The organism is Dyadobacter sp. HNCC25DJ186 (genome assembly GCF_056895235.1).
In genome coordinates, this window is record NZ_JBXHAS010000011.1 from 1 (window position 1) to 57,671 (window position 57,671).

The following is a 57,671-nucleotide window of genomic DNA, read 5'->3' on the forward strand; positions in this document are numbered from 1 at the left end:
AATTTTTCCTTGGCGGCTGAATTTACCAAAATTAAATCCTGACACAGTTCAGCGTACACTCCCGCATAGGAAAATCCACGCCCGTCAACATTGCCTCTCCAGCACTTAAAATTGGTAAAAATGATAGCGCACTCTTATTCGCTTCGGAACAAGCATATTCAATTGCTTCTCTATCTTGTTGATTGATTAAACGATGCACTATAAAGGTTCCCATTTGACTTAGAACGCCTCTGGGGATATCTCTTGGCATTTGTGTTGATAACACAAGAAATAGACCAAACTTTCGACATTCCTTTGCGATTCTTTCAAATGTATTTAATTCTACTTCGATTGAATATTCATCTTTTACTTTTTTGTTTAAAAACAAATGTGCTTCATCAAGAAACAATAATAGACTCCTATTGCCATCTTTAAAATGTCGATTTATTGCCTTTTCTAATAAAAATCTACCAATTGCATTAACTAAAATTTCTTTTAAATGATTTTCCGTTGAAACTTTTTCGACCGAAATAATTAGAACATTTTGTTTGTTGTCATCCTTTAAAAAAAGTTCTAGCTCGTCTGTTAGCTCTGTTGCGTCATCGTTTTTTGAAAATCCAAGAACTGATGAAAAATTACTATTTTTAAGTAAAGAATTAATTCTACTTATTAAAGAATGGCAGTTTCCTAAATCTCGTTCGTTTGAATTACCATAGTCAGTTGAAAGGACTTTTCGCCCACTAATCAAAGAATCCTTATTAAGTTCGTAAGCAGCTGGGAATTCATAAACACACTCTAAATGAATTTGTCTAGCCAAATGATTTATATCGAAATTGCAATTTTCTAGTTGTACGTTTGGATAAAGTAATGAAGCCTTAGAGAATACCTTTCGACTCTGATTTTGCTTAACAAAACATTTATTACTGCCGTCTTTATCCACAAATGTCAAAATGTCTTTAATTATTGGATCATCTTTTATGTTAGTAACATCTTCTTCAATCAATTTTCGTAGTCTTAGTGTCTTAATAGAATCTTGAAATTTAGGAAGTTGTATTTGTCCACCTGGACGAAACATAGCAATCAAATCAGACTCTTTCATTCGTTTGTAATCGAAATAGACTTTGGCATCTAGGTCGTTGAATGACAAATACTTGATGCGATTGTTTCCTTTTGCTAGTAATTCATATTCACCAGTTGCATCGATGAGCACTGCCTTTCCATTTTTTAAAACTATTTCTTCAATTAATTTAGCGACAGTCCAGCTTTTCCCTCCACCAGTTGTCCCCACGACAGCGCAATGTCGGCCAAATAACGCTTGCGCGGACACTTCTACAATACGACTAGCTTCTCCTGGAAGCGTCGCCAGAGAAATGGTTTTTTGAGAAGTGTTATCTTTAATTCCAAAATTTGCAAGGAGTGATTCCAAAAAGTCGTTTGAACAAAGAAAAACCTTTGCACTAATAGGAGGTAATTGATCAAGACCTTTTTTTGCCTTGAGTTCATAATTGTCAAAACAAAGCAAAATCTCCACTCTTCCAGTAGGATGAAAAGCTTCCCTATCAAACTTGCTTTCAGTTAACTCTAATCGCTCTTTTTCAGGTAGAGCTATTTCAGTTATTTTCCCAAGAAAACCGCTTCCAGAACCTTCTATAATAACATATTTTCCAGTTAAGGCGTGAAACCCTTCATCGGAATGATAAAATCCCTTAAGAAGAACAGAAGAAGGGAAATGAACTCTTGTGATAAGTGGTGAGACCATAGTCACAAATCCGATGAAACGGTTATCAGCATATGGATTTGCTGGTGGGTTATTTGTCCTCATCAGAAGAAATATTTTTGAGGTTCCTATTTAGTTCTTCTAATAAATCAAATCTTCTATGCGCAAGATTTTCTGGATACTCTCTTGCAAAATCTTCGAAATTTTCGCCAATTAAGGTTACCCGACTTTGGATGTCACATATTCGGTGAAGCTCTTTTTGGTATTCTTTTGCATCTTCATCTCCATTGACAATTGCTGGATATGTAAGAGCAATAAGGTTCAGAGATGGGTTTTGTTTAATAGATTCGAGTATAACGGATGATATGTGTTTGTCAAAAAAGCTGAAACCAATAGTAATTAACAATGTGTTTTCTGTTCGTAAAGTTTGCTGAAAGCGAGCCATCATTTCAAAATACGGTTGCTCATATGAATGTTCATACTTACTATCTTGTGGAAAAATCATAACTCGTTCTTCTACTTTTATATCACTTCCATCAAACTGCTCGATCTCTGATTCAGTGCTTAATCTCCTCCAATTTAAGGAGCCATGCATCTTGAATAAATAGAATAACTTAGCAATAGTACTGTCTTTTTTGTCCTGGCGATTATGGCGTGTTTCAATGATGTCGTAGTCGAAATATTTTCCGTTAAAGACACGGGGACTAGAAAAGGTAAAACCGTCAATTACTGTAAATTTTTCAACCGCCGCTGCTTGTTCGAACAGAGTATCATAATTTAGTGTAAACACTTTAACTCTTGGAAACTTTTGCGGCCTGAGTAGTACTTTGTTTAAAAAATGTAAATGAGGAGCATTTTCTGGTAACGTTAGCGTACACTTTTCAGCAATAAATTGCCGTGCTTCTTTTATTGCTTCCGCTAATGGTTCGGAGGGTGAAACAATATTCTTCATCCCAGCATTTGAAAGTAAGGTTTCTAAATCCTTCCCAAAACCATTTTCAATAATATTTCCCTCCCGATCTAATTTTGCTGTCTCAGTTATTAAAAGATTTAAGCAATCCTTCTTTTCAGATTCCATTAGATCCCAAAGTCCTTTCATTGTCTGTCCTTTATTTACAGTTCCAATGTCAACGGAAGATCCCGCTCCGCTAAGGACAACGACGTTCTCAATATCGTTGTATTTCTGTTGAAGTAACTGTTTGTAAAAGGAGCGCTTTTCCTTGAGTACAAAATCCTCTAATAGGATTTTGGGTTCATGTGGACTTTTGTCTTCTGCTTTCAACGCAAACCCCTGTTCATCTGGAATATAGGTTTCGAGACTGCCGCTGCTACGTGTAACTTGAACTTTTTCATACTTTGATAACTTAACAGTTTGAGTTGCATGCTGTTCGATCGAATCTGATTCTACGGGAGATTTATGTTCGTTAACTGTCTCTCTTGCAGTCGTTTCTGTCTCTACCGCGCGCGTCGAAATATTTTGTTCAGTATTTTCTAAGTTTTGAGTTTGTTCCACACGAGTTGTAGCGACAACTGTGATTGTAAGTTTCTTATTTTTCAGAAGGGTTTGAATCATTATTTTAATTTATTAGTCAGATAGATGTTGAGGACATAATAATTTTAGATATCTAAATATAACTTTTACTGTTACTAATACTATTAAAAAAAGTTTTTTTGTGAAAAATATAATGGTGGTGACGATGTATCAGGGTTCAATTTTGTGAGGTTGATGAAGGGAAATTTATCCTTGGCTGCCATTCTAAAACTATTTCTCAAAATGATTCCCGCTTCTCAAGCCCTCCCAGTTACACAAAATCACAAACTGCGCCCTTTTAAGTTTCAATGTAAAAAAAATGGCGGTCCACTTTCTGATGCCGATGGCGTGGGTGCGCCCTGACTGTACCTAAATAGACCTGAATAACCCTTCCTTTCGGGTGTAGGATTGGAGCCGCAGGAATCTATCTTTCCCATGACCGGTTAGTGCGCTGTTTTAGGGACAATGATTTCTCTCCTGCTGTGAATTTAATACCTCTTCAACAAATCCTTTTTTTAAATTTCACCCCGCCTCTAAATATAAAATTTCACACCGACATAACAGATCATATACACAAATCCGACACTGATACCTATCGAAAACATGGTAAAATTCACTGTTTCAAGGCTGAAAAACCGGTTTACGCCTGAAATAACAAAAATCAGAACAGAGTTTCTAATCGTAATACTGATGAGCACCGGCACCAGTTTGTTTTTGTAAGGTAAGGTCTTCATAATAGAATGAGAGAATCAACTGTTAACCATTGTCAAAGAGATATTTGCAGATAGTAACCCAATGAAAATCATGAATCCGGTCAGCGGTTCGTCGCAGGACTGGATCATTGTATCGATAAAGCGGCAGCATACAGGTTGAAATCACCAAACCTTGCAAAATATGCACCAAAAGCTCTTTGAAATTAAAAAATGTTAAAGTAAAAGTTCGTGGTTTTTGCATAAACAGATATACGTGTAACATTCACAAGGTAGTTTCAAAAATAAAATTCTAGAAGCTCAGCTTGAAAGGGTAATCGCAGGATAGCAAAAGGTAAACAACTACATTAAAAAAATCAAACCGCGCCGAGTCACAACCCATTTCCGTCAACCCATTCTCCTCACCAACCAAAAACCTACCCAATTCCTTGCATCTAAATATTCACAAAACAGACAACCCGATCCCATATTCGCACCATATTGACAAACGTTTGAATTTTAGAAAGTTGAAAGAATAAGGTACCTGAAATGTTGCCCCTAAAACAAACCCAGCTGCACAGGTTCGGCCAGTACCGCTTTCAGTTCAATACTGTTGCGGTCGGCAAAGTCCATTACGGGTACTTTGGGGTTAAGCCAGTGTTCGTGTTCAGAAGGATCGAGCACCACCAGCATCCGCTGACCCTCGTTTTTAATCTCCTTCATCAGTTCGTTGCCTTCTGTGGTACAAATGGTGTAACAGTATGTAACAAAACCCGTTAGAGGATCCACCCACTCATTAAACAAACCAGCGCAGCAGAAAATGGAATCGTCGGGTTTGGTGACCAGGTATTTCGTTTTTTTACATTTGGGGTTATTCACATCAGCCCATTGCCACTCATACATGCCCGTCATCGGCACAATACAGCGATTTCCAACCTTGGTTTTAAATGATACCTTGTCCTGAAGCTCCTCGATTTTGGCGTTCAAACAATTATTTCTTGCTTTTTTTGCCTCCTTGTTGTTTTTCCCCAGCCCACGAAAATTGAGATAGTCAGCCAGCAGGCCCCACTCGAAATACTGAATGAGCTTAGGCTCGTCCCACCTGACGATCGGATAATCCGGATTCTCAAAGCCGTTAAATTCCTTCTTTGGCATAAAACTGTCTTTTTGAAGGAATTCCGCGTTTACAGCCCTTTCAATGTCGTTCTCTTCTACGGTTAAAGCGGTATGGTAACACATGGGATATACAATTATTTCTGCGCTAAAAATATGGGATTTAAGTTGATTAATTTACGTTGCTTATGTATTTATTGAAAGAGCTGGAACCAAGACCTTAATTCATAAGGGCAACACCTGTCCGGCTGGGATCTTGAAACTTCCCTGTAAATTGGTATCGTTAATCAGTAGCTTTCATTTTCTGTCTATGGATGGTTAAACAGAAAAGTTGTAGGGTCTGTCTACATTTGTAATGTACTGATATTTTACGGTCCATTTTTTAACGAGATAAGGGAACTTTTGAACGGACGCTATTCTTAAAATTAAACGCTCGAAAACGAATATCATACCGCATGCGAACAAAACTGATCACATGAAACACTTCATACTTATCACACTGCTGCTTCTCCTTACGGAAGCATGCTTCGCGCAGGTTTACAGCCACGGCGGATTGATCCGGGGAAATACGACGCAGAAGCAGATTGCGTTGGTATTTACCGGCCATGAATATGCGGATGGAGGTTATGAGATACTGAAAAGTTTAAAAAATGCGAAAGTAAAAGCATCCTTTTTCCTGACGGGTGACTTTTACAGAAACAGCGCATTTTCGGATTTAATCGGGCAACTGAAGCGTTCAGGGCACTACCTCGGGCCCCATTCCGATAAACATTTACTGTACTGCGCGTGGGAAAAGCGCGACAGTCTGCTGGTAAGCAAGGCGCAGTTTGTGACGGATCTGGAAAACAATTACAGGGCCATGGAAAAGCATGGCATCCGGCAGAAGGACGCCAGGGTTTTTATGCCACCATACGAATGGTACAATGATTCGATCAGTGTATGGGCCGGGGAAAGGGGCATCACCGTCATCAATTATTCACCGGGCACCTTGTCTGCTGCCGATTACACCACACCAGACCTTAAAAACTACCGCACTTCGGACCAGATACTCCAGAGCATTCTTGCTCTGGAGCAGAAGGAAACACTCAAAGGCTTCATATTGTTGGTGCATATAGGCACGGCTCCCGAGCGAACCGACAAATTTTACAGAAAATTACCCGCGTTATTGGCATTGTTACAAAACAAAGGTTATACTTTTGAAAAAATAAACGCCCTTACCCCATGAATCTGCTGGCTCTGTTACTCCCTCTTTTCCTGATCAACCCCTCGGATAGTGCTGTCCATTTCAGAATAAATCAGCTGGGTTATTTCCCGGACGAAACGAAGAAGGCGATTGTGTTTTCTAAGACTCCCGTAGAAACCCCGATTGAACTTTGGATGGGAAATAAACGGGTTCTGAAGGCAAAGGCTAAACCGGTGACCAACGGCAACTGGGGAACGTTTGATCATTATTATGAATTTGATTTTTCGAAAATAAGGGAAACAGGCGATTATTACCTGAAATCAGGAAAATCAGAAGACCGTTCCCAGCCCATCCGTATCAGCCGTGAGGCATTTGAAAACCATCAGGAAAGCCTTCTGGAATTCATGCGGCAGCAGCGTTGCGGCTACAACCCCACGCTGGATGTGTATTGCCATCAGAAAGACGGTCTGAGTTTTTACGGAAGCATGCCCGACAGTTCGAAGGTGGACATTTCGGGCGGCTGGCACGATGCCGGGGATCAATTGAAATACCTGATCACGACCAGTTACGCCACCGCACACATGCTGAAAACCTTTGAGCTCTATCCCGACAAGTTCACGGACCAGTATGATGCCCTGGGACGCAAAGGGAAAAATGGAATTCCTGATATCCTGGACGAAGCCAAATGGGGCCTCGACTGGCTGGTGAAAGCGCATCCCAACCCTAACGACATCATTCACCAGGTGGCAGACGACCGCGATCACCGGGGCTTCAAAATGCCCGACAACGACAATTCCGATTATGGGTGGGGACAAAACAGCTACCGGCCCGCTTACTTCGCCGATGGAAAACCGCAGGGACTCCATAAATACAAAAGCCAGGCAACGGGCGTATCCAACGTCGCCGGCCGATGTGCCGCAGCGTTTGCCATAGCGGCCAGGCTGTGGGTATATGATAAGGCTTTTGCAGAAAAATGCAGGCAAATGGCGGTTTCGGTGTATGCGCTGGGAAGAAAAAAGGAAGGATATCAGCAGGGGAATTCCTATGGTGCTCCTTACCGATACAACGAAGACACCTGGAATGATGACATGGAATGGGGCGCTGCCGAGCTTTACAAGCTAACCAGGGAAGCCGGCTACCTGGCACAGGCAGAAACGTACGCCCTGAAAAGCAGCAATGCCGATTCGTGGATGGTGCGCGACACGGCCGATCACTATCGCCTGTACCCGTTTATCAACATGGGGCATTTTGTATTGCACGAATTTGCCGATAAGACATTACGGAAAAAGCTGGAAGGATTTTACCAGGAGGGTATTGCCTATACCTTAAAAAGAGGCAATAAAAACCCTTTTCAGATCGGGGTTCCGTTCATCTGGTGCTCCAACAACCTGGTAACCAGCCTGGCGGCGCAGGTCATACTTTACCAAAAAATGACCAAAAGTAATGCATACAACGATTTTCTCCTCGCGCAGCGCGACTGGTTGTTTGGCCGGAATCCATGGGGTACGTCCATGTTTTCAGGTATCCCGGCCCACGGCGAATATCCTGCGGCCGTGCACACCAGCCTGTACATTTTGAAAAACATTCAGATCCCGGGCGGACTGGTGGATGGGCCGGTGTACATGTCTATTTACAAAAGCCTGATTGGTATAAAACTAACCGGCCCCGACGCGTTCGCGGCCTTTCAGAATAATCATGTAACCTACCACGACGATACCGGAGATTACAGTACCAATGAACCCACCATGGACGGAACCGCCGGGGCACTGCTGATGATGGCGCACTGGGGGAAGGCCGGTAAGGAGAAGTAGGGGACCGAATTTCAAACATTGAGTGTCGATCTTTTTTTGCACACCCATTGTAAACGCCGATAAAATCGACTACGGTAAATCATAACCAACAATTTTCCTTAACGACCTTTGATTCCAGGAGCCTATCAGCTGAAATCTGGGACACAGCTGGAACATATAAGGCGGAGTGCACCTATTGGCAGAAATGCCTTCAACGATAACATCGAACTTCCATCAACGAAACAGGGACATTTGGATTGGAACCTGAAAGACGTATGTTCAGAAGCTTTGTACTAACCGGTTTTTCCAGTGTTATGGTTCTTCTGCTCAGGTGATTATTACTTATCGTGCCAATGACCTGATCATCGCTGTTAGTAACTTCTACATCCGTTACACAAAATGGCATCACTGTTTCAGGATGAACGAAAATCACGTTTTCCATTGGATGATCGTAGTCAGTGTCAAACACCAATTCGATACGAGAAACGTAAGTAGGCTCCGCCCAGCTGATTGTTAATAGCGGGTCTCGGTCGTTCAGGTCGGCTGCCCATGCATTCGGCTGGGAAATTGGCCGATGATAACCGTTTGTCAGGTTTTTGGTTTCAAAAACCTCCAAAGGTGGACTAATTTTCATCGCTACGTTACGACCTTCCGGACGCCGCTGCGGACACCAGAATTCAAACGTATCCACGCCAATATCTCCGTCCGGCTCTTGTTTTCCAAAATTCGAAACGGCAGGATTAGTAGCATTGAAAAGTGAAACAATACCTGATATCCGGTTCCCGGAAAACTGTAACTTTACATCTTCGTTTTTCATAAAACAGACAAATGCGTAGCAGGGCTCATCAAAATTTGAATGCCAGTCGCTGCTGATTTCCTGTTTTCCTTTTGTTACATAAAATTGCTTTGTTTCCAATATCACATCAGGTGTATGATTAAATGATTTGCTGCTTTTTCGCAGTTCCACCTGGAAATCAGTTTCCTTTTCAGCTTCTACCCAAAACGAAATTGCAGGCATTTTTCCGGGAGAAACGGGAAGCATTTGCGCCACCGAATCCTTAACTGATGACCAGAAATCGGAAGGCGAAAGTGCTCTTAGTTTCAATGTGGACGATGCCGTAATCTGAATAGCCTGATCGACCAGGTTTTCAGAATCTGAAACTTCGGTTTGAGGAAGATACTGTCCAGCCCGCCAAAGTTCGAGCTGAAGGTCCTTTAAATACGACTGCCCGAGTTGACGCGGAGAACAGTTTAATTTTTTGCATAGCGCCGCGGCTATGCCAACAGCTTGTCCGCCCGCGGCAGCCGTCGCCATCACGCGTGTAGAGGCAAACGCGACGTGCGTAGCACTGATAATTCGTCCGGCTATAAACAGGTTACTGATGTTTTTGCTGTAATAACAACGATAGGGAATCGGATAGACCCCTTTGCTATGCCATTGATTGCAGCCCGACTGATCGCTGTAAACGCCATCTGCGGGATGAAGATCCAAGCTCCATCCGCCAAATGCTACTGTATCTTCGAATGCTTTTTGCTCTACTATATCCTGTTGTTTAAGCATGTAGTCGCCTTCAAAACGACGACTTTCCCTCTTGCCTGGAATCGTACCGACCCACTCCAGGGTCATGTTTTCAGCCTCTGGAAATGATCCTGAATTTTTAATATAATTCCAGGCACCGTAAATAACCTTCCACAATTCCCATTTAATTTTTTCGGTATCATGCACCGTATCAAGCCTTCCTCCATATTCCAGCCACCAAAGCCGGCATCCAAAATCTTTGGGATTGAAAGTCTTGTATCGGGGGATTTCGGTAATGTCCTGTAAGGCAAAAGATGGTGGGATAAACTTCACAGGCCGTCCGACATCCTTGGAATAAAAGTACATGGAATGTCCCAGCAGTTCTCCGTAAGATTTATCCGGAGCAAATTTTTCACCAAACTCTTCACTGGATTCTGCGCCCATGCGAAAGGCTGCACCGGAAAGAAATCCGACAATTCCGTCGCCGGAAGCATCACAAAAAAGTGGTGCGGATAACGTGTATTGGGTGCTGTTCTGGCTGCAGAAAGCGTATAAAGTGGTAATGATATCTTGGCCTGGGCTGCCAGCCGGATTTTTATCCAGATCGTATACGCTGGTGTTGAGCAGAAGCGTGATGTTCTTTTCCTCCACGATTTTCTCCAGCAAAATCGTGTCAAAAATCAGGGGATTACCGTCCGGGTTCCGGTATATATTTTCCAGCATAATCTCATCGATCACGCCACTTTCGCGTGCCCAGCGGTTATTGTTACCCATGTGCGAGGTTGCTCCCAAAATCCATAACCGGACTTCGCTGGAACAGTTTCCGCCTAAAACGGGCCTGTCCTGTACCAGTATAACCTGTATTCCGGCTCTGGCAGCAGTAATCGCTGAGCAGGTTCCTGTCAGTCCGCCGCCAACAATGACCAGGTCAGCACTGAGGTTGATCGTCTTAGGTGTTCTTTTATAGGTGTACTTTTCTTTTATCATGATTACTTCAAATCTAAAATCTCGTCAACGATCTTAAAACCAGTTGGTTTGTATATGCTCATGTGAAGGTTCTTATCAAAACCTGTTATTGGAATGATTATCTCTTTGCTTTCTCCCGGACGCATATCAGCAATTGAGATTTTCTTGCCTGCGACCATCAGATAGTATTCTTTAATGGCATAAGAAGGAAAATCCTTGCGAGCTGTCACGCGCACTGTAATTTCATGTTCCCCCTGCTCACCTGATTTAAAAGACACTTTCTCTAATGTTACCGGCGCCATTTCACGCTGATGGGTTTTATATGCGGGGCGTGGTTCCCGATCCGGGCCCACAATTCCCCAGGGCCTGTAACCGTTTGGATTTGTGCCGTGAAACCTGCTTTGGTAGTCATTAAACGTCCACCAGGAAGCACCGATCACATAATTTCTTTTCCGGATCTCTGCTGCAATTTCGGATATGTGTTTCGCCTGATTGACCTCGCTGTCACCGAAATGATGTTCTTTCAGATCATTTCTACCCAGCCAGTTTTCGGGTTTATTGTCGGCCCGGATGCCCCATTCACTGATCAGGATCGGTTTTTCAGGATAAAGTTTATGAATGTGATCCAGCACTTTAGCGTGATTTCCGTAGGTATTTGTACTTACAAAATCAACGTACTGGCTTGCTTCATCTTCTGGTTTTTCCGGTAAAATATTCAGGCGCATGCTGGCAAAAGTATAGAGCCGCGTACCATCCAGTTCTCGCGCATAGTCAATCATGTCCTTCGTCCAGCGCTGACCAGCGGGCTGTTCGGACAAATATTCGTTACCGACACTGTACGCGATAATGCTCGGATGATTCCAGTCTCGCTCGGCCATCTCCCTGAACTGAGAGCGGAATTTCGTTCGCATCGAATCGTTATCCATTTGATTGGGCGTAAGTTGCCAGTTACCGGCTTCGCTGATAATCAGCATACCGTATTTGTCGGCCAGCTCGTAAAAATATTCGGAAGGCGTGTAATGCGTCAGTCTTTGAAATTCCATTCCGGCTTCCTTCATCAGTCTGAAATCCTTTTCTACAAGCCAGTCTGGTTCGAGCGATCCCAGGCCGGGATAGTCCACAACGCGGTTTCCGCCGGCCAGCTTCAATGATTTTCCATTCAGCAGTAATTGCGTGTTTTTAATTTCTATTTTCCTTATGCCAAAATGGGAAGTGATGGTGTCGGTTCCAACAAAAGCTCTTAACTGATAAAGATTCGGATCGTCCAGATTCCAGAGCTTTACCTGGGTTGCGGTAAGCGTGGTTTCGGATTCCAGTATACCGGTTTGCCCCGCCGGAATGCTTGCTAATTTGTTTTTCCAGTTTAAAGAAACAGGATTACCCCTGAACGAAACGGTATGGCTTGACCCGGCGGAAACTACCTGCTTCGACGCATTTTTAATTCGAAGTTTTGTTTTTATTATTGCTGTCCCTTTTTCAAGATCAGGCGTCGCCTCAATTTTGATGTTTTCGGCATACACTTCCGGTTCAATGGTTAGGTAAACCGGGCGGATAAGCCCGCCGTAATTAAGCCACCCCATAAAAGCATCATTGACCTCGTTGTTATCTTTTGAGCCGGGAATGGTACCGGGTTTCCAGGTATTGTTATTCACGGAAATGGCCAGCAGGTTATCCCCGTCTTTCAGGAAGTCGGTAACATCAAAACTGAATGGTGTGTATCCGCCTTCATGGTCGCCCACTTTGTGATTGTTGAGCCAGATGTGGGTTTTGTAATAAGCGGCATCAAAATGCAGGATGACCCGTTTGCCGCTGGTTGTTTTCCATGAAAAGGGCTTTCTGTACCAGACCGTTCCGGTATAATTTCCGTAACGCGGATCAACAGAAAAGCAATGCGGGACCGTCACTTTGTCGAACCGGTTGCTTTGTGCTACCTTATCCATAAACCATTTACCAGTCACGCCCATATCACCAGGGTCTAGCGCAAACGACCATTCTCCATGCAACGGGATGGCATTTTTCTGTCGCATGGCGTATTGCGAAATGGCAGATTGTGATAAGCAAAAAATCAGGATTAGAATCAGTATTAAAGGATTTCGTTTCATATTGGTTGAGCTCAAATTGATTTTTTTTTAGGCATTAACAACTTCTGGTTCCACCTTTATCTTTTTTGAAGCGTGGTAAGGAATGAAGGTTGCAATAAGGACAACTGTCGCGATAACGGCTGTTACCATGGCTCCGGACGTTGCGAATGTGCTGAGAATAAAAAGCATCACTGCCGTGAAAAGCAGCGCAGCAGCAATGACGCGCAGCCCAAACCGGTTTTGTCGTCTAATTTCCGTGGCCTCTTCCACGCTGGCGTCTATCAGATTATCAATCCTTTTTTGTTCACGGGAAACCAGATACAATTGGTATTCTTCTGCAATAATCCCTTTTGAGCGGGCCCAAAGTTCATAAGTCAATAACAGCAGAAGCGGAAGCCCCACGCCTACAATGGTTTCCATGCCTCTTGACAATTTGAAATCAAGCAAAAGAGGAGCCAGTACCTTAAAAAACAGGTTCACAGCAAGCCCTACGCAGGTTACCCAGAGCGTTACTGTACTATTCAGCCTTTTGGAAAATAAAGCCCAGAGTGGGGGAGCAAGCAAGGGCCCGCCGGAGATAGCGGATATACTCAGTACAACTTCCACAATCCCGCCAGCTGCTGGCACCATCAGCGCAATACCGATCATTCCCAGACCAAAAAACCATGATGAGGTACGTGCAACTGTGATCAGCTGCTTATCTGATGCGGCAGGATTGATCATGCCTTTGTAAATGTCATTGGTAAAAACAGCCGAAACAACATTAAGAGCGGTGTTGGCGCTGGCAGAAGTAGAGAAATACATGCCTGTCAGCATCAAACCCAGTAATCCAGGAGGCAGAACGAGCTTGCAAATCATCAGGTAAGCATTTTCGGTATCCAGGCCGGTCAATGCCGGATTTATGGCCTTGTAGATCATGGGAGGAAACATCCAGATCACGGGACTGATCAGGTATAATCCCGCGAACAGGTAAGCTACTTTCTTGGCTGATTTTTCACTGTCAACACTTGTATAGCGCTGCACCATCGTCCAGTTTCCGCCTATGTAACAAATGTGATAAATAATAAAAGCCAGCACAAAACCAAAGGTGTACTCACCGTTCAGCAAATTGAAGAAATCATCCGGAACGTTGTTCGTGAAGCCTTCCCAGCCTCCGACGCGGTCGAATGACAGGGGTAACAAGATGAAAACGGCTGCGCATAAAACCACAAATTGCAGTATATCCGTCACCATCACAGCCCAGAGTCCGCCAACCGCAGTATAGGCAATCATAAACAATCCGAGCCCGATTGTGCATGGAACAAGCGGAAGGTCCAGCGAAGCGCTTACCAATCGGGCTACGGGATAAAGGACTGAACCTTTGATAAATACAGAAACAAGGGTGAAAATAAATATGTAGGTTTTTTGGACGGGTAGTCCAAGCCTTTCACGAATGAATTCAGCGGCTGTAAGTGCACCTGTCCTTTTCCAGCGCGGAGCAAGATATAATCCCGTTATCAGCGCGCCGATACACATCGTCCATTGAATCGTAATGGCCACCCAGCCGTGTTTATAGGCTATGGAACCCCAGGCCACAAAAGTACCTGCCGAAAAGAAACTCATAAATAAAGACAACCCCCCAATAAACCAGGGGACGGCTTCTCCTCCTGCAAAAAACGATTTCAGATTTCGTCCTGTTCTGGCAAAGAGCAGTCCGATCGCCAGTACAAAAGCGGAAAAAACAACAATGACAATCGTATCAATAGTGGTATTCATGGGTGGGGTATAGGAGTTGACTATTATTTTATTCAAAAGTGATACGGTAGGTTTCTATCCCAAATTCATTTAACTGAAAGGAAATTGCCTGGTTAACACTTGCAATCGTCCCGCCCGATTCTGCCCTGAACATTGATTTTATTTTTTTTCCTGATGCCCACTTTTCAGGATCAAAAGAGATTTTTCCGTCAGTCGGTTGAGCGCGGTTGTTTAGAACTATAACAAAAGCCTCCTTGCCGTCAAGGCTTTCGGCCAGGATCACATCCGTTACCGGCGGATTGCCCATAACAAAACCTTCCTTCAATACGAGTTTTGCTTTTTTGCCATAAATAGTTCCGGGGGCAAACCCGTATGTCTGATGTGGCCCGACCTTAGGTGTCACAAATCCTCGCGGAAATGTCACTTTTCCGCCTGATCTTAGTTCGGCTTCAGATAATAAATAGTCTGTGATCCAGCCGACTTGCCACCAGGCATGGTGCGGATACGGACCGGCCCCTTTGTTCATCGCATTCCAGTAATAAGAAGCGACGCTCGTTTTGCTGTCGACAAAGGCATCTCTTCCGATGGCGGCAGATCGGGCCATATCAGCAAACATGTGCTCGCCCGTCAACTGAAACATACGAATGAACATACCTGCATGACTTGCCAGTTGGATAGGCCCTTGACGCGTTGCAGATCCAAAAATGCCTCCATGTTCAAAGCTAAGTCCTGTTTGGCTGATCTCCCAGTCCTGCCTATCGGTGCCATTTACATTCTTGATTTTGGTGCTGGCTATCGGGTGCGTATATATGGACGCGGTGTATATTTTTGCGCAGGTAATGGCTGCGTCCTGGTATTTTTTATTTTTGGTAAAATCATAAAGATCCAGAAAGGCCTGGGCGGATTGTCCTGTTGCAAAGTCTGGCGCGTAACGGGCATCCCCGCATACGCCAAGGAAAGCGCCGGATTCAACGGCATTCTTAATCATCCAATCTGCTCCTTTTTGCGCTGCTTTCAGGTATTTTTCATCTTTCAGTATCCGGTAAGCAACGATCATACCGTAAAAAGTAGGGCGAACGTCTTTTATATCCTTGAATATTTCCTGCTCTGTGTTACGGTCGTAAGCAATTGCCCAGCTGCCATCTGCGTTTTGCCAGTCCAATAGTTTTTCTGCACCGAATTTCAGTCGTTCTCTTAGCGTAGTATTCAAAGGGTCAAACAAGAGCATATTGCCCATGTCCAGCAAGACGTAGTAAGTCAATGCAATTGGCTCGACGACCTCGCCCCATTCTTCAACAAACTTTTTGCTTTTGGTTAAGTAATACTGACCTTCCGCGGCCCCTTTAAAAAAGCCGTTTTCAGTTTGCTGCTGAACGAGTTTGAAGTTTTCAGCGGGCGGCAGTACTTTCTGGGTTAATTTAGGATCATTGGTGGCATTTGCCAGCATCCACATTGCACCATAATCCGCATTTTTCATGGCGTCTTTATTGGAACCAACCACACCGCCGAGGTAAGATTGTGCGCCGATCGGTTTACCTTTGAATTCCTCGATATTCCATAGCGATGTTTTTGGATCCGTCAGATAGTGGTGCATTTTTTCAATGCGGTCAGTCAGGGATTGTCTGCTCTGACGCAATGCGAGTGTTTCTTTAAATTTATAAATATCATTAGCGGCGTGTTTGATTGCAGCGAACCAATCATCCGCAACTAAGCTGTACCGGAAAGAATAACTGATTTGCTCTCCGATATTTCTTTCCGATTTTTCCTCCCCCAGCACCGGATAATACAGTGTCGGCGAAAGCTCTGCTTTCCGGTTCATGTGTGATAAACCCAGATGCCAATCCGTTTGGGTTATTTTGCCGGATAACCAGGGATCCCGTGCCAGGCCAGGCTCGGGAATCACAGACATGGTAATGCCATTTGTCATGCTAACCAGCGGGCTGAGCGTAGAAGCGCAGCGTTCTCTGTAAATTACAGGCCGACTGGGAATCCCATGACCGTATGCATAAGCCAATGCAAAATTTTTCTGCATGAAATTTCCCTGAAAGTAGCCTGGAACCGATGCCCAGGTCGTATTTTCCGGAGATACAGAAGCAAGGGTAGGAGTTGCCAGGGAGAAAAAACCTTTCTTTTTCGGAATCAAGGTCAGTGTAACTTTTAGGTCAGTAGGAAAGTCAGGGTCCAGTTTCCAGACGGCAATTACCGTTGCCACTTCGGTTTCCTTTTTGAATTCAATTTCATCTGTGTTAACCGAAACAGCAGACGGAAGAAAGTGGTAAGCTTTCCCGGCCGTGTTCAGGGAAACTTCGGTAGTGCTTTCTTTCCATTGCACCTGCTGGTAATGATAACTGTCTTCGGGGAACTTGCCGCCTGTTATTTTTTCAAATGTTTCTTTGGGTTCCGACGAGGGTTTTGTTTCACTGTAAAGCAAAGTATATTCTCCGGAAGGAACTGCGATTTCAACCCACTTTCCATCTTTTTTTACCCGCACCTGATGCACATTCCAGTCACGTTTGTTGGCCCTTGCCCAGCTTATCTGGATATGGTCATTCTTTAGACTGGCGGGCAAAGGGCGCTGTGCCGCAGCCTGTGCCAAAACAACAATCCATAGTGACAGGGTAAGGTGTAATTTCATAAAATCAGATTTTTTATTCCGTCAGTATAATATGTATTCAGTTTTCCAGCTTCATCGGTGTAAATCATATACACATCAATGTCTTTTCTGTTGCCCAGAAATTTTTTGGTTTCTTCCAGTCCCATGACGAAAAATGCCGTGTCATAACCATCAGCTGTGATCGCGTCTTTGGCAAATACGGTAACGCTCAGCAGTGCATTTTGCTCCATGGAACCGTTTCTCGGGTTAATGATGTGGCTAAAAACCTGTCCGTCTATTTCAAAATGATTCCTGTAATTACCCGCAGTCGTCATTGCCCGGTTTGTCAGTTGGACGGTGGTTAGCAAAGAATCAGATTTGAAAGGATGCTGTATTCCGGTCACCCAGGGTTTACCATTGTTTTTTAAACCTTTGCAAAAAATTTCACCACCTATTTCAACCATAAACCGGTTCACGCCCTGATTTTCAAGAAACGAACTGATTACATCCACCGAATAACCTTGTGCTATGCCATTCATATCCAGCCTTACATTCGGTATATTTTTTCGGATAGAAACTGAATCAAAATGAATATGGTTGAATCCAACCAGCTTCAACAGCGAATCGATGTTAGCATTTTCAGGATTCCCGATCCGTTTTGGGCCAAATCCATAAGCCTCAACCAAGGGCATAATGGTAGGATCAAAAGCACCATTTGTGGCCTGATATACTTCTTTTGACTTTTTCAGTACCGGATAAAAATAAGGCAAAACAAACTTATGCGACCCAGACCGGTTAAATTGTGAAAGTTCCGAATCGTTGCGGTACAGCGACAAACATTTATCAAAATCCAACAGAACAGATTCAATCGCTGATTTAAAATTTCGGTTATTTTGATCAAAATACTTGATGTTCCATGTCGTTCCCTGCGCCTCACCGCTCAGGCTGATCATGGGTATATCGTCAGGAACAGTTGTCCCTTTCAAGCCGCATAAAAGTTGAAAGGCGATGATCAGCGAAAAACTTGTGTTCATAAGAATCAATAAAAATTGCTTAGGGTTGCGGAGCCAGGGTTTCACCTTTCAGGATTGCCACCAGTTCGGGTAAATGATGCTCATACACACCTCTTGGCGTTGTTTTGTATTTTGCTGCTAATGATGCTGCAAAGCCGACAACTTCACCCATCATCCCGCAGGTACGCATTACACGAGTACTTCCGAAAGCCACATGTGTGGTGCTGATATTTCTGCCGGCCATGAACATATTCTGAATATTTTTAGAATAAAGACAGCGATATGGAATTGTGTAAGGCGCGACCTTAATGTGTTTTGTACTTGCAAAAAATTCCTGTCCTTCGAAATATTTACTGTTTTTAGCATCTGGAAAATGAAGATCAATGGTCCAGGTTGCCGTGACAGAGCCATCCGGATAAAACTTGCCTTCCTGGATGTCCATCTGGTTTAAAACGTGGTCACCGATAATCCTTCTGGATTCTCGTTTACCGCCGATATAAGCAACCCAGGCAAGTTCTGATTTTGCATATTTTTCTTTCTTATGGTTTTTCAGGTACGACCAGTTTCCGTAAATCGCGCGCAGGTTGTGATCCCGGATTTGTTCTGCCTGCGTAATGGTATTGAAGTTTCCGAAACCCGTTTCCCATTCCCAGTCGGCTTTGCCTTTATCGATGTGGTATTCGTCTGAAAACTGCAATGCCCAGGGTGTTTCCGGGAATGAAGACATGCTGTCTTTTTCCAGTGAAGCCCACAGATTTGATGTTCCCAAAGTAAAATTATCCGCTTTTTCAGCAGCCAGGGATTCGCCCGTTTCAGTCTTGCTTTCCCGTCCCATCCTGAATTCGGCCCCAGCCAGATAAGCCAGTGTTCCGTCGCCTGTGCAATCTGAAAAGAATGAGCCTTCAAAGCGCAGTTCCTGATTGGTTCCGATGTTGCGGCCAATTACTGCGGTGATGATATCGTTTTGTTTTTCAACCTGATAAACATGCGTATTCAAAAAAAGCGAAATATTTTTCTCGTCTTTTACAATAGCAATTTTTCTCGCATCACCATATTCTTTCGCATCGGGATTTCCGTTTCCAGGATCTCCATTGTCCATTTCTCTCACGATCCTACCCAGTTTGGGATAGTGGTTTTTATCAACATCACCCATCAGATGCACCCTGATTTCAGAACTGTTATTTCCGCCCAGAACAGGGCGATCCTGTATTAAAGCGACTTTTAAACCCAAACGGGAAGCTGAAATAGCAGCGCAGGTTCCGGCGATGCCACCTCCTACTACGACAATATCAAATTTTCCTGCTGAGGACGGTTTATCAGACAGATTAAGCTGTTTTTTTCGGAACGCAGTAAGGCCTTCCAGGTTGTTGGGTGGCGTGAATTTAGGTGCATCTGTAAACAAAATGGCATCGCAGCGGCCATTGAAGCCGGTAAGGTCCTTGATAGCCAGTTTTACCTGATCGCTTTTAATGTCTGTCTCGCCGGCATCGTACCACTTCCATTCGTCCGATCCGCTTTCTCCGAAAATCTGCTTAATCGGGTTACCATCAATGGAAACCTGAAATTTTCCCGGTCCTTTGGGAAAAGGTGCCCAGTCCTTAGTCCGAACCCAGATGTGATACTTCCCGGTTTTAGGAAATTTGACAGTCGTCGTCGCGTCCTTCACCGGCCGGCCCATGCCATGCGCCATCAGGTATGAGGAGCCCATCACCACGAAAGATTGCTGATCGATCACCCAGCCGCCTTTGTTTTCAAATGATTCTGTTTCGACAAAAACGTGATTTTGAGCTGAAAGACTGGCGCTGAACAGCATCAAAATGATTAATAAGATATTCATCTTCATTAGGATACAGAGTTTAGTTTGTACTTGATTTATATCGTTGCATACGCTTCTTGATTTCATCTTCCTCGTAATTTTGCTTTGCCAGAATAGTATATACTCTGGCCGTATAATCTGTATTTTGATGCTCTAATTGGCTGGCCAATATTTTCAGGGTCCGGGCTGGTAAATTTGGCTGTGCTGCAAGCAGATCGAGCATCAATTCTGATTGTTCCTGATTGGCAATAATCGCCTGATCAGCAATTCGCTCCGTAAGTGTTTTGCTTAAAGGAATACTTGTCAATTTTTTTAAAATAGCGATCTGCAAAGGGTAGGAGGCCGGTTGAAATACGTCCCAGAGCCAGTTTTGTCTGTTTGGATCTTTAAAAAAATCAATTCCTGTCTGCTGCAATGCGGTTCGTGCCGTAAATATGTTTTTGCCGCTGATCACTTTTTCAATATCCTTTTCAAAAGGCTTTCTGACCAGGCCGTTTTTGACTACTTTTTCCATTGCCCAATACTGATAATGATGGTTGCTTTCAGTCAGAAACCGATGTAGCAGTTCGTCAGTAATATAGGTTTCCGTAATCTTTTTCATTTGATGAACTGCCTTGCCATAAGCAATTTTCCATAGGGTGAAACAGGTATAGACTGCGCCATCGATCACCTCGTTTTTGATAGTCTTAAGTGTAGCACCCGTTTTTGCATCTACCGAATCCGATAGGTTATCTGTTCCTTCTGTGATCAGGTCCTTCATTTCCAGATCGGCAAAAATAGAGTTTGGCCTGGCCAGGATGTCCTGGAGTTTCTGGTAATCTTCAGGTTTGAACTCGTCATGGTCAACCTTGGTCAGGATTTTGCCTTCCGGCATCTCATATCTGGTATAATTTCCAAGCAAATCCCAGTAAAAATTAACATGTACCGGTTTGCATTCGTTGGTGTAGCAAACCGGCGTAAAAATGTTCCTGAAAAAATAGAGTGGCTTTCCGGATTCATCCAAAGCCAGCTTGATCATATAACTTGTCGTATCATTTTCCCGGAAGAAGAATTCCTTCACTTTGATGTCCTGGGCTGGTGTGGCATAACATTTCAAACCTGCCAAAGCAAGACAGACAAAGGGGAAAATCCAAACATTAAGTAACCTCATCGACTATCAGTTTTAATTTCAGCATTCCCTATCTTCTACTTCCAATCCGGATTTTGTTCAAGCTGTGGATTGGCATTGATCTCATCCTGCGGAATCGGGAAATACTTGTGTTTGGCCTGAACAGGACGTGCAGGATACACCGTGTTCACGGCTTTTGTAACTACGGCCATAAATTTGTCCGTTCTTGTCAGGTCATACCACCGGTCACCTTCCGCAAATAATTCCCATGATCGCTCCTGTATTACCGCATCAATGAAAGCATCTTTGCCGAGCCCTTTGGTCAACTCGGTAAGACCCGCCCGGGTGCGGATGGCGTTAATGTATTCGTAGGCTTTTACCGATGGGCCGTTCAAACGTGCTTCTGCTTCGGCTGCGATCAGGTAAATATCTGCTAAGCGAAGGATGGGTATGTTCGGGATCAAACCAGTGCTGGAAACGGGGTCCTGGTATTTTTTGATTAAAACGGCATCCGTTGTGATCGGAGTGATACTCTTTTGGGGAACCCATTTTCCCGATCGGTCCAGATATGTTGTATCCAATAATTGTCTGCGTTTATCCTTCGGATCGAAGGAATTGAAAAACGACATGTAGGCGAACATTGATCCGAACGATGTCTTGGCATATTCCACCCCGGCACTTCCCACCGGTCCGGAAAGACCTACAAGCTGGTGGCTCGTGCCCGGTGTGATAGGGTCAGCTTCAAAAGCCCAGATGTTTTCTTTGCGGGCCTCGTCTTCTTTCAGATAGCTGAACACATCCATCACATTCGGGATAAGCGCATATTTTCCTGACGTGATCACGATCTGCGCCTTTTCCAGCGCCTTGGCCCAATCTTCATTATAAAGTGCAGCTTTGGCATACAGTGCATCTACAGCTTCTCTGGAGGGACGACCTTTTTCATTGGCCGGGTAAGAAGGCAAACCCGCTTGTGTAGCCTTATCCAGGTCGTTGTAAATTTGTTTGTAAACATCCGCTTTGGAGCTTTTTGGGAAATAGGCTTTGGCTTCTGTTACGCTCGGTTCTGTTTTGATCACCACGTCGCCGAAGTTTTTAGCCAATGTCCAGAAATAGAAGGCCCTCAGGAAATAAGCCTCACCGATGATCTGGTTTTTACGCGTTTCATTCATCGTTGCATCGGGTACTTTGGCAATAATCCAGTTTGCCTTTTCTATTCCGCTGTATGAAGAAATCCATAGTTGCTGCGGAGACTCGTTCGTACGGCCAGCGCTTTTCTGAATGGTATAAGTCGGTTCTACCGTAAAAAGTGTCAGCGAATTACGGCCAACAACACCCCGGGGATATATCTGATCAGCGCTGTAATCGGGCACCATCGTTGCCGCCGGACCGCCGTATAAACCGCCGAGTGCGTCGTAAACGGCCAGAAGTCCTTTTTCAGAGTCGGAAGCTGTTTTATAGAAGGATTCTACAAAGATCGAAGAGTAAACTTCTTCTTCCAGCTGGCAGGAACTAATCCCGAATGCAAGCGTCAGAAGGGGAATAATATTCTTGAATGAATTTTTCAAAAGTGTCATATTACATTTGATTTAGGGCTCTTAAAAAGTAAGTTGAATACCTCCCAAAAAGGATTTCGACTGTGGATAAACCAGGTTGTCAATACCAATGGTCGTGTTTGAACTCGCGTAGGTATTTACCTCAGGATCAAAACCGGAGTATTTCGTGAATGTGAACAGGTTGTTGCCACTCACATAAATCCGAAGCCTGCTTAACCCCTTAATGTTTGGAAGCGTATAGCCCAGCATCAGGTTTTTAAAGCGGAGGTAAGAACCATCTTCAACCGGATATGAAGAAATTGGCAAGCGGCCGGCTACGGCTGGGCTTACGTATTGATTGTTTGGATTTTGAGGTGTCCAGCGGTTTTGAACGCCTTGAAAGAGATTTCGCTGGCCCAGTGGATTTTCGAATGACAGTCGGCTGATGTTGTAAATATCATTTCCTTGTGTTCCCGAGAAAAAGGCGCTCAAATCAAATTTTTTAAAGGTAATATTTGTTGAGAAACCGTAAATGAACTTCGGGTTAGGATTACCCGTAATCATCTGATCTGCGGAATTGATCACACCATCATCGTTAAGGTCTTTCACTTTATGTCCGCCTAACCTGCCGTCGTAGCCAGGAATAATTGCCTCACCGCTTTGATTGATGCCATCGAAAACATAGGTTTTGAAAACACCAAGCGGCTGCCCGACTTTCAGAACAGTGTAGTTTGTGATAAATCTTTCGTTGGTTGTGCCTCCGTCCAGATCGAGTATTTTGTTTCGGTTAAAGGTAATATTGCCATTGATACTCCATTTCACGGGCCCGTCCAGTAGATTGGCACTGGCTGCGATTTCAAGTCCTTTGTTTTCAAGAGAACCGTAATTTCCGGTTATGCTGCTGTAACCAGATGAAAGCGGCAAGGTTTTGATATAGAGAAGGTCATCAGTCTTTTTGATGTAGTAATCCATGATCAGAGAGATGCGGTTGTTAAGCAAACTTGCATCAATACCAACGTTGGTCTGTGTTGACTTTTCCCATCGAAGATCCGGGTTTGAGATCCCGGAAGGACGGATGGCCGTAAAGTAGGTATGATTGATGTTATAACCACCGCCAGAAGCTACGGTCGCCAGAGATTGATAAGGGTCAATTCCACCTGCGTTTCCTGTAATCCCGTAACTGCCACGAATTTTTAAGTCAGAAAGCCAGGAAAGATCCTTCATAAATGGCTCTTCAATAATCCTCCATGCGGCAGATATGGCAGGGAAAAATCCGTATTTATGGTTGGCTCCGAACTTGCTTGAACCATCCATACGTGCGGTAACGTCAATAAAATACCGGTCCTTAAAACCGTAATTAATCCTCCCCATGTAAGAGTCAAGTCGCTGCATGTTCCGGCTGCTTGATATGGTCCTGTTCAATGCCAGTTGGAGTGCTTCGTTTTTAGTGGCATCATTCGGAAAGCCGGTTGCGTTGATTTGGTTGTCGTTGTATTTCTCTGTCTGCGTTGCAAACAAACCGGTGAATTTCAAGCTGTGGTTTGCAGCGAATTTAGTACTATATGAAAGCACACTTTCATGCAGAATGCCTAAGAAATTGGAATTAAACTTGGCAGCAGTTCCCGAGTTATCGTTACGGTCTTTGACGGCAATGATAGAAATGGGTAGATAAGTATCGTAAAGTCTCGAATCCACATCCGCATTAAAGGACGCTCGGTAAGTCAGGCCAGGCAGGATGGTATATTCTCCATAAAGGTTAATCAAAGCTCTTTTAATGTTGCGCTTGCGCATAATGGAAGTATAATTCAGGGGATTAATTACCTCCCGGTATTGTCCGTTACCCTGTTCTGCAAATGGGAAAATAGAGCCATCTTCTTTATAAGGCTGTAAAGTCGGAGGCGCACCTATTGCTGCGCCCAGAACACTTCCGGTTACGACACCGGCATCACCAACAGTGGTACTTCCGGCCTCAATTCCGTTATTTCTTGAAAAACTGCCCATTACGCTCGTCCCCACGCGTAGTTTTTTGCTGACATTGTGATCAACATTAAGGCGGTACGTAAAGCGTTTGAAATCCGAATTTATGATCACGCCATCCTGATCAAAATAATTGGCAGAAAGAGATAATTGTGTCTTCTCTGAACCGCCGCTGATGGTAAGCTGATGATTTTGGATCGGTGCTTTTTGGAAGATTAAGTCCTGCCAGTCAACGCCTTCTCCAAGACTTGCCGGATCCGCATAAGCATTGTTTTTAAAAGTTTCGTTTTCCAGCTGAGCAAACTCCGCCGCGTTCAATACGTCTAGTTTTTTTGTAACCTGCTGCACGCCGTAATAACTTTCCAGCGAAACGTTCGTTTTACCTGCTTTTCCGCGTTTGGTCGTGATCAGAATAACGCCATTCGCTGCGCGCGCCCCATAGATAGCAGAAGCAGAGGCGTCTTTTAAAACTTCTACAGATTCAATATCATTGGGGTTAATTGTAGAAAGAGGGCTTATATCATTAATTCCGCCACTGTTTGATATCTGGATTCCATCAATTACATAAAGAGGCTCGGCGTTCCCGTTAATAGAATTTGTACCGCGGATTCTCACGCTGATATTACCGCCAGGAGAGCCTGAATTCTGGCTGATTTGCACACCTGAAACACGGGATTGCAGCCCCTGCGCTACATTCGTTATGGGCAATTGGGTGAGTTCATCTGATTTTACAGAAGCTATGGACCCAGTGGTTTCAATTTTCCGCTGCGTACCATAACCCACTACTACTACTTCTTCCAAAGCTTTCGTATCCGATTTCAATTTGACATCTACTCTGGAGCGGTTGTTGATGCCGATCTCTTCCCGTAAATAGCCTACAAATGAAATGACAAGCGTGCCTGAAGCGGCAACATCGAGTGTGTAAAAACCTTCAACATTCGTAAGCGTACCCTGCTGCGTGCCTTTTACCGCTATACTTGCACCAGGAATTCCTTCGCCTTTTTCGTCTGTCACTTTGCCGGTGACGGTGCTGGTTTGTGCCAGGCCATCCTGTAGCAGAACCAGCTGCAGGCACATCAGTAAAAATAAACCGAGTAATTTTTTTAGCATAAATAGAAAGGATTAAAACGTTTAATATTGAAATAGTACCAACGCTCACAGAAATCGTCAAAATATTTAAATTCAATTGCGAGAATAAAAAACTGGCTAAATGGCCGTTTTGGCTGATAACTATGTTGAAGATACAGGGATAGCGATGGCCTGTCAAGAGAGAATAAAGCCAAATTAGTCTAGGATTATCACTAAAACTATCGGTTACGTTTGCGGATACGTTACCGATATATGGTTATGGTCATGTTAAATATGATAATTTAATTATTTCTATATTTGCTCAATTCACAGATCGTTTCTATTGAAAACATTATAAATATTAGAATAGTACAATGATAAGCTGTCCCAAGTGTTCCGACGTAGGGTCGATTATGAAGGCTGGTTATGTCCGCAATAAACAGCGGTATGTCTGTAAGGCTTGTAATTATTTCTTTACCCTTGCCGATCCACGACATCCAGTTCCACGACAAAAAAACAGGCGGCATCAAACAACGATCATTGATATCGCGCGTTCCATTGGCGTGTCTAACTCAACTGTTTCGCGGGCTCTGCACGGCCATGCGGATATTAGTCCTGAAACGCGCCAGGCCGTGCTGGATATGGCTTCGCAAATGGATTATCAACCCAATCAGCTGGCTTATAATTTGGTAAAAAGCAGGACCAATACGATTGGAATGATTGTCCCAGAATTTCACAATCCCTTTTTTCCAAATGTTATTATTGGTGCGCACAATGTGCTCACTGAGGCGGGTTATAATCTCACCATCATGCAGTCCAATGAGTCGTATCCGGTTGAAGTATCCAATACCAGAACGATGCTTGCTAACCGTATTGATGGTTTATTAATTTCTCTGACGCAGGAAACAAATAATTTTGATCATTTAAAAGTTTTTGAAAAACGTGGTATTCCACTGATCCTTTTCAATCGGGTCTGTGATAACATAGCGGCTCCCAAGGTAGTGGTTAACGATTTCGATGCCTCATTTTCGGCAGTTGAGCATTTAATATTAAATGGTTATGAGCGCATTGCGCACCTCGGAGGGCCGCTTACATTGCTGGTCAGTCGGGAGCGCCTGCGCGGGTACCGGGCAGCTATGGAAAAACATGGAAAGACTATTGAAGAGAACATGATTATTCAGGGTATGTTTTCCCATCAGAAAGCCAGGATTTATGGCAAATATTTACTGGATCTGGAAAACAGACCGGACGCCATTTTCGCTGTAAACGATTCGGCAGCCATTGAAATCATGTTAATGGCTATGGAAAAAGGAATCAGAATTCCGGAAGAATTAGGCGTCGTCGGTTTTAGTGACAATCCCGAATCTGCCTATATAGGTCCAGGACTCACCACGATCCGCCAGCCTACTATGGAAATAGGAACAACAACGGCACAATGGATTTTACAAATGGTGGATTCGGATGCTGATATTTCTCTGCCATTGGAAAAAATACTGAATACGGAGTTGATTGTCAGAGGATCTTCGAGGCGCATTTAAGAATTTATGTATATCGCTATGTCTATAGAAACTGTATTGTACGAAAACAGGCAAGGACCTAGCAAATTTGCTAAGTCCTTGACTTATATTGGTTTTACTGAGATTTTGGCGGGCAATCAGATTTTAAGAATCACATTTTTCACGCCCATACCATTCGCAACTCGCAGTATTTTTGAGCTTTTTAAATAATTTTTCGCTTGTTGAAAATAGAGGCAAGCCCGGCTGTGGAGCGGTTACTTACCTTACCGAAGGTTTCAAAACCGAATATTTCAAATTTTCAACAGTAATTCCCGAGACAGATTTGATGAACAATTCGGACAAAGGGTTTTCAGGAAAGAAAATATCGGTCATTACGGTAAGTCCGTTGTCAGCGAATAGTTCAACTGAGGCTACATCGGCGATCAATGTGAGAGGAATACTACTTGTTTCCGCAAACCTTGGCGCGACGTGTTTTGCTGCAAAACCTTTTTCAAAGTCTATATGACCCGACTTGGAGCGGTCGATGTAAAACTGATTTGCGGCTTTGTCATATCCGACGATAACTTCGTTCCCCGCCTGATTTGCCAGCACTATTGAAAAGTCTTCTTTGCTTTCGGCAGTTAAATCAAGGCGGAATAAGCCCGTATTATTTTTCGCTTTATCTGTCAGGTTTAATTGACCTTTCACTTTCAAATTTTTCAGCGAAAAACCTGTGGAATTTATGACATCCAGCTCCTTAACCGGAACCGAGGTAAGGTAAGTCTCTTTCCCAACCGTTTTCAAACCCAGCTCACGGGCGATCGTATTGGCACTGCGCCAGGGATCGGTCGGAACTTGATTGGCGTACTGCCAGTTGCTCATCCAACCCATCAGAATGTTGCGCTCACCGGTATTTGAAAAGGTAACGGCAGCATAATTATCTGTTCCGTAATCCAGCCATTTGGTTTCTTTTGAGTTGGAAGTGAAGGTTTTTCCATCAAAATCGCCCAGGAAATACTGGCCCGCAGAACCTTTATTTGGGCCTCCTGGATTGATGTTCACGATCAGTACCCACATTTCTTTTCCTTCATGTTTTACAGGAAAAAGGTCCGGACATTCCCACACACCGCCATGTCCGCCCTCACTGGCACCAAAATCGCTTTCGCGGGACCATGATTTAAGATCCGTAGAGGAGTAAAACGTGATCCGGTCTTTTGTTGCTAATGTCATGATCCATTTTTTCTGAGGCTCAAACCACCTTACTTTTGGATCCCGGAAATCGCTGATGCCAGGATTTGCAAGAACAGGATTACCTTTGTATTTGGTCCAGGTTTTGCCATCGTCCAGGCTGTATGCGATGCTTTGTGTTTCATGTTTTCCCGTCTTTAACTTTTCCTGCACGGGATCATGATGCGTGAAAATGGCTACAAGTGCATTTTTCCCAAACCCGGCCGTATTGTTTTTGTCGACCACCGCACTTCCCGAAAATATATAACCAAGACTGTCAGGATATAAAGCAATTGGCTGCTCTTTCCACGAGATCATATCTTTACTTGTTGCATGTCCCCAGTGCATCGGTCCCCAAACTTTGGCGTCCGGATAGTATTGATAGAAAAGGTGGTAAATTCCGTTGTGATACACCATACCGTTAGGGTCGTTCATCCAGTTGGCCTTTGGTGTAAAATGGAATTGAGGGCGGAACTTTTCCTTAAAGTCCTGTGCTACCAGTGCAGATCCTGCCCACAGTGATATGATAAACAGGCAAATCGTTATTTTTTTCATAAAAAATGTTGGTTTGAAATGGGAAACCGGCAGTCAGCGATCAGCGTTTGACCCGCTGAAAGCCGACTGCCGAAGGCCCTGCTAAAATCCCGGATTTTGTTTATAAAGACCTTTTGTGAAACTTATCTCCCGCTGTGGAATAGGGAGGTATTCATCTCTTCCCGCAGTGAATTTTGCTGTCGCCAGAAACTGTCTTCTTGTTTTTTCCTTGTCAATGTACGCATTCAATGTCTTTTCAGCAATTCCCCAACGTACGAGGTCAAAGAAACGCGGACTTTCAGTGGCAAATTCCAGCCTTCTTTCCCACTGTAATGCCTTTCTTGCAAAATCCTGAGACCAGCCCGATGCATACTCTTTGATATTATATCTGGATGGCATGGTTCCATCCGTCTTTTTTAGCCGCCCGGTACTTGCCGCTGCGCGTCTTCTGATCTGGTTGATCAGCGGAAGTGCCAGTGCCTGCTGCCCAAGTTCGATATAAGCTTCGGCCTGCATCAGGATCACATCATCGTAGCGGATGATATCAATGTTTTTTGACGAGCCAATAAAAGGACCTTCCTTATGATATGAAGAACTCGTAGAAAGCTGTTGCTCTTTCATCGTGTGAAAAAATCCATAAACGCCCGGGTCACGTATCCAACTGTTGCTGAATGGCTTGGTCGCATCGTATTTGTAAGGATGTCCGTCAATGCCAATGGTATGGTCTACGCGCGGATCAACAGTTTCTGAGTTGAAATCTACATTTTTATCATTGAAGGTATCAAATAATGGCAGGCCGTTTGCATCCGTTTTGTAAGCATTTGCGAGATTCTGACTTGGCTGGTGAAAGCCGCAGCATCCGTACTGGGGCGCTCCATGCGGGTAGTTCAGTCCTGTCACATAACTTAATCTGCCGGCAGCGGTACCGTCGTTGATAGAATACTGAATGGCAAAAATTGACTCCGGACCGTTCTCGGTTTCGGCAATGAAGTTTTCAGCAAAATCGGGTTGCAGGCTGTATTGTCCTGAGGCAATAACCTGCTGGGTGAGTGTAACAACCTCCTGCAATCTGGTTTTATTGATGCTTGTAACCTTATGCGTATCGTCCTGCTCATAAGCCTGATATAACCTCAGCTTAGCAAGGTAGGCGGCTGCGGATAATTTGTTGGCGCGGCCAACCTGATTCTGTTTCTGCGGCAGATTGTCCATGGCAAACTGGAAGTCTTCGCCTATTTTATTCCATAGTTCATCGTTTTTATACCGCACGTTAGACTCTTTCAGGATATCCTCGCTGCTCATTACTTCGGTAATGTAAGGGATGTTTTTGAAGAGCATTTTAAGCATAAAGTGGGAGTGGCCGCGAAGGAAACGCATTTCAGCCTCGCGCGTTTTTTTCAAAGGGAATTCCTCCTCGGTAACTGTGTTCAGGCTGGCCAGTGCGGCATTGGCTCTGGAAATGGCTTTGTAAAAATTCTCCCAGGTATACGGATGCATGAAGGTCAGATCCGGTCTTGTCAGGTTGTAATGTTCGTAAAAGTCTACTTCGGCAACATCGGCAACACCGCCGCCGCCCTTATACGCATCGTCTGAGCGGACACTTCCATAAACCCACATACTGGTCATGGGGCCGATCATCTCATCATTCCCGATTCCTGCATAAGCGGCTGTTACCAGAGATTCCGCAGCTGACGCTGACTTTACGTTATCGGATGACAACAACCCCTGAGGCTGATAGTCAAGGTAATCCTTGCAGGATGAAGTGATCAAAAGGCTGCCAGCCAGTGCAAGGGAATATATATATTTATTTTTCATTGTTCGAAAAGGATTAGAATGAAACATTTAGTCCAACAGTAAGCGTGCGTGGAATCGGAATGGCGTTGATATCTGTGCGTTCCGGATCGGGTCCAAGGAAACTTTTGGATTTGACAAGGAAAAGATTTTCTGCCATTACATAAATACGGATGCGCTGCAGCTTGATTTTCTCAACAAAGGCTGAATTGATAGCATAACCCAACTGTACATTTCTAAGCTTGAAGTAAGAAGTGTTCACGTTAAAATAGTCCGAAGTCCTTGTTTCATTGTTGGAGTCAGATAGAGAAAGTGCGGGGATCCTGGAACCTGTATTTGTTGTTGACCATGCGTCGAATACACCCGGTCCGACATTCTCGCGGCCGCGGACGAAGTTGTTGTAAAAGGTATACGAATCAAATCCTTTTCTGCCTGCAATGCCTGAGCCAAAAACAGACAGATCAAAGTTTTTGTAAAACACTTCCACTTTCAGGTTGTATTCAAATGCCGGCAGCGTTGTGCCAAAGAAAACCCGGTCCAGATCATCAATTCTTCCGTCACCGTTTGTATCTACATAACGGATGCGGCCCGGACCAGCGCCTACCTGGGTCGGTGCTGCGTCTACTTCCTGTTGATTTTGGAAAAGACCGTTGGTTTTATAACCGAATAGATCAAACTGTGAATGTCCAAGGATTGTGTTTGTTACATTTCCTGCATAAGCGGCTCTTACTTCTTCCGGCAGTTCAGTAATTTTATCCCTGAAGCGGCTGACACCGGTCATGATATTGTAGGTAAAATCGCCTTTTGGTTTGGCATAATATCCCATCGAAAATTCAAAACCACGATTGGATTTTGCAGCACCGTTCACCACTTTTAATTGTCCTTCGCCCACGGCAGAGGCAACAGGCGGTGTGATCAGGATGTCACTGGTTTTGCGGGTGAAATAGTCAAATGAACCCTGGATACTTCCATCAAGAAATCCAAAATCGACACCAACGTTTGCTTCATTGGTACTTTCCCATTTCAGATTAGGGTTAGCACCCTGAATTGAAACAATTCCCGAGGGAAGGTTTCCCGTATTCGCTCCATTCAGATCGTAAGCCGTTCCGATGTTATAATACTGATCAAAAAAGCTGTTGTGCCCGTTTGGAAATTGTGATTGTCTGCTGCCATAGCGCGTGTCATACAATCCGAACCGTGCCAGATCTCCGATTTCCTGGTTACCAACCCGCCCGACGCCTGCACGAAGTTTCAGGTTACTGATTTTCTTTACATTTTTAAAGAATGCTTCTCTGTCAATTCTCCATCCAATCGAAGCTGCCGGGAAAATACCATAGGCATTCTGGCTACCAAAGCGGGAAGAACCATCGCGGCGGATCGTGACCGCTGCCAGATAGCGGTCAGAAAAACCATAGTCAATCCGCGCAAATTGTGATAATAACCGGCTTCCTGTACCTGTTCCGGTTACGTTGGTATTACCCGTGCCTGCATTTAGTACGAAATAATCCTCGGTTTGAACACCAAATCCTTCTTTTCTTGCAATCTGGTTATCCAGTGTATTTTTAATTGCTTCGGTACCGATCAGAAATTTCAGGTGATTATTTCCAAGATCAAGGTTATAACGTGCCGTGTTTGTCCAGGTCAGACTTAGATAGCGGTTTTCATCCAGTGTCAAACTGTTGCTGGTGCGTCCGAAAGAACCTTCTTCGAAAGCCTGCTCGATGTTTTTAAAACGATAGTTTGCATTATCAGCACCCAGACTTGTTTTGATAAAGAGATTTTTTACCGGCTGGATTTCGACAAAAACATTACCAAAAAGTGTCATTCGGTTTGTGTTATCCCATTTATTGATATCCTGCATGTGAAGAGGATTGTTTCTATCCGAGTAACCGGAACCGATCGCTCCACCCCAGGAACCATCTTTGGCGTAAACCGGAATGGTGGGAGCAAGTGTCACAGCCAGGCCGGGTGTCAGTGCGCCGCCGATGTCGGTAGAAGCCAGCGTTTCATTGGAAGTCGCCAGCTGCACATTGGCACCGATTTTTAGTTTCTGATCAAAGGCGCTGGTCAAAGCATTGATCCGGCCGCTGATTTTTTCGTAATCTGTAAACCTCAGCATACCGGTATTTTTGAAGTAGCCAAGATTGACCTGCAGGGAAGAGGTTTTATTTCCACCTGATATGGTTAGTTCGTTATTGGTAACAATGCCTGTTTTATACATTTCCTTTTGCCAGTCAGTATCACCTGCCGGCATGTTCGGGTTTCCGCCTACCAAAGGTTGAACCGTAACACCGTTCAGCACAGGGTTACTAAAATCCTTGTTCCAGTCAAATGCATAAAGCGCACCGTAACCGTCTTCTGGATTAACACCGTCATTTACAGATGCTCTCCATAAAGCCCTGCCTCTGTCGACTGAATTCAGCATTTTAAACCGCGCATATTTTTCCGACTGTGCGGAAATGCTGCTGTTAAAATCAACATTGATCTTTCCGTTGGTATTTGCACCGTTTTTGGTTGTAACGATAATGACGCCATTAGAAGCCCTTGAACCGTAAATAGAAGAAGCGGAGGCATCTTTAAGCACCTGGATGGACTCAATTGAATTTGGATTTAATCCTTGAAAAACTTCCGGTCTTTTTGTAGGCACACCATCAATGATGTAAAGAGGGTCCGTATTTCCAAGCGTGTTGGCTCCCCGGATCAGTATCCTTGAATTGGTACCATTAGGTGAACCTGTTTTTTCAATATATAACCCTGGAACACGTCCCTGCAATGCCTGCATTGGATTTCCTGAGCTGATATTTTTAAGCGGTGCCATATCGACCACCGCAATCGCTCCGGTTAGATCTTCCTTTTTTGAAGATGTATAACCAACCACAACCACTTCGCCAAGATTTTTGGAATCGTATTCCAGCGTTACATCCAGTTTGGAACTGTTACCGGCCGGAAGTTCCTGAGCGATCATACCCACGTAAGAAAACACCAGCGTCGCAGAAGGGGAAACCGAAATGGAATATTTTCCATCAACATCTGTAATCGCACCGTTAGTCGTTCCTTTTTCAAGTATGCTTACACCCGGCAGACTAAGCCCGTCTGAGGCCTTAACGATACCGGTCAGGGTACCTTTGTTTTGTGCCCATGCAAATTGCAGGCCGCACAGGATGGCAAACGCCAGCATTAGTAATCTTTTTTTCATGAAATTATTGTTTAATGTTTATGAAATGATCGAGTTCTGATTCAGCGATGTGTGGTGTAGCACCATGGTATGAAGCAACCAATGCACCGACAGCACAGGCTTTTTGGAGTGCCAGATTGATGGGAGAGCCACACATATATTCTTTAAGAAACATAGCCAGGAATGAATCTCCGCTGCCTATGGTATCCTGTACTTCCACTTCATAGCCGCTTTGTGCGTGAAAACCTTCACTGGAAAGTGTGATTGCTCCATCGGCTCCCAGCGTGACACAAACCAGTTTCAGCTCGAAACGTTCGTAAAGAAATTTCATCTGGCTTTCCAGCTCAGGTTGTATGCCAAACCAACCGCAAACGATATTGAGCTCATGCTCGTTTACCTTTACAATATCTGCCTCTTTCAAAAGCTGTTCGGTTGTAGTCCTGTCCAGATGTGGGGGACGGATGTTTACGTCAAATACTTTTAGCCTGGCATCTTTCAACAACTCAAAAAGCGTATCACGCGACTGCTGACTGCGAACCGAAAGCGTCCCAAACACAAAAGCATCTGAATCTTTTACCAGTTGTTTGTTTTCCGGCGTAACCTGGATGTAATCCCAGGCAACTGGCTGTACAATTTTATAAGTAACCTCTGTTTTGTCGGTCAGGTTGACTTTTACAATTCCGGTCAGGTGGGTAACTCCGGTTTGGATAAAGTCTGTATTGAAATTCTGATCGTTCAGATAATCCATAAGTTCGACACCCAGGTCGTCATCACCAACTCTGCTGATAAAGGCAGGGTCCATATCAAAGTTTTTGAGATGGATAGCTACATTCATGGGCGCTCCGCCGGGCTGCTTTCCCGAAGGCAGCATATCCCATAACATTTCTCCAAAAACGGTTATTTTAGGTTTCATATAAAATGAGAAATTAATGTAAAATCATAGTTTTGTCGGTGCGTTCCAGCGAGGTACCTTTCGTTTCAGGCATGATCCGCCACACGAAAATCAGCTGTAAAACCATCATGACTGCGAAGAATGAAAATGTGATCCCACCGCCCAGGTGTTCGGAAATGATGGGGAAGGAAAATGCGATAATGGCCGCCATGAACCAGTGTGTAAAACTTCCGAGCGCCTGCCCGTTGGCACGCACTTCGTTGGGGAAAATTTCTGAAATAAATACCCAGATGACAGCTCCTTGCGAGAAGGCAAAAAATGCGATGTAAACAAAAAGAAAAACCGGAACGCCCGTGAAATCCTGTATAAAAAAGGCCCTGGCAACGAGTCCCAGCGTGATAATAACACCTACCGAGCCGATGGCCATCAGGGTACGTCTGCCAAAACGATCAATAAAATTGATGGCAAGAAGTGTAAAGGCAAAGTTGACCAAACCGATGCCGGCGGACGATAAAAATGCTGCTTTTGCACCCAATCCGGTCATTTCAAAAATACGTGGGCTGTAATAGATGATGGCATTAATTCCTGAGACCTGATTGAACACGGCAAACAGAATAGCCAGTGTAACGGGCGTTTTGTATTTTGCAGAGAACAACCTGGCTTTTGGCTTATCTTTTGACTGCTCGTTTGCATTCAGGATCGCGAATAAGGTTTCTTCACTGGTGTCGGGATCGATAATGTCCAGCACTTTTTTAGCCTGTTGCACATCGCCTTTTTTCATGATCAGCCAACGTGGACTTTCAGGAACGTATAAAATGGATAATAGGAAAATAAGGGAGGGCACCGCTTGAACTCCCAGCATCCAGCGCCAGGCATTATCTCCCATGTCCTGCATGAAGTAATTAGAAAAATAAGCGATAAGTATTCCGAAAACGACGTTGAACTGGAAAAGGCCGACCATTTTTCCACGCGACTTGGCAGGAGAGATTTCAGATATATACATCGGAGCTGCAACGGAAGAAGCACCTACGCCCAGGCCGCCAATAAAACGGAAGAAAATAAATGTATACCAGTCGGTGGCAAACGCGGAGCCCAGGGAAGAAACAAGGTATAAAACGGCGATCCAAAATAAGGTTGTTTTTCTTCCCAGCCGGTCAGCCGGAATTCCACCCAACATCGCGCCGATTACTGTTCCTATTAAGGCAATGGAAACGGTGAAACCATGTTCAACGGCAGACAAATCCCATAATTGCTGAATCGCTTTTTCCGCCCCGGAAATAACGGCGGTGTCGAAGCCAAAAAGAAATCCGCCAAGGGCTACGACGACCGACCAAACTAATACCTTACTGTTTTTCATTGATAGTTCTGATTTTTTGTCAAAACTACCGCCATAGGCTACCCGGAATAACTAAATAATATCTCAAAAAAGTTAAACTTTGATACAATGGTATTTCGAAGCGATATACTTGTGATAATCAATGATTTAGGGAGGGATTTAAATTTTGATACATCAACAGTATTTCAAAAATGATACATAAACTTTCAAAAATGTATCATTTTTAATTACTGGTATGTCAGATAATTGTATAATTGATTTAAAATATAATATATAAGTAAGGTTACTTATGATTTTTTATATTCCATCGGCGTTTGATTATATTTTCCCTTGAAGGCTGTTGAAAAATAGGTAGGAGAGGAGAATCCTACCTTGTAGGCGATATCTGCGATCGTAAGGTCGTCCCGCCTCAGCAGGAACCTGGCTTTATTGAGCCTGACCTGCTGGATGTATTCGTTGACACTCATGCCTACCAGTGCTTTTACTTTGCGGTAAAGCTGCACCCTTGACATCCCAAGATCTCTGCCGATGTCTTCCACACTCAGTTCAGAATTGTCATAATGTTCTTCAACATAGGCTGTGAATTGTGTGATAAATTTCTTGTCGAGTTTATTGGGATTCGATGCAGACGACGTTTCAATCGGCAGTTCACTGGTATAATGTTCACGCAGCAACGACCGGTTTTTGAGTAAGGTTTTTATACTTTCCTGCACATACTGAAGATTAAAAGGCTTTGTGATATAAGCATCCACTCCTGTTTGGATGCCTTCTATCTGCTGCTCAATTGTAGTCCTTGCTGTTAGCAGGATCACCGGAATGTGCGAGGTGCGGAAATCTGTTTTCAGTATTGAACTCACACTGAGTCCGTCTTTTTTAGGTAATGTTACATCGCACACGATCAGATCCGGAATATGCTCGAAAGCCAGTCTCAAACCCTCTTCACCATCATTCGCAACCCAGATTTGATAATGCATTTTTAACTTTTGTTCCATAAGCCGCACCAGGTCGCTGTTGTCCTCGATGATCAGGACAGACTGGTCATGGGATGAAACTTCATTTGCAGAAGAAGCTTCCGGACCGATTTGTTCTTCCTGAAGTTCAAAGTTGCGGATCAAAGAAAAATCCTCCGTTTGTTCTGCGCGCAACTCTTCCTGCTGAAAATGGGTATTACCAAGAGGCAACTCAATCGTAAAGGCAGTTTCTTTGTTAGGCTGGCTGACTACTGAAATACTTCCTTTGTGCAACGAAATAAGCTCTTTGGAAAGTGCGAGGCCCAAACCTGTTCCCAGTGCTTTGTAGCCGCTTTCAGCCTGATAAAATACCTCAAAAATATGTGCAACTTCCGATTCCGTCATCCCGATTCCATTGTCTTCCACGGTAATCTGCACCTTATCCGGCGCGGATGTTTTGATATACAAATAAACCCTTCCTTTGTCAGCCGTAAACTTAAAGGCATTAGAAAGTAAGTTAAAGATCACTTTATCCAGCATCATGGGGTCGAACCAAACCATCACTTCGGCCTCCCGGGTGATCAACTGAAAATCAATTTTACGTTTTGAAGCAATTCTTTCAAACGCAACCATGATATCTTTTACAAATGTTATCAGATTATGCTCGCCGGCGCGTACCTGCATACGGTGACTTCCCAATTTCCTGAAATCCATCAGCTGGCTCACAAGCCTGAGCAGTCTGAGCGTATTTTTACGGATCATCGAAAGTTCTTGTCTGATCAATGGATCCCGGATTTTTTCGCTGGCCAAAACATCCTCAATAGGTGCAAGAATCAGCGTAAGAGGCGTACGGAATTCGTGCGAAATGTTGGTGAAAAATTTGAGTTTGGATTCATTTTCAATTTCAGCACTTTGGGCAAGCTGTTCAATCTGGTTTTTCTGATCCGATATTTCATGATTCTGAACTTCCAGCCGGCGGTTGATCTTCCTGTTTTCACGTAAAGAGTAAAAGGAAATGGCTCCAAAAATCAATGCAAGCGCCAGGGTGATGGATACATTATAAATGACAATACTCTGATTTTCTGAAATAGCGCGCTGCTCTTCGATTTTCTCCTGGCGGCGCTCTATATCCTGCTGCTGCGCCACCAGTTTTTCACTCTGCAATTTCATGATCCGGACGTTGGTCGAATCTATCATGGTGATCTGAAGCCGGTTCTCCCTTTTAAAAGGTTGTTTTTGCAGGATTGAAATTGCTGTCCTTATTGCCTCTTCGCCTCCTGTTGGATATAAAATCGTGGCATTCAAAATACCTTTATCAACCAGATCTATCCCGCCATTGATTCCTGACAGCCCGTCGACACCGATTAACCGTATCTTTTTTTCCAGGCCTAAATTTTTACACACCTTAAATGCTGTGAGTGCTCGGCGGTCATTCTGACAGAAAATAACGTCAATATCCGGATGGGTTTTCAGAAGTTTGGTAAGCGGCGTTTCAAAGGAATATTTATCCCAGTCGCCATCCAGTTTTGCTTTTAGTTTAATTCCAGGGAAACGGTTAATAGTTTCCATAAAACCCTTGTGTCGGTCAATATCCGCCGATGAGCCCGGTTTTTCACTTATTTCAATTACCTCTCCGTTTCCTTTTAACAGCGTATTCGTATATGCTCCCGCGATTTGCCCAACCTCCACATTGTCCGCACCAACATAAGCAGTATACTGGTCAGAATTGGTGCGCCGGTCGAGAATGATGACCGGAATACCGTTTTGATATGCTTTTTCAACAATAGGCGTAATAGGCTCGGCTTCGTTAGGTGATATGATAAGCAGATCAATATCCTGATTCAGAAGTTCTTCTATTTGTGTGATCTGTTTTTTGCTCTGCCCGCCAGCATCTTTCATAATAAAGTTAATCTCCGGATTGAAAGACAACTCCCGGTACATACTCTCCTGCATGGTCTTACGCCATTCGTCCGCACCTGTGCATTGCGAAAAGCCAATCGTGAATTGTTTGGGCTCCTTTTTAGAGCAGGCGCTTAAAACAAATAGAATGATGATGGTGGCGAAGTATTTCAATTCTTTCAGCTGTTTATGCAATATTCTGGATTAGGTCAAGTCTGTTATTGTTCATATTTCAAACAAATTGTTAAAATTGCGATGTGTGCAGTACGAAAAAATTAAACGAGGATACCAAACGCGCATTTGTAGAATATCTGATACGACCGGAAATTTTATAGATTGTCAATACGCTTGTTACCTAACTGACTCCACAGACAAATTTAGAGAATAAAAACGGGTCAGTATTATAAAATCAAATTGTCAAAATCAATGATAAGTAATCAGGAGATGTATTGCTCTATTGTGGAATCTGTAATTTAAGCCGAATTCCTTTTGTTTACAGTAATTCCACAAAAAGTGTAACTCTTAGATCTTGTGGGCTATTGCAAATTAAAACGGCTAACTTTAAAAAATAGCCGTTCTAATTAAGGCAATGATACACCAATTTACACTAGAAAATAGTTCAAAGTGACAATCAATAAGGTAATAGAAAAGAAGACTACAGTTCATGAACTTTAGTCTATCTTCCTTTTTCGCAGAGGCCATAAATGGCCAGAATATTTAATCTCAATGATTTGATCTCGCTTCAAAACATTTAATTCTCAGGCTATTGTACTTTCACAATAAGCAATTTTGTGCCGATAGATCAGACACATTTCGTAACACTTTTCCATCTTAAATAAGTATTCACTCTGCTGGTTACCTTCCGTTGGCTACGTTATAGTATCATAGATGAGGACTAATGAAGTTTTTTGTCGTATAGAATATTTGTTCTGGACTTCCAAAATTCAAAAAAATGCAATAGCAAGATGTTGATCATAGAATTTCAGTGGTTCTTTTTCCAAATCCGACAAACGGTAACGCCACGTTTTCACTGAATGGCCCGCAGAAAAAAAGAGGTATCTGTAATCAATGCCCGTGGAATACCTGTCAGAAGCTATCTGGTAGCTCCGAAAGCAGCCAGGAGCAACTGCTGATCCAGAGCAAACAGCTATAAGCGAGTGTTTATTTTCTGAACATCCACTACCCAACGGCAGAAAAGTTGTCAGGAACGAAACTGGTTTCGAACTGACTTACAGGCTGTTCATCAACTTCGTAAGTGTTCTTTAAACCTTCAAGTTATCCTGTCAAAAGTCGACAGGATAACTTGAAAAATTTCTACTAACCTTTTCTAAAAGATTCTGGCTCTAGGCTCCAGCGCGTTCCGCCTGATTGAGACACGCAAACACTTCCCGATAGAATTCGGGGTGCGATTGCCAGGTCTGCCCGGTGATCATATTCCCGTCCCGGATCGCCTGCTGGGTAGAATACGTGCCTCCTCCTATTTCAATTTCGGCACGGACATGCTCGTAAGCAGTTACAGTTCGATTTTTGGCCAATCCCGCTGTGACGAGAATCTGTATGCCGTGACAGATGGCAAAGAGCCATTTGCCCTTTCTGTCAAACTCTCGGACTACGTCCAATAGCGCAGCATGGTTCCGAAGGTATTCGGGGGCCCGGCCACCCAGCAGAAGAATGGCATCATAATCGTCTACGACCACTTCGTCAATCGTCAGATCGGAATCCAGACAATAGCCGGGCCGCTCAACATACGTATCCCAGCCAGGTTCAAAATCATGCATCACCAGATTAAGGCGGCGTTTGCTCGGAGCGGCAATCACGGCGATGTCGCCTTCTTCCTGAAAGCGGTGCACAGCGTATAGTGTTTCGTAACTTTCGCCACCATCTCCGGTGACGATCAAGATTTTGCGATTCATGATGGCAAGAATTTATATACGGACGATTAAAAAAGCCGATTTGACCAGCTAATCAACCAAAAGCCAAAACCCGGCGTATCCTACCTGCTGCGGTTGATTTCCTTCACTTTCCTGCCAACCAAAATCACCTTAATCACGAATCAGTTTTCTTACCGCAATTGTTTTCCCATTTTCAAACCGAATAGGATACAAAAGCCTTTAAAGTTATAAAAGCAGAGCGGTGCCTGGTAGATTTCATCTTGAGTGAAAAATTGTTTTATAGATAGAAATCGAAAAAATGAAAAAGGTCTTTGGGGGGCCGAACTCTTATGTCCGAGACTGCAAATTTGAAGAAATGAAGCGTGCAGTCGTTAGCCCAAAAAGTACGTTCTCTTGCTTATTTTGAACAGAACGCACATTGTATGCTTTTCTGAGTAGATTGTTTTGATATGCTTAGTAACATGACCGAAATGTGGTAAATAAGGAAGCTGGTTGTCACTTCAAATAGCACAATGTTGAGGAACAAGCTGGATGTTTGGAGCTTCGGGGGACTTACATTATTGTTTGACAGTAGTTGAGTAAATCACATTCAAATATACAGGCTTCTTAACCTCAACATGACCATAGCGTTTACCATGTCTGAGCATTACGTCTACGATAATGGATAATTGCTAAATTAAATTTTGAATATTTAATACTATTCCATTTAATATTTTGATTTTTTTTCTTATAGCCAACTTTTTTATAAGTTTAATGTAGGGTAAATTGTTGAAAACTTGTCTGAAAGAAGCAACGCCTTCAACTCATCATGGACAACCAACGAATGACTAGCAAAACACAGAATGATTTTGAGGATTTCCGGTCAAAGACAGATCAGGTCATAACGTTCTCTGAAACAAAATATGTTGTTACCACCGATGATGAACGGCTCCTTCGTGAAACATTTGCTGTGAATCCAAAGCAGGGTTGCTCGCTGCTGTTTTGCCGTTATTACGAAAGTCTTTGTAGTCATGCGATACGGTTTGTACACTCGAAGGAAATTGCTGAGGATATTGTTTCTGAGCTATTCGCATCATTCTGGCAAGAGCGAAGTTTCGATCAGGTTACTAGCTCTTACCGCGCCTACCTTTACAAAGCGGTGCGTCACCGAGCATACAACTATCTGCGGTGGCAGGTTCATTTAACAGAATCGCTGGATTCTGTCAGCGTCACGACTGCGTCTAAGATCGTCAATCCTGATGATGCGCTACTCTACTCTGAGCTTCATATCAAAGTCGAATGGATTATCCAGCAGCTACCCCCGCAATGCCGCAGGGCATATCTGCTTAAAAGGGTAGAAGGTATGAAATATGAGGAAATAGCCTCAGAAATGCACATAAGTGTAAAAGCTGTCGAAGCATTGGTCAGCCGGGCTCTATTAAGGTTACGTACAGATCTGAAAGAAAACTGGTTTCTGTGTTTTTTGCTCGTTTTCGTGCTCTAAAACACTGTATCATTTTCTCAGCGATCATTCTAAATAAACACATCAACTTTTCATGAAAGAATTAGTAACCAGGGAGTTTTTATTTGATTTTTTTGATGGGAAGACCACCTCTATCCAAAGGAAATTGATAGAAGAGTGGCTCAAAAATACCTCCAATGAAGAAATGTTTTATAGCTGTGTAGACGAATGGGAGAGGCTGCATCCTCAGTTTTCCCCAGAGCGGCAAACGGCACAGCAGAAATATGAGCTGATTTTAGAAGGAGAGAGCATATCGAATGTTAAATGTAAAGTTTTGTTAGAAAAAGATGTATCCAGGAAGTTTTTAGGTAGTGCCAATTTATGGTTTGCGGCTGCGGTTTCACTGTTGTTTCTGATAACTTTTGTTTTCAGGGAACGGATTATTTTTGAGATATATACTCCTCCGTTAGGGCAAACTTCAAGTTTTTTTCTGGCTGACGGCACGCAGGTGGTACTGAATTCCAATTCGACACTGAAAGTACCCCGCTTTGGTTTCGGGAGTGATGCCCGAGAGGTGCAACTTTTCGGGGAAGCTGAATTTAAAGTTACACACCTGAAAAATAATCTGAGATTCCGGGTTGTAATGGGTGATGGTTATCAGGTCGAAGTGCTCGGTACTGAGTTTATGGCTTTTTCGAGAGCAAGCAGGAAGAGTATTTTTCTTTTAAAAGGGAAGGTGAAACTTGAACTTCCAAAAGGAAAACGTCTATACATGAAGCCAGGAAGTTATTTTTCAGCTAATGCAGCAGGTGAGTTTAAAATCACCAACCCCAAAGAAATTGTGGCGTTTACAGCCTGGAAGGAACAGGCCTTTTATTTTGACAATACCCAGCTTTCCGAAGTGGCGCGGCAAATACAGGAAAGATTTAACGTAACGGTAAGAATACCAGACAAAAACCTGGCCAAAACACGTATCGGAGGTATTTACAAAGCCAGGGATGCGGATGAGCTACTTGAAATACTATCCGTATTACTTGAGATAGACATTACACAAAAATCAGATTTTATCGAACTCCGAACTTCCAAATCTTATGACCTATGAAAATTACATTTCTACAAACGTGGCTTGTATGTACCGGCATTGGCATTTCCAGCATGGGAACTGCTCAGGATATCGCGTTTGTCCGAACATCAGGAGCTCCTGCGATGGCACAGCAAAACACCCAGGTTACCCTCAAACTTAAAGACGTTTTGCTTGACCTGGGTAGGAAATATCAGGTCAGTATTCTCTTTGAGGAATCTACGATAAACGGTGTTACTGTTAAAACAAGTAACAGCACGGATGCGCTCAGACTCGAACAACAGCTGGAAACCTTGCTTACTCCTATGGGCCTGGAATTCAGGAAAGCTGGGAAAAGGGCGTACGTCATAAGGAGAAAAGATCAAAAAGAGAAAGTAGAACAAGCATCTACCAAGTCTATTCAAATGCCCGAAGAGGCGAATTTAGTTCATCTCATAAGCCAGACAAACGTTTTATCTGAACTTCGTGAGGTTTTGGTCAAAGGAAAGATCACCGATAAAAATGGAGGAACACTCCCAGGTGTCAGTATATTAATCAAAGGAAGCAGCAAAGGCACGGTGTCTGATCAGGACGGGAATTTTTCAATCGAAATAGGCCAGCAGAATATCGTCCTGGTTTTTTCCTTCATTGGTTATGAAACAAAAGAGGTTTTGGTGAATAACCAGACTACGCTAAATGTCCAGCTCACTTCTTCGGTCAGCAGTCTGAGTGAGGTTCTCGTGGTTGGATATGGTACGCAGCGTAAAGGCGATATCACTGGATCTATCGGTTCTTTATCTGCTAAAAATATCAAAGAAATACAGGTAACAAGTTTCGAGAATGCTATTCAGGGCCAGATAGCCGGTGTGCAGGTCCAGGAGCCGAGTGGAGAGCCAGGAGCTGCAACAACCATCCGGGTTCGCGGTCTGGGATCGGTATCAGCTGGAAATGAGCCGCTTTATGTGATTGATGGATTTCCGGTGACTAAAAATATGGATCCCGGAATTCAGGGCGATATTACACGGCGCACCACTGCATTTGCGCTTCCGGCTTCTAATCCGCTGGGCACGATTAATCCGAATGATATTGAGTCCATTGAAGTTTTAAAGGATGCCTCCGCGGCAGCTATTTACGGATCGAGGGGGTCAAATGGTGTAATTCTGGTCACTACAAAAAAAGGAAAAAGAAGCTCCAGGCCGGTTATTGGTTTCGACGCCTATTACGGAGTGCAGTCGGTTGCTAATAAGGTAAAGCTGATGAATTCGGCGGAATTAACCTCTTATGTATTGGATTCAAAAAATAACGCCTATCTCCAGGATGTAACCAGTGCCAATATCAATGACAGCAATGCCACACGTTATACTAAAACTACTAACGGGAGCTATTTTATACCAGATGATTATGCAAATCCTGACGGCACAGACACAGATTGGCAGAAATTGATTTTCCATTCAGCACCTGTGCAGAGCTATAATGCATCCGTATCGGGTGGAAGCGAAAATGTGAATTATTATTTTTCAGGTGGATATTTCAATCAGGAGGGTATCATCGAACGGAGCGGCTTCAAGAGATATAGTTTCAGAGCCAATCTGGAAGCCAGTCCTGTCAAAAAATTAAAGGTAGGTTTTGGATTAAGTCCGTCTTTTACCAATACACAGCGTTCTCCTGCCGGAGCACCTTACTTTGCTGACCCCCCGGGTATTGTTTATTCGGCACTTGTAACCTCGCCAACGGTAAAACCATATCTGGCAGATGGGACTATTAACCAGACTGATAACCAGTCGCACTTGTTAACCTCTGATGGGCGAGGCGCGAATATGACCGCTGCCAGCAACCCTCTGGCTATTATTAAATACGTGACGGATGAGCTTCGCCAGTTCAGGGTTTTCGGGAATGTTTTTGCGGAATATGAAATACTGAGCGGGCTTAAATACAAGCTTTATACCGGCGTCGATGTGAACAGCTACAACCGTTCCTTCTATATGGCGCGGGCATTTTTGAACAGAAACGCAACGGTTGGTGATCCTTATGCTCAATCAAATGCCTCATTAAATTACAACTGGCTCGTCGAAAATACGATTTCATACGATAAACGATTTGGTAAAGATCATAGTGTTTCGGCTGTTGTAGGATACAGCGCACAAAAAGACAGATTAGATGCAAACCAGGTTTACGCCCAGAATCATCCCGATGATCTGTCGCCAACCATTAGTGGAGGGCAGGTGACCAGCGGTGGAGATAACCGTCAGGAATGGTCATTGGTATCTGCGCTTGCCAGGGTAAATTATTCTTTCAAAGACAAATACCTGTTTACTGCAACGATACGCTCTGACAGATCCTCACGTTTTGGAGCGGGAAATAAGACGGGCACATTTCCATCATTTTCGGCAGGATGGAGATTGTCGGAGGAGTCTTTTATGAAAAGTCTCGCTTTTGTCAGTGATCTGAAATTACGTGGAAGCTGGGGTAAGACAGGTAACTTTCTGATTCCGAACTATGCAGCCATCGGACTATTAAGCCCTTATAACTATGTGCTTAATAATGTGCTTGTCAATGGTATTGCGCCTATAACAATCAATAACGACAAATTGACCTGGGAAAAGACAACACAGGTTGATTTGGGTTTTGATCTGGGATTATTTCGCGACCGGTTGTTCGTTTCTGCGGACTGGTATAAAAAAACGACTTCAGATCTTTTGTTAAATGTTCAGGTTCCTGCTTCGGTAGGTTTTACGACCGCTCTTCAAAACATAGGTGAAGTTGAAAATAAGGGTGTAGAACTGACCATTTCAAGTCGCAATATCGTAGGCGGCTTCACCTGGACGACCGATCTGAATATTTCTGCGAATAAAAATAAGGTATTGAAATTGGGGCCAACCGGTGATCCGATCCTGAGTACTGGTGGCGCTGGTATCCGGCATGTAACCCAAATTGGCGCTCCAATCGGCAGTTATTACGGGTATGTGGTGGAAGGCATTTATCAAACGCAGGACGAAATTAACGCTGCACCAAAAGATGCACTCGCTCCGGCGGCGCGTCCGGGAGATTTTAAATTTAAGGATGTAAACGGTGATGGCAAATTGGATGCGAGCGATCGTACAGTGACCGGAAATTATATGCCTGATTACATGTGGGGAATCACCAACCGGTTTAGTTTTAAAGGAATGGATCTGAGTGTTTTCTTTCAAGGTGTTCAGGGTTCTAAAATTCTCAATCTTACCAGAAGACATTTAGGAAATGGAGAGGCAGCTACCAACTCTTATGCTGACTGGACAGAAAGGTGGATCTCTGCTGAAAATCCAGGGAATGGTGTTATCCCTCGCGCAGACAGATTGACGGATTTACATGGAGGAAATAACCGCCCTTCATCATTCCAGGTCGAGGACGGGTCTTACATCAGGCTTCGTAGCATAACACTGGGTTACACGTTCCCTAAAAGTCTTTTAGGTACTAAAATACAGTCTCTGCGGGCATATACATCAGCCACCAATTTGTTTACTAACACGAAATACATCGGTTATAATCCCGAAGTCAACAATCAGGCCGGGCTCACCGGCGTGCAGGGTGAAGACTACGGCGCATATCCGTTATCCCGTAATTTTACTTTCGGACTTAACGTAACATTTTGATTTTCGGAATGCTAAAGCTTACTTTAAAAGTCAACTGATATGAAATTCAAATACATTTATCTGATACCGTTAATAGCCCTGACATCATGCAGTGAAGATTTCACCAATCTTAATCCTGTTTCACAGCGTAACGTTAACGGTTTCTACCAGACCGCCGGTGATATGAATACGGCCATTAATGCGGCCTACAAGGTGCTGCAAAATACAGGAGCTTATAATCAGAGCTATTGGATCATGCAGGAAATGCGTTCTGATAATACGGACCAGGGGCCAGATGGTACCGGTCTTGGCGCGGAACTGACGGTCATTGATAATTTCTCCGAGATTGCAACCAGTGAAATGATCACCGCTGCCTATACGGATTCCTACCTCGGCATTGCACGGAGTAATATTGTGCTTGACCGTATCGAGCCGATCACCATGGATGCTGTATTAAAAGAACGGATCAAGTCGGAAGCCCTTTTTCTCAGATCTTTGTTTTACTATAACCTTGCCATTTCGTTTGGTAATATTCCTATGCCTTTGAATGAACCGGCGTCTGTATCTCAGGGAGGATCGCTTCCACAGTTGCCAGCCTCGGAGATTTACAAGCAGCTCACTGCCGACCTTATCAAAGCGGAAGCCGGACTTCCGGTTAAATATACCACAGCGGCAGATATCGGAAGAGCTACCAAGGGTGCTGCCGCTGCCTTGCTTGCAAAAATATATCTGACCATGGGTGACAAAACCGCTGCCATCCCGGTACTTCGCCGAATTATTTCTTCTTACGGTTATTCGCTGCTGCCCAATTATGCCAGTCTGTGGGGGATTACGAGTAAAAACAATGCAGAGTCCATTTTTGAAGTCCAGTACAAGGGAGGCGGAACGGGAACCGGAAATACTTTCACCAACGCTTTTTCTCCACTTTTAAGACAAACAACCGGAGCATATAAAAATCGTCCGACAGTCAATATGATGAGGGCTTACGAACCAGGTGATGACCGTTTTCTAAAATCCATGGACAGCAGTTACGTCAATGCCCAGGGTGTTTTACTTTCCAGCTCAAAAAATGATGTACGGTTTATCACCAAATATGGCAAAGAAAATACCTTCAATGAAAATGATGCTTCTTACAATTTTGTCGTGCTCCGCTATGCAGATGTACTGCTGATGCTTGCCGAAGCACTTGGAGAATCTGAGGAAGCTTATGGATATATAAACCAGGTGAGGGCACGGGCAAAACTTTCTCCGATTAATGCAGCAACAGCAGGCACTTTTGCAGATAAACTTCTCCAAGAACGCCGGGTGGAACTGGCCTTTGAAAACCATCGATGGGCGGATCTGCTAAGGTTTGGAAGAGCCGCTGAGATTCTGAAAGCTCAGGGTAAAACCGCACGGCTTCTATATCTGATCCCGCAGCGCGAGCTTGATATTAACGCATCTTTTAAGCAAAATTGAGTACTGATATTCCTGAACCCCTAATTTATTTATTCATCTTACTGTTGATTCATGCATCTTAACTTCAAAAGAGCAGTGGTATGCTTATGCCTATGGCTTGGCTATGGGGCTGCACAACCGGTCTGTCGGGCTCAAATGCCTGCCAAACCCTCATCATCCAGAATTTTACAGGACATAAAAAAGCTCAATGTGCTGGGGAATGTACTTTATATGGCTGCCCATCCCGACGATGAAAATACAAATTTTATTGCTTACATGGCCAATGAAAAATTGTACAATACCAGCTATCTGGCACTGACCCGGGGTGATGGAGGTCAGAACTTGATCGGTCCGGAAATCAGGGAGCAACTGGGAATGATCCGTACCCAGGAGTTGCTTCAGGCGCGCCGTACTGATGGCGGAAAACAGTTTTTTTCAAGGGCGAATGACTTTGGTTTTTCCAAAAATCCTCAGGAGGTTTTTACGATTTGGGAAAAGGAAAATTTGCTGGCCGATGCCGTTTGGATAATACGCAATGTAAAACCAGACGTGATTGTAACGCGCTTTCCGCCCGATTCCAGGGCGGGCCACGGGCATCATAGCGCCTCGTCCATTTTGGCGGAGGAAGCTTTTGATGCCGCAGCAGACCCCAAACGTTTTCCGGAACAGCTCAAATACGTACAGCCATGGCAGGCAAAACGGTTGCTTTGGAATATCGGCATGTGGGGTATGCTTAACAGAGCCGAATTTGTAAAAAATGCAAAAGACTATCTTCGGATCGACGTGGGTTCTTACAATGCCCTTCTTGGGAAGTCGTATGGTGAAATTTCGGCAGAAAGTCGAAGCATGCACAAAAGCCAGGGATTTGGATCCATTGGGAGCCGGGGGATTTCAGTTGAGTACCTCCAGCATACAAAAGGTGAAAAGACTTTGACGGATTTGTTTGAAGGTGTTAACACTTCCTGGGGCAGGGTAACGGGTGGTCAGAACATAGAGTCGATGGTACAAACTGCTGTAAAAGAATATGATCCGGCCCACCCGGAGGCGAGTGTAAGCTCACTGCTTAAAATCAGGACACAACTGCAAAAGCTACCTGACGGATTCTGGAGAACCACCAAACTTAGAGAAATAAACGAAATCCTGAAAAACGCTCTCGGCCTGTTCCTTGAGGTAACAGCCGCGGACTATGCTTATACGCCCGGTGAGTCAATGATTATGTCGGTAGAAGCTATAAACCGCTCGGCTTCGAATGTAATTCTGCAAAAAATTACGTTTCCTTTTCAGTCAAAAGATTCGGTATTGGCAGCCCCGCTAAAAACGAATGATGGTTTATCTTTTGAAATCAAAACTAAAATTCCGCCGAAAACTGAAATTTCTCAGCCTTATTGGTTGCGGAAAGAAGTAGGCTATAAAGGTCTTTTTACTGTTGACAATCAGCTTGAAATAGGATTGCCAGAGAATCCGCCTGTGGCTACCGTACAGTTTGAGTTGACAGTGGAAGGCGAACCGTTACAGTTTACTGCGCCGGTTGTTTACAAGAAAAAGGATCCGGTGATCGGCGAAGTGTATCAGCCGCTGGTGGTGACGCCTCCGGTTTATGCCAACATCGCGCAGGAGGTTTATATGTTTAACGATGAAAAGCCCAGAAAGGTCATTGTCGGAATAAAGGCAGGAAAAGACAACTGCCACGGTGAGGTGTCGTTGGACATAGCTCCCGGCTGGCGGACTGTTCCAGAGCGTATTCCATTTAATCTTGCAGTAAAAGGATCCGAACATTCGGTTGAATTCCAACTTTATCCTCCGGCGACTTCACAGGAAACAGAGATCAAAGCACTGGTAGAAGTGGAAGGTAAAACCTATGACAAAAGCTTCGCGATTATCAGCTATAGTCACATTCCTGCCCAGGTATTTTTTCCGACCGCTGCCGCAAAGGCAGTAAAGCTTGATCTTGTTAAAAAAGGGAATAATATCGCCTATCTGATGGGAGCCGGAGATCTGATTCCGGTAAGTCTGCGTCAGATAGGCTATGATGTGACGGTACTTGAAGATAAGGATATGTCATTGGATAATCTTACACAATTCGATGCTATTGTGGTGGGCGTGCGAGCTTACAATACCAACGAACGGATGAAACATTATCAGGCAACGCTGATGGATTATGTTAAAAACGGTGGAAATCTGGTTATTCAGTACAATACCAATATGGATCTGGTGATGAAAGATCTGGGGCCTTATCCTTTCGAACTCACCCGCGACCGAATCACTGTTGAAGGCTCAGAAGTTCGTTTTTTAAAGCCGTCAAGCCCTGTTTTAAATTCGCCAAACAAAATTACGCCGAAAGATTTTGATAACTGGGTGCAAGAACGCGGCTTGTATTTTCCTCAGAAATGGTCCCCGCAATACGAGGCAGTGATTTCCTCTAATGATCCCGATGCCCAACCACTTGACGGCGGGATTCTGGTTGCAAAATATGGCAAAGGAAATTATGTGTATACGAGTTTGTCCTGGTTTCGCGAGTTACCGGCTGGCGTCCCCGGTGCGTACCGTGTATTTGTAAATTTATTATCTCTTGGCAAATAGATTGAATTTGAAATGAGTGCGTTTTCGGTTCAAGAGTTTGATTGAGACCTTATTGATTTTTATAAATTGATTAAAATACATGCTTGTTAAGGTTACTTCGTTACAAATTTGATTCAGAAATTCTAATATTTTTATTTTGCGTATTGGCAGTTTAAAAAGATGGTTACTAAATCGTAATAGAAAGGTAAATTCAGTTACCTCTGTTGATCTGCAAGGGCAGAAATACCATTATTGAAAACTGCGTTAGTAGTTCTTAATACGAATTAGTATAACATTAGTGATTTAGTACTGCCTCCTCAGGCAGCTGGTTCAAAATGGGTTAAGGCACATATCCTTGTGTTTTAACCCATTTTTAATGTTGTTTGGATGAAAAGCAAATTAAAACCCATGAATTTTTTTGGAAAAGATTCTAATTTGGATGCGAGTTGTTCGACAAAATGAGTGGAGAAAAATGGGTAAATACATTTTATTCTCTCTGTCAACCTATATAAAATTTCTAAAATATGTAAGGTCGCATCCGGGATATTTTAGAATTGGCTCAGACGGGTCAAACATGGATACACTTGCAAAATTTGATGCACGCCTTGTTAAGCTTTTTATTTAAAGAATACCAGAATATAGCAATTTTGGTTGAGGCGTAATAAGTAAAGTTAGCATTACGTTTCATTACCGAACTCAAATCATGCCGTTTACTCCTTATCAGCCACAAAGTTTCATGTGGCAAGATTTATATCACAAAATTGACTGAACAAAAAAGTTGTTCGCTCAATGTAACACATACTTGTAATAATGAAGCGAATCGCGTCAGCAACTATTGTATTTTTTAGTTTTTCCCATTTTTTATCTGCTCAAAATATCACATTAAGCGGTTTTGTCCGGGAACAGGGGTCCGGTGAAAGTATTGCAGGAGCAATCATTTTTATTGCAGAGTTGAAAATTTCTTCGCATACCAATAATTATGGCTTTTATTCACTCACATTCCCCAAATCAGACACCATTGATTTACAGGTATCTTTGATTGGTTACAAAACACAGCTGATTAGACAAAACGCGGCTAGTGATCATGATATGGATGTTTCGTTGGTTCCAGTAAACCAGGAACTAAGTGAGGTTACCATCTTTGCCAGCGATCAGGAGAAAAAGAGCCTTTCTACGAAAATAAGTTCAATTAATGTACCCATACAACAATTGAAAGATGTTCCATCTTTGTTAGGAGAAAAGGACATACTCAAAGCAATACAGCTTTTGCCTGGCGTCCAGAGTGGAACCGAAGGAAGTAATGGACTCTTTGTCCGTGGCGGTGGATCGGATCAAAATCTGATTCTGATGGATGAAGCAAAAGTTTACAATATTTCGCATCTTTTTGGATTCTTTTCCATTTTTAACGGAGATGCCCTAAAGAGTTTGGAATTTATAAAGGGTGGTTTTCCTGCCAGATATGGAGGACGTATATCTTCGGTGTTGGACGTTCAAATGAAAGAGGGCAACAAAAGCAGTACCCATGGAGAAGTAGGAGTCGGTCTGATCAGCAGCCGGTTCACACTGGAGGCACCGATAAAAAAGGATAATTCCTCATTTATAATTTCAGCAAGACGTTCATACCCTGATCTTTTCCTTTCTCTTGTTAAAAATTCAAAAGGAGGGTTTTGAAAAGCAATTTTTATGATGTTAACGCCAAAGCAAATTTTGAGATAAACAAGAAGAATAAAATCTTTTTCAGCACGTATCTGGGGAAAGATAATTTATTCGAACGGGTTAACAAAAAAGGCGATGCGTACAGGAATATGGGTTTTAGCTGGGGGAATAAAACGGGTACTTTCAGGTGGAGCCATTTATTCTCGCTCAAGGTCTTCTCCAACATGAGTTTGATATACAGTAATTTTAATTATTCACTTGAGAATACATTTGGCTCTTCAAGCCAGACATACTCTTCCCGCTTAAATGAGCTGGGCTTAAAATACGATTTTGAATATCTGCCCAATTCCAAACATGATTTTCGTTTTGGAGTAAATCTGTCCAGGTTAAACTTTGTGCCTAATAGTTCTGCGTTTAATGAAGGACGTCAGACGACCAGGCAAGAAATGGAAAGGATCAATGCATTTGACGGGGCATTATATGTGGAAGATATATATAAGCTTGACAATAAAGTCGCTATTAATTATGGATTGCGGGTTGCTATTTTCGCTCCATCTCAAAAGTCATATACCTTCGTTGAACCTCGATTGACAGTCAATTATAATTTTACTGGAAACTGGTCAGTAAAGGGCGGATATTCGGTCATGAATCAGCCTATTCAACTATTGACTAATAATGGCCTTGGCCTGTCCGTTGACGTATGGGTACCCTCGACACCTAAAATGCCTCCACAAAATTCCCGCCAGTATACCTTCGGTATCACCCGCGATTTCACAGAAAGAAAGTTTAGCGTAGAGCTGGAAGTTTATTCCAAAAGAATGAGAAACATACTGTCCTTCAAAGAAGGTGCGAGTATTCTTTCATTGGTAAGCTTGTTCAGGGACAGGGATTTTGCAGCTTCGAAAATCCTTTGGGATGACGTCTCTACCTCGGGAAACGGAAATTCCAAGGGTGTGGAGCTGTTCGTCCACAAAAAGACAGGGAAACTGACAGGCTGGACCAGCTATACCCTAAGTAAAACCGTATATCAGTTTGAACAATTAAATGCCGGAAAAACTTTTTATCCAATTCAGGATCGCAGGCACCAGTTATCAATCGTTGGCGCATATCAACATAGCAAAAAGGTGAAATTTTCGGGCAGCTATGTTTTAAAGACAGGTAATCCGGTAACAATGCCCAAACTTAGTTATGATCAGTTTATCATTAACCCCTTCACCAATGAACTAAAACCCAGTTTAGACGTCATTGACTATGGAGAACAACGAAATGATAGTAGAACGCCCATTTACAATCGCTTGGACCTGAGTGTTCAGCTGGCCAAGCAGAAGAAACGAGGCCAAAGAACCTGGGAATTTGGATTGTATAATATTTTGGGAAATAAGAATGTATTTGCCTATGAGGTAGACATTAATGGAAAATTCAATGAGAATAAAGAATTTCTTGTGACCAAGGCGTTAAATGAAGTAAGTCTGCTGCTCTTTATTCCATCTATCTCATACAGTTTCAAATTTTAGCCATGCGCAAACCTGTTTATCTTCTTATACTCCTTTTTTTATTTACTTCCTGTATTAAGGAAATAGACGGACTGCCAGATACCCCTGAGGAATTGGTACTTCAATGTTATATCAGCCCGTCTGATACGGTGATCAGTGCAGTTTTGTCAAGGGCGACGTCTTTTGCAGTGACAGAAATCCCATTCAAGGATTTATTCATTAAAGATGCCCAGATCACCATCAGTAATGGAAGTGTGGATAAGTTATTGAAATTCAACGTGGTGAAAAATTTCTACCAACTAAAAATTACTGACGGATTTAAGATTGAAAAAGGGAAAACTTACTCAATCAAGGCCGTTGCTAAGGATGGTCAGGTGTTGACATCTTCCTGCACAGTTCCGTTAAAGTCCATAAAACCAGAGGAAATTGAAATTGAAAAATCATTCAGGGGAAGTGATTTTGTAGACATAAGATTGAAGTGGCCTACGAGTAAGGACGGCCTATATATTCTGAGGCCATACTTTTATTATTCTAATATACAGTCTACACAAGAACCAATTTCTCACACGGTCCAATTTTTGACCGGTGCCGATGTCAACAGCGAGTTCGTAACTTCTAATTACTTCAACAACAATCTGGTCCGCTACAAACACAAAAACGTCGCCTTCATTTATCTGGCAGATGAAAATTTCTATGCTTATTCGAAATCCGTTCAACTAAATGATAACAACCAAACTGACCCATTTGCACAGCCCCTTAATGCAAAATACAATATAAATGGCGGATTCGGTTGCTTCGGGGCTTATAATGTGACGCGGATTGAATTTGAGTTTTGAAATTATAAAGACGAAAAGAATATTAGTGATCTGTACGTATATAAACAGAAATGCTTTTCAATGTTTTTAATTTTAGCAGTGAGAACCCAGCTGCGAATTTTATTGAAACAACAAAAAGCACTGAGTTAATAGTTGGTCAAAAGCCTTTTTGTTGCTAAATATCTCGGATTTTAGTGGAAATGAGGATCGGGTGGAATAGCACTTATTAGGATAGGGAAGTTCCCCAGAAACTGAAAATATATTTCACCAACTCCTACGATTTGCCTGCCAGAGGAAACAAAAGGGAAATTGTTTGGAAAGGAAAAACGATTCCGCTGAAGTCAGGCAGGAATTTTTTTACGCTATGGGTCAGTTATGAAATAGTAATCGATTATGAATATCAAACAGAGGAATTCAGGCGTTCCAAAAGTAGATTCATATTTGGAAATGCGACGGGTTAGCAATAAACTGCGTAGTATTGTTTGAACTCATTGAAAGTTATATCATAATGTCTGTTTGATATCCTTAATTTATACCATGAAAGATCGTAACATTCCGCCTGTATCCGAATTTGGTGCCGAGCTTAGAAATCAGGGTTTTAAAGTTTTTGAGATCAAAGCTGACGAAAATGTAGTCAGGACGTATAACCGGAAAGATTTTTATAAAATCTGTCTGGTAACGGGTAAAAGTCTGGTGCAGTATGCCGACCGGGGAATAGAAATCGATTCGAAAACTTTGTTCTTTGGCAATCCGCATATCCCTTATTCATGGGAAATTATTTCCGAAGAGTATACCGGCTACACCTGTTTGTTTTCAGAGAATTTTTTAAAGGCGAATGAACGTTCGGAAAGTCTTCAGGAAAGTCCGTTGTTTAAAATAGGAGGTACCCCCATTTTTACATTGGATGATGAGCAACGTGCCTTCATTGCTACCATATTCCAGAAAATGATAGCAGAAGAGGCGACGGGTTATTTATTTAAACACGACTTGATGCGGAATTACATAAACCTGCTGATCCACGAGGCATTGAAAATGCAGCCTGCGGAAAACTTCTATAAGCATAAAAATGCTGCTGAGCGTACAGCGTCCCTGTTTTTTGATCTTTTAGAGCGACAGTTTCCGATTGAAAGTATAGACCAGCCGATGCAGTTTAAAACTGCCCAGGAATTTGCAAACAAGCTTTCTATTCATGTAAATCACTTAAATCGCTCCGTAAAAGAGATAACCGGGAAAACAACGAGTGCACATATTGCCGAAAGAGTCATTACAGAGGCAAAGGCCCTGCTGATGCATACAGACTGGACGATTGCAGAAATTGGTTATGCGCTGGGATTTGAATATCCTGCGTATTTCAATAACTATTTCAAAAGGCTGACAGGGACCGTGCCATCTTCGGTTAGAGTTCATACAGCGTGATATCCATAATGATTGGTTTGATAATCATACCGTATGGAATATTAGGAAGCATGAACTTTGTGATTTACTCGGTGAATGATATGTAAACCAAGGATGGAAAATCACTTTGCATTAACCGCTGGAATTTTAGTGGAAGGTATGGACAGCACAAATGTTTTGAAGTTTACAGAGTTGATGAGCGCGTTGCATCCAGCCCAACTTACATAAGCAGGGGATTTCGTAAGTTATACCTGCTGACCGGTAAAACCCGGATTCGCTTTGCAGGCAAAGAAATTCAGGTAGATGGAACGGTCTTTTTGTTCGAGCCAGCCATACCTTTTGCCATAAAATGGATTGCCGGTAGCGGTGATAATTTCGGTTGCCTGGTTTCCAGGGAGCTTCTGCAGAGTGACTTTTGTATCAAAGCTTATACCCGGTTGTTATCATTTTCTGGTAGCGAGGGGCTGGCATTATTTCTATTGAACAGTACGCAGAAAGATTTTATCGTCAGTATTTTCGAAAAACTGATGATCGAACAAGAAACAGGGTATGTGTTCAACGATGAATTGTTCTGCAATTACTTAAATCTTATCTTATATGAAGTCTTGAAGCAGTTGGGTTCCGCACAGCCCGGCTTTCCATTAGTGTATTAATCTCTGATCCCCATAATTTATCCGTTTCGTTCAAATACCTTTCTGCCGACATTCCTTTGATCAAAACATAGTCAGTAAATTGACTATTGTTTGATATCCATAATGAATCGTTTCTTAATCATTAGCCTGTAAAGTGACCTGCACGATAAATTTGCAGTGTCGAATAATTTAATGTGCAAGTGATGAACGAAGAAAAATCAAACGAAACAATTAACGAGCCAAAATGGATAGCCGTTTATGCGATATCGCTTGCGGTAGCCGGGCTGATATCCTCGGAGTTTCTTCCGGTCAGTATACTTACTCCCATAGCAAAAGATCTGAATGTAACGGAAGGAATTGCGGGTCAGGCCATTTCCATAACCGCTTTGATCGCGATGTTTTCAAGTCTGTTTACGGCGATGCTTACCAAAACCATTGACAGAAGGTGGGTGCTTTTATCTTTTTCTGTTTTACAGATCATATCCAACTTACTGGTGGCTTTTTCGCCCTCTTTCTGGGTTCTTATGGTAGGAAGGGTGTTTTTGGGTGTTGCGGTGGGAGGTTTTTGGGCTATGTCTACCCCCACGGCGATGCGCCTGGTACCTCAGCATCTTATTCCAAAAGCGCTTTCTATCGTTTTTGCAGCTGTATCAATTGCAACTGTTCTGGCTGCGCCACTGGGTAGTTTTCTGGATGCGACAATCGGGTGGCGAAACGTTTTTTTACTGGTTGCGGGACTAGGTGTTGTAGCCGTGGTCTGGCAGGCTGTTTCTCTTCCGTCAATGCCACCGACAAGCCCCCCTGAATTTAAAACTTTACTCGAAGTACTAAGCCGAAGTCAGGTGAAAAAAGGGATGTTGGGTGTCGGATTTGCCTTTGCCGGTTATGCTGTATTCTTTACTTATCTGCGTCCTTTTTTAGAGAACATTACCAATGTCTCAGTCAGCATATTAACAACAATTCTTCTTTTTTACGGC

Annotated in this window: 34 protein-coding genes (1 of these 34 running past the window's edge); 14 read left to right on the forward strand and 20 right to left on the reverse strand. The window is 43.3% G+C overall.

What is annotated here, in order from left to right; all coding sequences use genetic code 11:
- Positions 1 to 31: 31 nt before the first annotated feature.
- From AC1XUO_RS24360 to AC1XUO_RS24375, 4 genes are all read right to left on the reverse strand, one after another.
- Positions 32 to 1,801, reverse strand: a complete 1,770-nt coding sequence (locus AC1XUO_RS24360; protein ID WP_483332443.1) for an ATP-binding protein — start codon at positions 1,799 to 1,801, stop codon at positions 32 to 34.
- Positions 1,788 to 3,269: an SIR2 family protein gene (locus AC1XUO_RS24365; protein WP_483332444.1), complete on the reverse strand. Its 1,482-nt coding sequence runs from the start codon at positions 3,267 to 3,269 to the stop codon at positions 1,788 to 1,790. The genes AC1XUO_RS24360 and AC1XUO_RS24365 overlap by 14 nt, the downstream gene beginning before the upstream one ends.
- A 491-nt stretch (positions 3,270 to 3,760) precedes the next feature.
- On the reverse strand, positions 3,761 to 3,961 hold the full coding sequence (locus AC1XUO_RS24370) for a hypothetical protein (protein ID WP_483332445.1): 201 nt from the start codon (positions 3,959 to 3,961) through the stop codon (positions 3,761 to 3,763).
- A 513-nt stretch (positions 3,962 to 4,474) separates the two neighbouring features.
- Positions 4,475 to 5,155, reverse strand: a complete 681-nt coding sequence (locus AC1XUO_RS24375) for an SOS response-associated peptidase (protein ID WP_483332446.1) — start codon at positions 5,153 to 5,155, stop codon at positions 4,475 to 4,477.
- A gap of 349 nt (positions 5,156 to 5,504) precedes the next feature.
- Between AC1XUO_RS24375 and AC1XUO_RS24380 the strand changes: the two genes are divergently transcribed.
- Both AC1XUO_RS24380 and AC1XUO_RS24385 read left to right on the forward strand, forming a co-directional pair.
- Complete coding sequence (locus AC1XUO_RS24380; RefSeq protein ID WP_483332447.1) at positions 5,505 to 6,254, forward strand: polysaccharide deacetylase family protein; 750 nt, start codon at positions 5,505 to 5,507, stop codon at positions 6,252 to 6,254.
- Positions 6,251 to 8,023, forward strand: a complete 1,773-nt coding sequence (locus AC1XUO_RS24385; protein WP_483332448.1) for a glycoside hydrolase family 9 protein — start codon at positions 6,251 to 6,253, stop codon at positions 8,021 to 8,023. Before AC1XUO_RS24380 ends, AC1XUO_RS24385 begins: the two co-directional genes overlap by 4 nt.
- A gap of 190 nt (positions 8,024 to 8,213) precedes the next feature.
- Here the strand turns inward: AC1XUO_RS24385 and AC1XUO_RS24390 are convergent, their stop codons facing one another.
- The 9 genes from AC1XUO_RS24390 to AC1XUO_RS24430 form a co-directional block, all read right to left on the reverse strand.
- Positions 8,214 to 10,508 carry an FAD-dependent oxidoreductase gene (locus AC1XUO_RS24390; RefSeq protein ID WP_483332449.1) on the reverse strand — a complete coding sequence of 765 codons (2,295 nt, stop codon included), beginning with the start codon at positions 10,506 to 10,508 and terminating at the stop codon, positions 8,214 to 8,216.
- Positions 10,509 to 10,510: 2 nt separating this feature from the next.
- Positions 10,511 to 12,514, reverse strand: a complete 2,004-nt coding sequence (locus tag AC1XUO_RS24395; RefSeq protein ID WP_483332450.1) for a glycoside hydrolase family 2 protein — start codon at positions 12,512 to 12,514, stop codon at positions 10,511 to 10,513.
- A gap of 102 nt (positions 12,515 to 12,616) precedes the next feature.
- Positions 12,617 to 14,323: a sodium:solute symporter family protein gene (locus AC1XUO_RS24400; RefSeq protein WP_483332451.1), complete on the reverse strand. Its 1,707-nt coding sequence runs from the start codon at positions 14,321 to 14,323 to the stop codon at positions 12,617 to 12,619.
- A gap of 28 nt (positions 14,324 to 14,351) precedes the next feature.
- Positions 14,352 to 16,937 (reverse strand): glycerophosphoryl diester phosphodiesterase, encoded by a 2,586-nt coding sequence (locus AC1XUO_RS24405; RefSeq protein ID WP_483332452.1) that lies wholly within the window; start codon positions 16,935 to 16,937, stop codon positions 14,352 to 14,354.
- Complete coding sequence (locus AC1XUO_RS24410) at positions 16,934 to 17,929, reverse strand: FAD:protein FMN transferase (protein WP_483332453.1); 996 nt, start codon at positions 17,927 to 17,929, stop codon at positions 16,934 to 16,936. Before AC1XUO_RS24410 ends, AC1XUO_RS24405 begins: the two co-directional genes overlap by 4 nt.
- Positions 17,930 to 17,948: 19 nt before the next feature.
- Entirely contained in the window at positions 17,949 to 19,751 is a 1,803-nt protein-coding gene (locus tag AC1XUO_RS24415) for an FAD-dependent oxidoreductase (RefSeq protein WP_483332454.1), read from the reverse strand.
- Between the two features lie 13 nt (positions 19,752 to 19,764).
- Entirely contained in the window at positions 19,765 to 20,874 is a 1,110-nt protein-coding gene (locus AC1XUO_RS24420) for a hypothetical protein (protein ID WP_483332455.1), read from the reverse strand.
- Positions 20,875 to 20,909: 35 nt separating this feature from the next.
- On the reverse strand, positions 20,910 to 22,406 hold the full coding sequence (locus tag AC1XUO_RS24425; RefSeq protein ID WP_483332456.1) for a RagB/SusD family nutrient uptake outer membrane protein: 1,497 nt from the start codon (positions 22,404 to 22,406) through the stop codon (positions 20,910 to 20,912).
- Positions 22,407 to 22,427: 21 nt separating this feature from the next.
- Positions 22,428 to 25,451: a SusC/RagA family TonB-linked outer membrane protein gene (locus AC1XUO_RS24430; protein ID WP_483332457.1), complete on the reverse strand. Its 3,024-nt coding sequence runs from the start codon at positions 25,449 to 25,451 to the stop codon at positions 22,428 to 22,430.
- 332 nt (positions 25,452 to 25,783) lie between these two features.
- Here AC1XUO_RS24430 and AC1XUO_RS24435 point away from each other — a divergent pair, with 332 nt between their 5' ends.
- The gene (locus AC1XUO_RS24435; protein WP_483332458.1) at positions 25,784 to 26,947 is read left to right on the forward strand and encodes a LacI family DNA-binding transcriptional regulator; all 1,164 of its coding nucleotides are present in this window, start codon (positions 25,784 to 25,786) and stop codon (positions 26,945 to 26,947) included.
- Between the two features lie 237 nt (positions 26,948 to 27,184).
- Here the strand turns inward: AC1XUO_RS24435 and AC1XUO_RS24440 are convergent, their stop codons facing one another.
- The 7 genes from AC1XUO_RS24440 to AC1XUO_RS24470 form a co-directional block, all read right to left on the reverse strand.
- Positions 27,185 to 28,687, reverse strand: coding sequence for a glycoside hydrolase family 32 protein (locus AC1XUO_RS24440; protein WP_483332459.1), 1,503 nt, complete (start codon positions 28,685 to 28,687; stop codon positions 27,185 to 27,187).
- Positions 28,688 to 28,768: 81 nt separating this feature from the next.
- On the reverse strand, positions 28,769 to 30,478 hold the full coding sequence (locus AC1XUO_RS24445) for a RagB/SusD family nutrient uptake outer membrane protein (RefSeq protein ID WP_483332460.1): 1,710 nt from the start codon (positions 30,476 to 30,478) through the stop codon (positions 28,769 to 28,771).
- A gap of 13 nt (positions 30,479 to 30,491) precedes the next feature.
- Positions 30,492 to 33,650, reverse strand: a complete 3,159-nt coding sequence (locus AC1XUO_RS24450) for a SusC/RagA family TonB-linked outer membrane protein (RefSeq protein ID WP_483332461.1) — start codon at positions 33,648 to 33,650, stop codon at positions 30,492 to 30,494.
- Between the two features lie 4 nt (positions 33,651 to 33,654).
- A complete protein-coding gene (locus tag AC1XUO_RS24455; RefSeq protein WP_483332462.1) occupies positions 33,655 to 34,542 on the reverse strand; it encodes a carbohydrate kinase family protein in 888 nt (295 codons plus the stop codon).
- A 13-nt stretch (positions 34,543 to 34,555) separates the two neighbouring features.
- Positions 34,556 to 35,878, reverse strand: a complete 1,323-nt coding sequence (locus tag AC1XUO_RS24460; RefSeq protein ID WP_483332463.1) for a sugar porter family MFS transporter — start codon at positions 35,876 to 35,878, stop codon at positions 34,556 to 34,558.
- A gap of 266 nt (positions 35,879 to 36,144) precedes the next feature.
- Positions 36,145 to 38,880 carry a substrate-binding domain-containing protein gene (locus AC1XUO_RS24465; RefSeq protein ID WP_483332464.1) on the reverse strand — a complete coding sequence of 912 codons (2,736 nt, stop codon included), beginning with the start codon at positions 38,878 to 38,880 and terminating at the stop codon, positions 36,145 to 36,147.
- Positions 38,881 to 40,049: 1,169 nt separating this feature from the next.
- A complete protein-coding gene (locus AC1XUO_RS24470; protein WP_483332465.1) occupies positions 40,050 to 40,619 on the reverse strand; it encodes a DJ-1/PfpI family protein in 570 nt (189 codons plus the stop codon).
- An 802-nt stretch (positions 40,620 to 41,421) separates the two neighbouring features.
- On the opposite strand from AC1XUO_RS24470, the gene AC1XUO_RS24475 reads away from it, so the two are divergent.
- From AC1XUO_RS24475 to AC1XUO_RS24525, 11 genes are all read left to right on the forward strand, one after another.
- Positions 41,422 to 42,081: an RNA polymerase sigma-70 factor gene (locus tag AC1XUO_RS24475; RefSeq protein WP_483332466.1), complete on the forward strand. Its 660-nt coding sequence runs from the start codon at positions 41,422 to 41,424 to the stop codon at positions 42,079 to 42,081.
- 52 nt (positions 42,082 to 42,133) lie between these two features.
- Entirely contained in the window at positions 42,134 to 43,141 is a 1,008-nt protein-coding gene (locus AC1XUO_RS24480; protein WP_483332467.1) for a FecR family protein, read from the forward strand.
- On the forward strand, positions 43,138 to 46,728 hold the full coding sequence (locus tag AC1XUO_RS24485) for a SusC/RagA family TonB-linked outer membrane protein (RefSeq protein WP_483332468.1): 3,591 nt from the start codon (positions 43,138 to 43,140) through the stop codon (positions 46,726 to 46,728). Before AC1XUO_RS24480 ends, AC1XUO_RS24485 begins: the two co-directional genes overlap by 4 nt.
- 39 nt (positions 46,729 to 46,767) lie before the next feature.
- The gene (locus AC1XUO_RS24490; protein WP_483332469.1) at positions 46,768 to 48,165 is read left to right on the forward strand and encodes a RagB/SusD family nutrient uptake outer membrane protein; all 1,398 of its coding nucleotides are present in this window, start codon (positions 46,768 to 46,770) and stop codon (positions 48,163 to 48,165) included.
- A gap of 51 nt (positions 48,166 to 48,216) precedes the next feature.
- Positions 48,217 to 50,724 carry a PIG-L family deacetylase gene (locus tag AC1XUO_RS24495; RefSeq protein ID WP_483332470.1) on the forward strand — a complete coding sequence of 836 codons (2,508 nt, stop codon included), beginning with the start codon at positions 48,217 to 48,219 and terminating at the stop codon, positions 50,722 to 50,724.
- 789 nt (positions 50,725 to 51,513) lie between these two features.
- Positions 51,514 to 52,374, forward strand: a complete 861-nt coding sequence (locus tag AC1XUO_RS24500; RefSeq protein WP_483332471.1) for a TonB-dependent receptor — start codon at positions 51,514 to 51,516, stop codon at positions 52,372 to 52,374.
- A complete protein-coding gene (locus tag AC1XUO_RS24505) occupies positions 52,371 to 53,873 on the forward strand; it encodes a TonB-dependent receptor plug domain-containing protein (protein ID WP_483332472.1) in 1,503 nt (500 codons plus the stop codon). Before AC1XUO_RS24500 ends, AC1XUO_RS24505 begins: the two co-directional genes overlap by 4 nt.
- 2 nt (positions 53,874 to 53,875) lie before the next feature.
- The gene (locus AC1XUO_RS24510; RefSeq protein ID WP_483332473.1) at positions 53,876 to 54,688 is read left to right on the forward strand and encodes a DUF4249 family protein; all 813 of its coding nucleotides are present in this window, start codon (positions 53,876 to 53,878) and stop codon (positions 54,686 to 54,688) included.
- A 516-nt stretch (positions 54,689 to 55,204) separates the two neighbouring features.
- Positions 55,205 to 56,083: a helix-turn-helix domain-containing protein gene (locus AC1XUO_RS24515; RefSeq protein WP_483332474.1), complete on the forward strand. Its 879-nt coding sequence runs from the start codon at positions 55,205 to 55,207 to the stop codon at positions 56,081 to 56,083.
- Positions 56,084 to 56,379: 296 nt separating this feature from the next.
- On the forward strand, positions 56,380 to 56,715 hold the full coding sequence (locus AC1XUO_RS24520) for a hypothetical protein (RefSeq protein ID WP_483332475.1): 336 nt from the start codon (positions 56,380 to 56,382) through the stop codon (positions 56,713 to 56,715).
- Positions 56,716 to 56,897: 182 nt separating this feature from the next.
- A protein-coding gene (locus AC1XUO_RS24525) for an MFS transporter (RefSeq protein WP_483332476.1) crosses the window boundary here: on the forward strand, positions 56,898 to 57,671 show its 5' portion. Its footprint extends 441 nt past the window's final position; the window shows 774 of its 1,215 coding nt (coding positions 1-774); it begins with the start codon at positions 56,898 to 56,900; its stop codon lies off the right edge, out of view.

Bases quoted from the DNA above. Each gene is read 5' to 3' on its own strand.
- AC1XUO_RS24425 (WP_483332456.1), bottom strand. From the start codon at position 22,406: ATGACACTTTTGAAAAATTCATTCAAGAATATTATTCCCCTTCTGACG.
- AC1XUO_RS24450 (WP_483332461.1), bottom strand. From the start codon at position 33,650: ATGAAAAAAAGATTACTAATGCTGGCGTTTGCCATCCTGTGCGGCCTG.
- AC1XUO_RS24415 (WP_483332454.1), bottom strand. From the start codon at position 19,751: ATGAAGATGAATATCTTATTAATCATTTTGATGCTGTTCAGCGCCAGT.
- AC1XUO_RS24360 (WP_483332443.1), bottom strand. From the start codon at position 1,801: ATGAGGACAAATAACCCACCAGCAAATCCATATGCTGATAACCGTTTC.
- AC1XUO_RS24440 (WP_483332459.1), bottom strand. From the start codon at position 28,687: ATGAAAAAAATAACGATTTGCCTGTTTATCATATCACTGTGGGCAGGA.
- AC1XUO_RS24495 (WP_483332470.1), top strand. From the start codon at position 48,217: ATGCATCTTAACTTCAAAAGAGCAGTGGTATGCTTATGCCTATGGCTT.
- AC1XUO_RS24390 (WP_483332449.1), bottom strand. From the start codon at position 10,508: ATGATAAAAGAAAAGTACACCTATAAAAGAACACCTAAGACGATCAAC.
- AC1XUO_RS24410 (WP_483332453.1), bottom strand. From the start codon at position 17,929: ATGAACACAAGTTTTTCGCTGATCATCGCCTTTCAACTTTTATGCGGC.
- AC1XUO_RS24515 (WP_483332474.1), top strand. From the start codon at position 55,205: ATGAAAGATCGTAACATTCCGCCTGTATCCGAATTTGGTGCCGAGCTT.
- AC1XUO_RS24435 (WP_483332458.1), top strand. From the start codon at position 25,784: ATGATAAGCTGTCCCAAGTGTTCCGACGTAGGGTCGATTATGAAGGCT.
- AC1XUO_RS24370 (WP_483332445.1), bottom strand. From the start codon at position 3,961: ATGAAGACCTTACCTTACAAAAACAAACTGGTGCCGGTGCTCATCAGT.
- AC1XUO_RS24405 (WP_483332452.1), bottom strand. From the start codon at position 16,937: ATGAAATTACACCTTACCCTGTCACTATGGATTGTTGTTTTGGCACAG.
- AC1XUO_RS24460 (WP_483332463.1), bottom strand. From the start codon at position 35,878: ATGAAAAACAGTAAGGTATTAGTTTGGTCGGTCGTCGTAGCCCTTGGC.
- AC1XUO_RS24395 (WP_483332450.1), bottom strand. From the start codon at position 12,514: ATGCGACAGAAAAATGCCATCCCGTTGCATGGAGAATGGTCGTTTGCG.
- AC1XUO_RS24445 (WP_483332460.1), bottom strand. From the start codon at position 30,478: ATGAAAAATAAATATATATATTCCCTTGCACTGGCTGGCAGCCTTTTG.
- AC1XUO_RS24365 (WP_483332444.1), bottom strand. From the start codon at position 3,269: ATGATTCAAACCCTTCTGAAAAATAAGAAACTTACAATCACAGTTGTC.
- AC1XUO_RS24455 (WP_483332462.1), bottom strand. From the start codon at position 34,542: ATGAAACCTAAAATAACCGTTTTTGGAGAAATGTTATGGGATATGCTG.
- AC1XUO_RS24510 (WP_483332473.1), top strand. From the start codon at position 53,876: ATGCGCAAACCTGTTTATCTTCTTATACTCCTTTTTTTATTTACTTCC.
- AC1XUO_RS24480 (WP_483332467.1), top strand. From the start codon at position 42,134: ATGAAAGAATTAGTAACCAGGGAGTTTTTATTTGATTTTTTTGATGGG.
- AC1XUO_RS24375 (WP_483332446.1), bottom strand. From the start codon at position 5,155: ATGTGTTACCATACCGCTTTAACCGTAGAAGAGAACGACATTGAAAGG.
- AC1XUO_RS24385 (WP_483332448.1), top strand. From the start codon at position 6,251: ATGAATCTGCTGGCTCTGTTACTCCCTCTTTTCCTGATCAACCCCTCG.
- AC1XUO_RS24430 (WP_483332457.1), bottom strand. From the start codon at position 25,451: ATGCTAAAAAAATTACTCGGTTTATTTTTACTGATGTGCCTGCAGCTG.
- AC1XUO_RS24470 (WP_483332465.1), bottom strand. From the start codon at position 40,619: ATGAATCGCAAAATCTTGATCGTCACCGGAGATGGTGGCGAAAGTTAC.
- AC1XUO_RS24475 (WP_483332466.1), top strand. From the start codon at position 41,422: ATGACTAGCAAAACACAGAATGATTTTGAGGATTTCCGGTCAAAGACA.
- AC1XUO_RS24400 (WP_483332451.1), bottom strand. From the start codon at position 14,323: ATGAATACCACTATTGATACGATTGTCATTGTTGTTTTTTCCGCTTTT.
- AC1XUO_RS24500 (WP_483332471.1), top strand. From the start codon at position 51,514: ATGAAGCGAATCGCGTCAGCAACTATTGTATTTTTTAGTTTTTCCCAT.
- AC1XUO_RS24485 (WP_483332468.1), top strand. From the start codon at position 43,138: ATGAAAATTACATTTCTACAAACGTGGCTTGTATGTACCGGCATTGGC.
- AC1XUO_RS24420 (WP_483332455.1), bottom strand. From the start codon at position 20,874: ATGAGGTTACTTAATGTTTGGATTTTCCCCTTTGTCTGTCTTGCTTTG.
- AC1XUO_RS24490 (WP_483332469.1), top strand. From the start codon at position 46,768: ATGAAATTCAAATACATTTATCTGATACCGTTAATAGCCCTGACATCA.
- AC1XUO_RS24380 (WP_483332447.1), top strand. From the start codon at position 5,505: ATGAAACACTTCATACTTATCACACTGCTGCTTCTCCTTACGGAAGCA.